68 protein-coding genes and 2 pseudogenes are annotated in these 57671 nt (G+C 32.7%); 58 read left to right on the forward strand and 12 right to left on the reverse strand.

Features of this window, described 5'->3' with window-relative positions; all coding sequences use genetic code 11:
- Entirely contained in the window at positions 1–483 is a 483-nt protein-coding gene (moaC, locus tag MY490_RS06990; protein WP_248268585.1) for a cyclic pyranopterin monophosphate synthase MoaC, read from the forward strand.
- 40 nt (positions 484–523) lie between these two features.
- On the opposite strand, the gene MY490_RS06995 is transcribed toward moaC, so the two are convergent.
- Positions 524–880, reverse strand: coding sequence for a Na-translocating system protein MpsC family protein (locus MY490_RS06995; RefSeq protein ID WP_088011138.1), 357 nt, complete (start codon positions 878–880; stop codon positions 524–526).
- A gap of 193 nt (positions 881–1073) precedes the next feature.
- Between MY490_RS06995 and mobB the strand changes: the two genes are divergently transcribed.
- From mobB to MY490_RS07010, 3 genes are all read left to right on the forward strand, one after another.
- A complete protein-coding gene (gene mobB, locus MY490_RS07000; RefSeq protein WP_248268586.1) occupies positions 1074–1607 on the forward strand; it encodes a molybdopterin-guanine dinucleotide biosynthesis protein B in 534 nt (177 codons plus the stop codon).
- 44 nt (positions 1608–1651) lie between these two features.
- The gene (gene modB, locus MY490_RS07005) at positions 1652–2308 is read left to right on the forward strand and encodes a molybdate ABC transporter permease subunit (RefSeq protein WP_248268587.1); all 657 of its coding nucleotides are present in this window, start codon (positions 1652–1654) and stop codon (positions 2306–2308) included.
- A gap of 144 nt (positions 2309–2452) precedes the next feature.
- Complete coding sequence (locus tag MY490_RS07010) at positions 2453–3100, forward strand: MOSC domain-containing protein (protein ID WP_248268588.1); 648 nt, start codon at positions 2453–2455, stop codon at positions 3098–3100.
- Between the two features lie 306 nt (positions 3101–3406).
- On the opposite strand, the gene MY490_RS07015 is transcribed toward MY490_RS07010, so the two are convergent.
- Entirely contained in the window at positions 3407–3646 is a 240-nt protein-coding gene (locus MY490_RS07015) for a hypothetical protein (RefSeq protein WP_097974150.1), read from the reverse strand.
- A gap of 414 nt (positions 3647–4060) precedes the next feature.
- On the opposite strand from MY490_RS07015, the gene MY490_RS07020 reads away from it, so the two are divergent.
- Together MY490_RS07020 and manA are read left to right on the forward strand one after the other, a co-directional pair.
- Positions 4061–4933 carry an ROK family protein gene (locus MY490_RS07020; protein WP_248268589.1) on the forward strand — a complete coding sequence of 291 codons (873 nt, stop codon included), beginning with the start codon at positions 4061–4063 and terminating at the stop codon, positions 4931–4933.
- Positions 4934–4953: 20 nt separating this feature from the next.
- The gene (gene manA, locus MY490_RS07025) at positions 4954–5898 is read left to right on the forward strand and encodes a mannose-6-phosphate isomerase, class I (protein WP_248268590.1); all 945 of its coding nucleotides are present in this window, start codon (positions 4954–4956) and stop codon (positions 5896–5898) included.
- A gap of 157 nt (positions 5899–6055) precedes the next feature.
- On the opposite strand, the gene MY490_RS07030 is transcribed toward manA, so the two are convergent.
- From MY490_RS07030 to MY490_RS07040, 3 genes are all read right to left on the reverse strand, one after another.
- A complete protein-coding gene (locus MY490_RS07030) occupies positions 6056–6586 on the reverse strand; it encodes a cysteine hydrolase family protein (RefSeq protein WP_248268591.1) in 531 nt (176 codons plus the stop codon).
- 114 nt (positions 6587–6700) lie between these two features.
- Positions 6701–7591: an RCC1 domain-containing protein gene (locus MY490_RS07035; protein ID WP_248268592.1), complete on the reverse strand. Its 891-nt coding sequence runs from the start codon at positions 7589–7591 to the stop codon at positions 6701–6703.
- A gap of 81 nt (positions 7592–7672) precedes the next feature.
- Complete coding sequence (locus tag MY490_RS07040; protein WP_248268593.1) at positions 7673–8308, reverse strand: pentapeptide repeat-containing protein; 636 nt, start codon at positions 8306–8308, stop codon at positions 7673–7675.
- Between the two features lie 275 nt (positions 8309–8583).
- On the opposite strand from MY490_RS07040, the gene MY490_RS07045 reads away from it, so the two are divergent.
- The 6 genes and pseudogenes from MY490_RS07045 to megL all read left to right on the forward strand — a co-directional run bounded on the left by MY490_RS07045 (position 8584) and on the right by megL (position 13160).
- Entirely contained in the window at positions 8584–8970 is a 387-nt protein-coding gene (locus MY490_RS07045) for a spore coat protein (RefSeq protein ID WP_248268594.1), read from the forward strand.
- 306 nt (positions 8971–9276) lie between these two features.
- The gene (locus tag MY490_RS07050) at positions 9277–9645 is read left to right on the forward strand and encodes a DUF4180 domain-containing protein (protein WP_248268595.1); all 369 of its coding nucleotides are present in this window, start codon (positions 9277–9279) and stop codon (positions 9643–9645) included.
- A 384-nt stretch (positions 9646–10029) separates the two neighbouring features.
- Positions 10030–10728, forward strand: coding sequence for an aspartate/glutamate racemase family protein (locus MY490_RS07060; protein WP_248268596.1), 699 nt, complete (start codon positions 10030–10032; stop codon positions 10726–10728).
- A gap of 107 nt (positions 10729–10835) precedes the next feature.
- Positions 10836–10928: pseudogene (locus MY490_RS07065) on the forward strand (DNA-binding response regulator); the annotation flags it as partial.
- Positions 10929–11480: 552 nt separating this feature from the next.
- The gene (locus MY490_RS22105; RefSeq protein WP_282439847.1) at positions 11481–11612 is read left to right on the forward strand and encodes a hypothetical protein; all 132 of its coding nucleotides are present in this window, start codon (positions 11481–11483) and stop codon (positions 11610–11612) included.
- Positions 11613–11963: 351 nt separating this feature from the next.
- Positions 11964–13160 (forward strand): annotated as a pseudogene (gene megL / locus MY490_RS07070) (methionine gamma-lyase).
- Between the two features lie 54 nt (positions 13161–13214).
- Here megL and MY490_RS07075 read toward each other — a convergent pair.
- Together MY490_RS07075 and MY490_RS07080 are read right to left on the reverse strand one after the other, a co-directional pair.
- Entirely contained in the window at positions 13215–13679 is a 465-nt protein-coding gene (locus MY490_RS07075; RefSeq protein ID WP_248268597.1) for a hypothetical protein, read from the reverse strand.
- Positions 13680–14242: 563 nt separating this feature from the next.
- Positions 14243–15031 carry an HAD family hydrolase gene (locus MY490_RS07080; protein ID WP_248268598.1) on the reverse strand — a complete coding sequence of 263 codons (789 nt, stop codon included), beginning with the start codon at positions 15029–15031 and terminating at the stop codon, positions 14243–14245.
- 215 nt (positions 15032–15246) lie between these two features.
- Here MY490_RS07080 and MY490_RS07085 point away from each other — a divergent pair, with 215 nt between their 5' ends.
- The 4 genes from MY490_RS07085 to MY490_RS07100 all read left to right on the forward strand — a co-directional run bounded on the left by MY490_RS07085 (position 15247) and on the right by MY490_RS07100 (position 18094).
- Positions 15247–15813, forward strand: coding sequence for a DUF1643 domain-containing protein (locus MY490_RS07085; protein ID WP_248268599.1), 567 nt, complete (start codon positions 15247–15249; stop codon positions 15811–15813).
- A 274-nt stretch (positions 15814–16087) separates the two neighbouring features.
- Positions 16088–17275, forward strand: coding sequence for a helix-turn-helix domain-containing protein (locus tag MY490_RS07090; protein WP_248268600.1), 1188 nt, complete (start codon positions 16088–16090; stop codon positions 17273–17275).
- Between the two features lie 153 nt (positions 17276–17428).
- Positions 17429–17716 carry a DUF4359 domain-containing protein gene (locus MY490_RS07095; protein ID WP_248268601.1) on the forward strand — a complete coding sequence of 96 codons (288 nt, stop codon included), beginning with the start codon at positions 17429–17431 and terminating at the stop codon, positions 17714–17716.
- Between the two features lie 72 nt (positions 17717–17788).
- Positions 17789–18094: a hypothetical protein gene (locus MY490_RS07100; RefSeq protein WP_248269458.1), complete on the forward strand. Its 306-nt coding sequence runs from the start codon at positions 17789–17791 to the stop codon at positions 18092–18094.
- Here the strand turns inward: MY490_RS07100 and MY490_RS07105 are convergent.
- Entirely contained in the window at positions 18004–18960 is a 957-nt protein-coding gene (locus MY490_RS07105) for a hypothetical protein (protein WP_248268602.1), read from the reverse strand. The two genes, MY490_RS07100 and MY490_RS07105, sit on opposite strands and share 91 nt — an antisense overlap.
- A 183-nt stretch (positions 18961–19143) precedes the next feature.
- The gene (locus MY490_RS07110) at positions 19144–20061 is read right to left on the reverse strand and encodes an alpha/beta hydrolase (protein ID WP_248268603.1); all 918 of its coding nucleotides are present in this window, start codon (positions 20059–20061) and stop codon (positions 19144–19146) included.
- A 188-nt stretch (positions 20062–20249) separates the two neighbouring features.
- On the opposite strand from MY490_RS07110, the gene nagZ reads away from it, so the two are divergent.
- The 10 genes from nagZ (at position 20250) to MY490_RS07160 (ending at position 26780) form a co-directional block, all read left to right on the forward strand.
- Complete coding sequence (nagZ, locus tag MY490_RS07115; RefSeq protein WP_248268604.1) at positions 20250–21887, forward strand: beta-N-acetylhexosaminidase; 1638 nt, start codon at positions 20250–20252, stop codon at positions 21885–21887.
- Positions 21888–21991: 104 nt separating this feature from the next.
- Positions 21992–22228 (forward strand): hypothetical protein, encoded by a 237-nt coding sequence (locus MY490_RS07120; protein ID WP_049813506.1) that lies wholly within the window; start codon positions 21992–21994, stop codon positions 22226–22228.
- A 77-nt stretch (positions 22229–22305) separates the two neighbouring features.
- A complete protein-coding gene (locus MY490_RS07125) occupies positions 22306–22692 on the forward strand; it encodes a RidA family protein (RefSeq protein ID WP_248268605.1) in 387 nt (128 codons plus the stop codon).
- Positions 22677–22850 carry a hypothetical protein gene (locus MY490_RS07130; RefSeq protein WP_248268606.1) on the forward strand — a complete coding sequence of 58 codons (174 nt, stop codon included), beginning with the start codon at positions 22677–22679 and terminating at the stop codon, positions 22848–22850. Before MY490_RS07125 ends, MY490_RS07130 begins: the two co-directional genes overlap by 16 nt.
- Positions 22826–23452: a sporulation-specific diadenylate cyclase CdaS gene (gene cdaS, locus MY490_RS07135; protein WP_248268607.1), complete on the forward strand. Its 627-nt coding sequence runs from the start codon at positions 22826–22828 to the stop codon at positions 23450–23452. The genes MY490_RS07130 and cdaS overlap by 25 nt, the downstream gene beginning before the upstream one ends.
- Positions 23453–23654: 202 nt before the next feature.
- A complete protein-coding gene (locus MY490_RS07140) occupies positions 23655–23972 on the forward strand; it encodes an ArsR/SmtB family transcription factor (protein ID WP_248269334.1) in 318 nt (105 codons plus the stop codon).
- Positions 23973–24030: 58 nt separating this feature from the next.
- Positions 24031–24432 carry an ArsI/CadI family heavy metal resistance metalloenzyme gene (locus MY490_RS07145; protein WP_248268608.1) on the forward strand — a complete coding sequence of 134 codons (402 nt, stop codon included), beginning with the start codon at positions 24031–24033 and terminating at the stop codon, positions 24430–24432.
- Between the two features lie 24 nt (positions 24433–24456).
- On the forward strand, positions 24457–25500 hold the full coding sequence (gene arsB, locus MY490_RS07150; RefSeq protein ID WP_248268609.1) for an ACR3 family arsenite efflux transporter: 1044 nt from the start codon (positions 24457–24459) through the stop codon (positions 25498–25500).
- A gap of 23 nt (positions 25501–25523) precedes the next feature.
- Entirely contained in the window at positions 25524–25931 is a 408-nt protein-coding gene (arsC, locus tag MY490_RS07155) for an arsenate reductase (thioredoxin) (RefSeq protein ID WP_248268610.1), read from the forward strand.
- Between the two features lie 387 nt (positions 25932–26318).
- Positions 26319–26780: an SRPBCC family protein gene (locus MY490_RS07160; RefSeq protein ID WP_248268611.1), complete on the forward strand. Its 462-nt coding sequence runs from the start codon at positions 26319–26321 to the stop codon at positions 26778–26780.
- 53 nt (positions 26781–26833) lie between these two features.
- Here the strand turns inward: MY490_RS07160 and MY490_RS07165 are convergent, their stop codons facing one another.
- The gene (locus tag MY490_RS07165; RefSeq protein WP_248268612.1) at positions 26834–27868 is read right to left on the reverse strand and encodes an LLM class flavin-dependent oxidoreductase; all 1035 of its coding nucleotides are present in this window, start codon (positions 27866–27868) and stop codon (positions 26834–26836) included.
- Positions 27869–28164: 296 nt separating this feature from the next.
- Between MY490_RS07165 and MY490_RS07170 the strand changes: the two genes are divergently transcribed.
- The 9 genes from MY490_RS07170 to MY490_RS07210 all read left to right on the forward strand — a co-directional run bounded on the left by MY490_RS07170 (position 28165) and on the right by MY490_RS07210 (position 34801).
- Positions 28165–28368, forward strand: a complete 204-nt coding sequence (locus tag MY490_RS07170; RefSeq protein ID WP_248268613.1) for an alpha/beta-type small acid-soluble spore protein — start codon at positions 28165–28167, stop codon at positions 28366–28368.
- 169 nt (positions 28369–28537) lie between these two features.
- Complete coding sequence (locus MY490_RS07175) at positions 28538–28990, forward strand: RrF2 family transcriptional regulator (protein ID WP_084006921.1); 453 nt, start codon at positions 28538–28540, stop codon at positions 28988–28990.
- A 660-nt stretch (positions 28991–29650) separates the two neighbouring features.
- Complete coding sequence (locus tag MY490_RS07180; protein WP_248268614.1) at positions 29651–30010, forward strand: DoxX family protein; 360 nt, start codon at positions 29651–29653, stop codon at positions 30008–30010.
- Positions 30007–30870, forward strand: a complete 864-nt coding sequence (locus tag MY490_RS07185) for a VOC family protein (RefSeq protein ID WP_248268615.1) — start codon at positions 30007–30009, stop codon at positions 30868–30870. Before MY490_RS07180 ends, MY490_RS07185 begins: the two co-directional genes overlap by 4 nt.
- A gap of 301 nt (positions 30871–31171) precedes the next feature.
- Positions 31172–31999 (forward strand): electron transfer flavoprotein subunit beta/FixA family protein, encoded by an 828-nt coding sequence (locus tag MY490_RS07190; RefSeq protein WP_248268616.1) that lies wholly within the window; start codon positions 31172–31174, stop codon positions 31997–31999.
- Complete coding sequence (locus MY490_RS07195) at positions 32000–33040, forward strand: electron transfer flavoprotein subunit alpha/FixB family protein (protein WP_248268617.1); 1041 nt, start codon at positions 32000–32002, stop codon at positions 33038–33040.
- Entirely contained in the window at positions 33024–34319 is a 1296-nt protein-coding gene (locus MY490_RS07200; RefSeq protein ID WP_248268618.1) for an FAD-dependent oxidoreductase, read from the forward strand. Before MY490_RS07195 ends, MY490_RS07200 begins: the two co-directional genes overlap by 17 nt.
- The gene (locus tag MY490_RS07205) at positions 34320–34616 is read left to right on the forward strand and encodes a ferredoxin family protein (RefSeq protein WP_025568180.1); all 297 of its coding nucleotides are present in this window, start codon (positions 34320–34322) and stop codon (positions 34614–34616) included. It abuts the gene before it with no gap.
- 5 nt (positions 34617–34621) lie between these two features.
- Positions 34622–34801 carry a tudor domain-containing protein gene (locus MY490_RS07210; protein WP_025568179.1) on the forward strand — a complete coding sequence of 60 codons (180 nt, stop codon included), beginning with the start codon at positions 34622–34624 and terminating at the stop codon, positions 34799–34801.
- A gap of 127 nt (positions 34802–34928) precedes the next feature.
- On the opposite strand, the gene MY490_RS07215 is transcribed toward MY490_RS07210, so the two are convergent.
- A complete protein-coding gene (locus tag MY490_RS07215; RefSeq protein ID WP_248268619.1) occupies positions 34929–35363 on the reverse strand; it encodes a hypothetical protein in 435 nt (144 codons plus the stop codon).
- 690 nt (positions 35364–36053) lie between these two features.
- Here MY490_RS07215 and MY490_RS07220 point away from each other — a divergent pair.
- From MY490_RS07220 to MY490_RS07230, 3 genes are all read left to right on the forward strand, one after another.
- Positions 36054–36893: an SAM hydrolase/SAM-dependent halogenase family protein gene (locus MY490_RS07220; protein WP_248268620.1), complete on the forward strand. Its 840-nt coding sequence runs from the start codon at positions 36054–36056 to the stop codon at positions 36891–36893.
- Between the two features lie 402 nt (positions 36894–37295).
- Positions 37296–38009 (forward strand): WxL domain-containing protein, encoded by a 714-nt coding sequence (locus MY490_RS07225; protein ID WP_248268621.1) that lies wholly within the window; start codon positions 37296–37298, stop codon positions 38007–38009.
- A 142-nt stretch (positions 38010–38151) separates the two neighbouring features.
- Positions 38152–38619, forward strand: coding sequence for an RDD family protein (locus MY490_RS07230; protein ID WP_248268622.1), 468 nt, complete (start codon positions 38152–38154; stop codon positions 38617–38619).
- 30 nt (positions 38620–38649) lie between these two features.
- On the opposite strand, the gene MY490_RS07235 is transcribed toward MY490_RS07230, so the two are convergent.
- Positions 38650–38961, reverse strand: a complete 312-nt coding sequence (locus MY490_RS07235; protein WP_025568175.1) for a hypothetical protein — start codon at positions 38959–38961, stop codon at positions 38650–38652.
- A gap of 171 nt (positions 38962–39132) precedes the next feature.
- Here MY490_RS07235 and MY490_RS07240 point away from each other — a divergent pair, with 171 nt between their 5' ends.
- The 20 genes from MY490_RS07240 (at position 39133) to rpoD (ending at position 57295) form a co-directional block, all read left to right on the forward strand.
- Entirely contained in the window at positions 39133–39744 is a 612-nt protein-coding gene (locus tag MY490_RS07240) for a sterol desaturase family protein (protein ID WP_248268623.1), read from the forward strand.
- Between the two features lie 351 nt (positions 39745–40095).
- Positions 40096–41313, forward strand: a complete 1218-nt coding sequence (locus MY490_RS07245; protein WP_248268624.1) for an MFS transporter — start codon at positions 40096–40098, stop codon at positions 41311–41313.
- A gap of 153 nt (positions 41314–41466) precedes the next feature.
- Positions 41467–42138, forward strand: a complete 672-nt coding sequence (deoC, locus tag MY490_RS07250; RefSeq protein WP_248268625.1) for a deoxyribose-phosphate aldolase — start codon at positions 41467–41469, stop codon at positions 42136–42138.
- A gap of 161 nt (positions 42139–42299) precedes the next feature.
- Positions 42300–42473 carry a 30S ribosomal protein S21 gene (gene rpsU / locus MY490_RS07255; RefSeq protein WP_003152957.1) on the forward strand — a complete coding sequence of 58 codons (174 nt, stop codon included), beginning with the start codon at positions 42300–42302 and terminating at the stop codon, positions 42471–42473.
- Positions 42474–42487: 14 nt separating this feature from the next.
- Complete coding sequence (locus MY490_RS07260) at positions 42488–42937, forward strand: GatB/YqeY domain-containing protein (protein ID WP_069034181.1); 450 nt, start codon at positions 42488–42490, stop codon at positions 42935–42937.
- A gap of 530 nt (positions 42938–43467) precedes the next feature.
- Positions 43468–43932: a hypothetical protein gene (locus tag MY490_RS07265; RefSeq protein ID WP_248268626.1), complete on the forward strand. Its 465-nt coding sequence runs from the start codon at positions 43468–43470 to the stop codon at positions 43930–43932.
- Positions 43933–44237: 305 nt separating this feature from the next.
- Positions 44238–44486, forward strand: coding sequence for a sporulation protein YqfC (gene yqfC / locus MY490_RS07270; protein ID WP_088011443.1), 249 nt, complete (start codon positions 44238–44240; stop codon positions 44484–44486).
- A 48-nt stretch (positions 44487–44534) separates the two neighbouring features.
- Complete coding sequence (gene yqfD, locus MY490_RS07275; RefSeq protein WP_248268627.1) at positions 44535–45722, forward strand: sporulation protein YqfD; 1188 nt, start codon at positions 44535–44537, stop codon at positions 45720–45722.
- Between the two features lie 3 nt (positions 45723–45725).
- Positions 45726–46688, forward strand: a complete 963-nt coding sequence (locus tag MY490_RS07280) for a PhoH family protein (RefSeq protein WP_248268628.1) — start codon at positions 45726–45728, stop codon at positions 46686–46688.
- Between the two features lie 73 nt (positions 46689–46761).
- A complete protein-coding gene (locus MY490_RS07285; RefSeq protein WP_248268629.1) occupies positions 46762–48864 on the forward strand; it encodes an HD family phosphohydrolase in 2103 nt (700 codons plus the stop codon).
- A 9-nt stretch (positions 48865–48873) separates the two neighbouring features.
- Positions 48874–49350 carry an rRNA maturation RNase YbeY gene (gene ybeY / locus MY490_RS07290; RefSeq protein WP_248268630.1) on the forward strand — a complete coding sequence of 159 codons (477 nt, stop codon included), beginning with the start codon at positions 48874–48876 and terminating at the stop codon, positions 49348–49350.
- Positions 49331–49711: a diacylglycerol kinase family protein gene (locus MY490_RS07295; protein ID WP_248268631.1), complete on the forward strand. Its 381-nt coding sequence runs from the start codon at positions 49331–49333 to the stop codon at positions 49709–49711. The genes ybeY and MY490_RS07295 overlap by 20 nt, the downstream gene beginning before the upstream one ends.
- Before the next feature lie 45 nt (positions 49712–49756).
- A complete protein-coding gene (locus MY490_RS07300) occupies positions 49757–50155 on the forward strand; it encodes a cytidine deaminase (protein WP_248268632.1) in 399 nt (132 codons plus the stop codon).
- Positions 50148–51056, forward strand: coding sequence for a GTPase Era (gene era / locus MY490_RS07305; protein WP_098428879.1), 909 nt, complete (start codon positions 50148–50150; stop codon positions 51054–51056). The genes MY490_RS07300 and era overlap by 8 nt, the downstream gene beginning before the upstream one ends.
- A gap of 231 nt (positions 51057–51287) precedes the next feature.
- The gene (locus MY490_RS07310; protein ID WP_069034173.1) at positions 51288–51431 is read left to right on the forward strand and encodes a YqzL family protein; all 144 of its coding nucleotides are present in this window, start codon (positions 51288–51290) and stop codon (positions 51429–51431) included.
- Between the two features lie 27 nt (positions 51432–51458).
- Positions 51459–52244 (forward strand): DNA repair protein RecO, encoded by a 786-nt coding sequence (gene recO, locus MY490_RS07315; protein WP_248268633.1) that lies wholly within the window; start codon positions 51459–51461, stop codon positions 52242–52244.
- 97 nt (positions 52245–52341) lie between these two features.
- Positions 52342–52980, forward strand: a complete 639-nt coding sequence (locus MY490_RS07320; protein WP_069034171.1) for a transcriptional regulator CcpN — start codon at positions 52342–52344, stop codon at positions 52978–52980.
- 20 nt (positions 52981–53000) lie between these two features.
- A complete protein-coding gene (locus MY490_RS07325; protein ID WP_248268634.1) occupies positions 53001–53813 on the forward strand; it encodes a pyruvate, water dikinase regulatory protein in 813 nt (270 codons plus the stop codon).
- Positions 53814–54338: 525 nt separating this feature from the next.
- Positions 54339–56147 carry a DNA primase gene (gene dnaG, locus MY490_RS07330; protein ID WP_248268635.1) on the forward strand — a complete coding sequence of 603 codons (1809 nt, stop codon included), beginning with the start codon at positions 54339–54341 and terminating at the stop codon, positions 56145–56147.
- 29 nt (positions 56148–56176) lie between these two features.
- On the forward strand, positions 56177–57295 hold the full coding sequence (gene rpoD / locus MY490_RS07335) for an RNA polymerase sigma factor RpoD (protein WP_248268636.1): 1119 nt from the start codon (positions 56177–56179) through the stop codon (positions 57293–57295).
- The last annotated feature ends 376 nt before the right edge of the window (positions 57296–57671 follow it).

The raw sequence follows: 57671 nt of genomic DNA on the forward strand, positions 1-57671 counted from the left end.
ATGAGTGAATTTTCACATTGGAATGAAGAAGGAAGACCTAAAATGGTTGATATTTCAGACAAAAACATCACTACAAGAGTTGCAATTGCGCAAAGTACAATTTCGATCTCAACGGAATTATATGAAGCAATTCAAAATGGATTAATAAAAAAAGGTGATCCACTAAATGTTGCACAAATTGCTGGAATTATGGGAGCTAAAAAAACTTCTGACATTATTCCAATGTGTCACCCAATTGCACTATCAGGAACTGACTTTACATTCGAATATGTAGAGGCACCTAATGGATATGATTTAATCATACGTGCAACAGTGAAATGTAGTGGGAAAACTGGAGTTGAAATGGAGGCACTAACAGCTGTAAGTGTAGTTGGCCTTACATTTTACGATATGTGTAAAGCCGTTGATAAAAGTATGGTCATAAAAGAAACGTTTTTAGTTCAAAAAAAAGGTGGGAAAAGTGGCGACTTTTTCCATAAATAAGATTGGAACATAAGCTTAATTGATTAGTAGCATCAACGATCTAATCAATTAAGTTTTCTAATTTTTTATCAAATACAAAAACTGAAATTGCAATATCTTCTTCAACCTTCATATCCGAGAAAAGATTGATAAACTTTGCATCAACGATTTCTTCTAACTTAACTGGAGGATTTTTCGCATATACATCTTGAATCATCTTCGTTCTAGCATTATGAACGATATCACGTCCTTCAGAAGTTTGAGCGATAAATAGCTCAGTAGGTGTCAGATTTCCATACAAAGTTGAAACAGCCATATTTTCCACAAATACAGTATGGATTCTTTCAGGGCCTTTACCAAATAATTCTTTACGCAGTTTTCGTATATAGTCATTAAATTCATGGATGACTTTAGACATTACATATACCCCTTAACTTAATTCTGTTTTTCTTATCATAAAACATTAATTATAAAATTTAAAGGAGAAAACTTTTAGAGAACATCTGCTCCACCATCAATACAAGAATCGATTAAATTGATTTTTGTATTAATGGTGTTTTTTCAGTAGGCTCCTTATAATAAAAGTATTTAATAAAAAGGAATTGAGAGCTATGAAAAAAAACTATTCCATTTTGCAAATTGTAGGCTATCAAAATAGTGGGAAAACAACACTTACAGAAAAACTCATTAAACTGGCCAATCACCAAGGATTATCAGCTGCAACTATAAAACATCATGGTCATGGCGGTGTGCCTGACTTAGAAATAGAACGTAAAGACAGTAGTCGTCACTTGGATGCAGGAGCAATCGTGTCTAGTGTTGAAGGTGATGGAGTTTTGCAATTAAGAACAAATTTTATTAATTGGGATTTAAAGAAAACAATTGAATTATATCGCTTTTTTTCAACTGATATTATTTTTATTGAAGGTTATAAAAGGGAAAGTTACCCAAAAGTAGTATTAATTAGAAGTGAGGAAGATCTGAATTTATTCGATTCGTTAACGAATATTATCTGTGTGATCAGCCATTTTGAGATTGAAGAGGGTAGATTGAAAGATTATCAATATTTCCATCTTTATGATGAAGAAAATTATTTGGATTTCTTGATGAATGAAATGTCCAAAGGTTATTTCATAGAAGATTAAAAAAATAGATGAAAATAGGTTTTATTTTGAAATGAGGAATTTAATTGTTTGAAGAGTTTTTAATTCCCCTTAAGATTTCCATTAAGGTTACGATCGTGGCAGGAGTTTTCGTTATTATTTTAGGGACTATAGTTGGAAGAATTCTCTCTAAAAAATCCTTTAAAGGTAAGACACTCTTAGAAACAATTTTAATGTTACCTTTAGTTCTTCCTCCTACAGTCGTAGGATTTTTACTATTAGTTATTTTCGGAAGACAAAGCTTCGTTGGAAAAATGATCGAGTGGTTAGTTAAACAGCCAATTGTTTTTACATGGTGGGCTGCTGTAATTGCATCAATTGTTGTAGCGTTTCCTCTTATGTATCAATCTGCAAAAACTGGATTTCAAAGTGTAGACAGTGAAATTGAGGAGGCAGCAAGAGTTTGTGGAGCAAATGAATGGAATGTTTTTTTCTTGATTTCAATACCACTCTCATTAAAAGCTATTATCTCTGGAAGTATATTAAGTATTGCAAGAGTACTAGGGGAGTTCGGTGCTACTCTTATGTTTGCAGGGAACATACCAGGAAAAACACAAACTGTTCCGACAGCAATTTATTTAGCAATTGATGCTGGAAATATGAAAATGGCTTGGTTATGGGTGCTTTCAATGGTCTTGATTTCTTTTATTATGCTGTTCGTTGTACAGTTGAAACAAAAATGATTTTGTTTGTAGATTTGTATTGTCTTTAATTAGTATATAATGCTGTATGTAAGATGTTTTTCCTTTATATTCCAAAATATTAGTTTACATAAAATAAAACCCCAGTTTTACAATTACAAACTCAAAAAAGAGAGGGTGGAAGGCATGGTAAATAAAATTGAGTTAATTAATCTTGCAGTAGGATTACCTAGTAAAATGGAATATGGCGAAAACAAAGAAATGATAACGGGGATTTGTAAAAAAGAAATAGAAGAAGTTTACTTATCAAAAGAAGGCTTTAAAGGTGATGGAGTAGCAGACTTAAAACATCACGGTGGACCAGATCGCGCTGTATGTGTGTATCCATATGAACATTACGCACTTTGGGAAAAAGAGTTTAATCTAAATTTACCACTTTCAGCATTCGGAGAAAATATTACTGTCACAAATATGTTAGAAAAAGATGTATGCATTGGCGATGTTTACCAACTTGGCGATGCAATTATACAAATTACACAAAGTAGAATACCTTGTGACACAATTACAAGGAGAACAAATGTAGCACTTAAGAGAATCGTAGAAACTGGATTTACAGGCTACTTATGCCGTGTAATAAAAGAGGGTACGATCAGAAAGGATTCGACCATAGAATTAATCAAAACGCAAGAAAATAAAGTTTCGGTTCTTTATTGCAACGAGATTTATTTCCATGATCCAAAAAATGTTGAAGGAATAAAAGCGATATTGGAAGTTCCTGAGTTAGCTGAGGATTGGAGAATTCGGTTAAATAAGCGTTTGGAGAATTTAGTTTAAAAATAAGTTTACGGGAGTCGCTTTTAGTTAGAGCGGCTTCTTTTTATTTTAAAATTCTTTTTTATATTTAGACTCCGCCTAAAAATTACATCTAATCCAATTTCATTATCTATTATATGGATAATTGACATCATTCCATTTTTGCGAGAATAAATCATTTCAAATTTATCTTTGAAATGCAAAAGAACATCTATCCTTTTAAAGGCACGGACAGATGTTCTCATAAAAGAAATTGAAGATGATCCTATCATTCAATTAATTCCTAGTAGCGGAAAAAATCGATTTTCCTATTTTTGTTTTTTGAACCTAAAAGTTCCACCATCTGTCACTACGACGACCGGAATTATCGCGTCTTTCATCGTCGCAACGATCTACTGCACGACAGAAGTCTTCTTGATCAACTGTGATTCTCGCATTAAACGTAACCTCGTTATTTCTTCTATTATTTCTATTATTATTTCTATCATTAAATCTTTCGTTATTTCTATCACTAAATCTCTCGTTATTTCTCTCATTATTTCTTCCATTGTTACAGTTGCAACTCATTATAACACTACCTTTTCCTTTAATTTCATCTCGATATCTTATGATTGGACAAGCAAAATGAAATGGACAAGTGTTTGATTTTAATAAATATGTTAGCAATTCCATGGATTTATTTAGCTTAGGATTGCAAAAATTGTTAAATAGGCGTTTGTAGTTTAGTTTTAAATTTCCGAAAAAGGAAGTCGCTCGAGGGAGAGGGGCTTCTTTTTTTGTACATGAAAAGAGTCTTCTTTTTATATAGCTTTCATAAGTATATATGGATTAAAAAATATATTTCGTCCAATAAATCATGTGGAATTAATCGCATGATTTTCTTTAAAAATGTTTCTATATACAAAAAAAGTAAGGCGAGTTTATACCTACTCTAAATAATGTAAGGTTTAATTAGTTAATTTTAATTGGAGGTAATGGCAAATGTTAGGTGCAATCGAAGCAGGTGGAACAAAGTTTGTATGTGCGATTGGAGATGAAAATGGCAACTTAATTAAGCGTATTCAATTCCCGACAACTGTGCCAGAAGAAACGATTTCACAAGTAGTTGAATTTTTTAAGAACTATCCTATAAAAGCAATTGGTATTGGATCATTCGGTCCGATTGATGTAACCGAGAAGAGCTCTACTTACGGATCGATTACATCAACTCCTAAAATGGCATGGCAAGGCTTTCCTTTTGTACAAGCAATAAAGCAGCATTTTTCTATTCCAATTGGTTTTAATACGGATGTGAATGCAGCGGCACTAGGTGAAGCAACTTTAGGGGCAGCAAAAGGGTTAGATAGCTGTTTATATATAACAATTGGTACGGGTATAGGAGCTGGAGCTGTCGTAAATAGTAATTTACTTCAAGGAATCACACACCCTGAAATGGGACATATATTAGTGAGACGACATCCAAATGATGAGTTTGTAGGGAACTGTCCATATCATCGTGATTGCTTAGAAGGTTTAGCCTCTGGACCTGCAATTGAAGCGCGATGGGGGCAAATAGGTTCGAATCTAATTAATCGAAAAGAGGTTTGGGATTTAGAAGGATATTACATTGCCCAAGCACTTATGCAATACATATTAATACTTTCACCTAAGAAAATCATTCTTGGTGGGGGCGTAATGAATCAATTGCAAGTTTTTGAAAGTGTTTACAAATATTTGAAAAAGCTAGTTTGTGATTATGTTAGTTTACCAGATTTGCATGAGTATATTGTACCACCTGGTTTAGGGAATAACGCTGGAATTATTGGAGCTCTTATGCTTGCATATAATGCTTTAAATAAAAATGCACTCGTTTAGATCGCTTGGAGGAAATTAGCATGCAACCACTATTTTTAAAACCAGTATTTAAAGAACGAATTTGGGGAGGAACAGCTTTAAAATCAGATTTTAACTATAATATACCAAATGAGAATACAGGTGAATGCTGGGCAATTTCGGCTCATCCTAATGGTGCTTCCATTATTGAAAATGGCCAATTTGCAGGTATGGCATTAAATGAATTATGGAAAAATCAACCGGAGTTATTTGGTCACCCAAAGGAAGAAGTTTTTCCACTTTTAACGAAAATATTAGACGCAAATATGGATTTATCTGTTCAAGTACATCCTGAAGATTCTTATGCAAAAGTTAATGAAAATGGTGATCTTGGGAAAACAGAATGCTGGTATATACTTGACTGTAAAGAAGATGCACATATGATATTTGGCCATAATGCCAAAACAAAAGAAGAACTAATTAGCCAAATTAAAGAAGGCGAATGGTCAGATTTACTTCGCCGAGTAAAAATCAAGCCAGGTGATTTTTTCTATGTCCCAAGTGGAACCATTCATGCATTATGTGAAGGAACACTCGTATTAGAAACACAACAAAGCTCTGATACAACTTATCGGGTATACGATTATGATCGAAAAGACCATGAAGGTAATTTAAGAGAGCTTCATTTAAATAAAGCAATCGATGTAACAACAGTTCCTCATCAAGAAACAGAAGTGGAATTTAAGACGGAAGAAAAAGAAAATATAAAGATTAATACATTTGTAGATTCGGAATTTTTTACCGTATATAAATGGGATATTACTGGAAAAGCTTATTTAACTTATAATGATCAATATTTACTTTTAAGTGTAATAAACGGTAATGGAAAACTGATTCATAGTGGAGAAGAATATAGTTTATCAAAAGGCTCAAATTTCATCATTCCTGTTGGATTTGGGGAATTTGTATTAGATGGAGATTGTGAAATAATTGTTTCGCATACTTGAGAATTAAAGGAAAACAAAGGTATCCCTCCAGAAGGAACTCAGGTTGAACGCAAGCGCTTGCCTTACGAGATGCGAATTTACTTAAGTCTTAAAAAGCAGAGCAGATAGGCTAGGCAAAGAAGAAAGCGGGCGTTTGTTAAGAAAAAAGGGCAGCTTTTTAGCTGCCTTTTGAAAATTCAATATCACTAGTAGTTTTAGGCTCAGCTAACCAGCGTAGAGTCTGATTATGGTGTTTTATAATTTGCTTAGCCGTTAGCTCATCTGAATCCCATGTACTATGAGCATCTGTAATAAGTGTAACTTCATAGCCATTTCCAAAGGCGTTTCTAGTCGTTGTATCAACACAGATTTCCGTTTGAATTCCCGCCATGACTAAATGATTAATTTCCTGTTTTGCCAACTCTTCTTTTAAATTCGTCTTAAAAAATGAGTCTGGTGTTGTTTTATGTATAATGATATCTCCATCAATTGGAGCAATATCTGACTGAATTTCCCAACCAGGCGTACCAAATTCAAGTGGAGAACCTTCTTCGGAATGCTGTATATAAAATATTGGCGTATTTGCAGCCCTTGCTTTATCGATCAGTTTGTTTAGATTGTTTATTAATGTTTCCCCGTTATATACCGGATTAGATTCGGAGAACATAAAAGCCTGTACATCAATTACTAAAAGAGCTGTTTTTTTCATTTATAAATCTCCCCTTAGAAAATTGGATATTTTTTACACCTTATAGAAGAAAATATATCATTATTAGCAGTAGAGGAGAAGGTTTATTTTCAGAAAATTTTGCTTGTCGTACATTTAAAACGATCTTGGAGTTAGTTGGATACCGTGCCAGCTACTTACACCACATTGGCCAAATTCATTACTTCCTACAGCTACAACTGTGCCATCTGATTTAAGTCCAAGAGTATGTGTGAAACCCGCCGAAATGGCTACAATATCACACCAGTCACTTACATTACATTCGCCATGTCTCTTCAACCCGGTAGCCACAACTGAGTCGTCCGCTTTAAGTCCAATCGTATGATTACTACCAGCCGAAATCGCTACAATGTCGTGCCATTCGCTTACATCGCATTGACCTTCCTTATTCAATCCAACAGCAACAACGGTGCCGTCCGACTTTAGCCCGACCGTATGAAGATAACCCGCAGAAACCGCCACAATATCATGCCATCCACTCACTTTACATTGGCCATACCGGTTATTACCTACGGTTGTAACTGAGCCATCCGATTTAAGACCGACAGTATGCCAGTCACCTGCAGCAATCCTCACAATGTTGTGCCAATCACTTACATTGCACTGACCATCGTTGTTTCGACCTACAGCTACGACCGTACCATCTGATTTAAGTCCAACGGAACGACGCCAACCAGCCGCAATTGCCACAATATCGCACCAGTCGCTTACATTACATTGTTCATGCTTATTCCATCCCACAGCCACAACAGTTCCATCCGATTTTAGCCCAATCGTATGAGAATTACCCGTGTGAGCGTTACCAGCAGCAACCGCTACAATATCGCTCCAATCGTTTACTTCCAGTTTGCCATATTTATGATCACCTACAGCTGCCACAGTACCATCAGATTTAAGCCCGACCGAATGACGATAACCAGCTGCTATACAATCTTTAGGCCACATTTTCACTTTTAACTCCGCTTCGTTCGGTGAACTATAATCCATGTTTTTACCACTCCAATTACTAACAGGATTTAAATTGTAATTCTAACTAAGAAACATTAGATTTAATCAAATACTTACCTTTTAATCTACAATCTTTAGTCCCATCAATGCAGCAAATTGAATGGCTTGATTTGATGAAACCTTACAGCCATTTAAATTACTAATTGAAACTGTTAATTCATTAAAAGTAGAACTACTAATATCTATACCCTTAAGAGATGTTTGTTCAAAATTTGCGCCATCAATATTACATCTATTAAAATCAACTTTCTTGAATTTACAATCATAAAAATCAGTACTTTTTAGAACAGAGTCTCGAAAAATTACTTTTTCTAGTTTTGATTCTCCCAATAGTGCCAAATTTAAAACGGAATTTTCAAATTGTACATTACCTATGCTAGATTCCGTAAAATTTGCGCCTAATAATTTACAATTTTTAAAGATAACTTTGTGAATAGAAGAATTTTTCATATTGCAATTTGATAAATCACAGTCTTCAAAATATACATCAGTCATACTGATATTTTTTAAATCTGTATTCGTAAATTTACAATTCTTGATGACCGCTTTATATAAAAATACTCGATCTACCACTTCATTTTCAAAAACAGAGCCAGAAATTTCACACATTCCTAATTCTGGGTCTTCTTCATAAAAAATATCATAAAAATTTTTGGCTATTAATTCTTTGGGGATAGCAGGTGTATCAATTTTCATAGTGATTCCTCTCTTTAAATAAGTTGGATGAAACTTAAATCCTTTAGATTTGTTACTCAATACTATAAAGAACTTTGAGTTTAAAAAAAAGACTGTTAATTTTATTAGGTCTGTGTACAAAACAGCTCTTCAATTCTTAATTAAATGTCTATTCCAATTTGCCATTAAAAAAAAATCGAAATCTATTAAAACTTCCATATTTATACTAGGATACTTGTCCATTCTTTTTTCTAAATTTTGAATAAATTATATTAACACTATCAGGAGGTGATTTAATGTATCCAATCCGCCCAGTTACTAATGTAACTGAAAGACAAAGAGCTTTTAATAGATTAGAAAATGCACAAGCAGAAGTTCAAAGATTAGTAATTCGCGATTCACACACTGTTACAGTAGCTCAAACTGAAGCTCAAGCTTTAGTTTTAGTACAAGCTTCATTACAAGCTGCAATCGAAGCTGTAATTCTTATTTTTGGTGATGATCCAAGAATTAGTCAATTACAAAAAGTTGCTCAATCTTTAGAAAATCTTCAATTACAATCACAATCTGTTTACATTGAAAATTCAGATGGAATTGTCGTAACACAAACTGAACTGCAAATTGAAGTAGTTATTCAAGCTGCAATTCAATTATTAGCACAATTAGTAGCAAAACTCGGCTAATAATATTTGGAGAAGAAAAGGACAAAATTTATATGTCCTAAACCTCTTATTCAAATTTTATTAAATGATTTTTTGCTAGGGGTGATGACTTTTTTTGAAGCTTTTGGTAGTTTCCCTCTTCAAAGAGAGTTAACCTGATTTTGATTTTAATACCATCTATTTTTATCAATCCGACAAAAATAGATGGTATTTTAGTGTTCATCTATAATTAATATTAAAAATAAATACAAAAGTATCACTTCAAGCTACATACTCTTTGTTTTAAACTAGTAGAAATAATAAAAACTTTGAAAAGGGGAAGAGTAGATGGATATTAAAACAACAGAAGTAAATGGGCAAGTAATTGCAATCGTCAATACAGATTCAGTAATTCTTGCAGGTGAGCAAAGTGCTTTAGATTTTATTATGACAATAAGTTATGATCATAAAAGTAATCGAATAGCTCTTAACAAAGAAGCAATTTCAGAAAAATTTTTCAATCTTAGTACAAAACTTGCTGGTGCGGTGCTTCAAAAGTTCGTTAACTACAATATTAAGTTTGCGATTATCGGTGACTTTTCTAGTTATACAAGTAAGGCACTAAAAGATTTCATTTATGAGTGTAATAAAGGGAATAATGTATTTTTTATTTCATCAGAACAAGAAGCAATTGATCGATTAGCTAAAGCAAACTAATCACTATTTTTACAAAAGATAAAATGATCATCGATGTTCCAAACGTTTAGATGATCAGCACGGTATCCGCGAAGCCATAGAACACCATGTGATTGAACCAGATGGAGCTTGATGTTCCTTTACGGAATTCCCTAAAAAAACTTTCTGGTTGATCTAAGCACGACAGTCTTAGATAAGGTCATTTCTACTATTCTAGTAATAAATGGACAATTAGCGTATATATTTTTTTCAATATGCATTTTGTTCTCTCCTACGTCATACTATTGTGCTTAAATTATTAGTTCTAAAAAAATTTCCTTGTTAAACCTAGAGATAATAATAGGTCTTAAATTTGTTGATGAAAAGTTGAGTAAAAATTTAAAAAGAAATTGGAGTTGAATGTTGATGAAAACAATCGGATTGATTGGTGGGATGAGTTGGGAGTCTTCATTACTGTATTATCAAATTATGAACGAACGTGTGAAAGAAAAGCTTGGCGGTCATCACTCCGCAAAAAGCTTACTGTATTCAGTCGATTTTCAAGAAATTAAAACCCTTCAGTTTGAGGATCGATGGGATGAATTAACGAAAAGTATGATTGATATTGCTAAAAAGCTGGAGAAAAGTGGAGCAGATTGTCTTGTTATTTGTACGAATACAATGCATAAGATGGCAAAGGAAGTTGAAGATTCAGTCAAAATTCCTTTATTACATATTGCTGATGCGACTGCTAAAGAAATTGTAAATAATGGAATTAAAAAAGTTGCTTTGTTAGGAACAGCATTTACAATGGAGCATGATTTTTATAAAGGAAGATTAATCGAGCAGTTTTGTTTAGATGTTATTGTCCCAAATGAAGCTGAACGAAAACTAATACATAATATTATTTATGAGGAACTTTGTCTTGGAATTGTAAAAGAGGAATCTAAGCAAGTTTATTTAAACATAATCAATCATTTAATTGAACACGGAGCGGAAGCGGTTATTTTGGGGTGTACTGAAATAACGATGTTAATCTCTCAGGAAAATTGCAGTATACCTGTCTTTGATACAACAAGAGTTCATGCTGAAAGTGCTGTGGATTTCGCTTTAAGTATTCAATAATAAAAGAAACCCACAATGTATGAACTGCACCCCGATTGTTAGACAAAACTAACAATCGGAGGTGTTTTACATTAGATCAAAAGATAGCTGTCGTTAATGAGTGTATAAAATCACATGTCCATCGTATATTACAAAAATTTGGCTGTAAAGACCGAACACAAGTAGTCATAACGGCACTAAGGAATGGAATGGTGAAGTAAGAAGGAAGTTTTGGAAAGTAAATAAAAAGTAGATGTTATTTCTATCTGAGATAACACCTACTTTATTTGGACCGAAATCTACATAAATGAAATTTTTCATAATGGCTTGTATTACTTTTAAAATCAATTCGGGGGAATAAGTGGAAAGGGAAGTTTAGGAGAAGAAGTTTCGAATTGAAAAGTGCTAATTTTAGATTAAATTTTAAGGCTAGAAGAAGGAATTATAAGGATGACTTTATAGTCAGTAATAAAATGTTGTAGAAAATCTTCGTTATATAGACTCGGTAATAAATGTGATCATAAAATTCATCTAATGAAATAGATATAATATTAAATGATCCAAAGAAAGAGTTTGTCTAGACACTGAACTAGTTTGTACAAGTTTTTTTATGAAAAAAAAGAGGAAAAAAAAAAAAAACTACGAACTATTATAATTACTAATTCATTCGTTAATCGAAGTACTTTTTTATTAAAAATTGTATACGTATTTTATTAAGTAATTTTGTTAAAAATACAAAAATTAAATAAAATTTACTAAAGAGGTGTAGTCAAATGAGCTTCCATGATCCAAACGAATTTGATGAATTGATACCAAATGATACCGATTTAAATTTTATTAAAAAATTTCCAGAAGTTGAAGAAGCGATTGGAATTGATGAAATTCTGAAGTGGTTAGAAGATTAACTCAAAGAGAAAAATTTTAAAATAAAAAGTACTTTCTAGATTTTTAGAAAGTGCTTTTTTTCATTATCAATTAAAATCAAGTAATAGGGAAAAAGTTTGGTAGAAAATTTTAGTGAATAAATAGTATGAACCAACACAAAATAGATCATTTTGCAACTTTCTATTTTGTATTAAGTCTTATTTTAAATGAAGAGTATGTAATTTTACCTATAGTAGGAACTATTAAAAGGTATTGATTTCCTACATATAGAAGTAGTCTAAGTGAATATTTTGTAAGGGTTTTCATTTTAGTTTTATTTGCTTTAATTAACGTTTGATCAACACACACTTAATTAAGGAGGCTAATTAGAAATGAAGAAAAATCAGTTTGATACAAAGTTGGTTCACGAAGGCTACAAAACTAGTGAGTATAACGGGAGTTTAACTCCTCCATTATTTCATACGTCTACCTATACATTTCCTACAGCACAACATGGAGAACAGTCCTTTGCTGGAGAAAGAGATGATTTTATTTATTCAAGGTTAGGAAATCCAACCGTTCAAATATTGGAACAACGAATGGCTGCATTAGAAGAAGGAGAGGTAGCGTTAGCATTTGGTTCTGGCATGGCTGCTGTGTCTGCTACAATTTTCTCTTTAATTAGCACCGGTGACCATATTTTATGTTCAAAAGGCATATACGGATGTACGTATGGTTTTTTAGAAATGCTTGAGAGCAAATTTGGAATTGAACATAACTTTTGTGAAATGGATACGGAGGAAGAAATTCAAAACTTAATCCAAGAAAACACGAAAGTTATCTTTATTGAAACACCGATCAACCCTACAATGAAAGTCATTGATATTGAAATGGTTGTCGAAGTTGCAAAGAAAAATAACATTACTGTAGTAGTTGATAATACATTTTGTTCACCTTATTTACAAAAGCCACTAACACAAGGCTGTGACATTGTGCTACATAGTGCAACGAAATATATTAGTGGTCATGGTGATGTAGTTGCAGGAATTGTTGTTTGTAAAACAAAAGAGCTAGCTGATCGAATGATCCCCATCCGAAAAGATATAGGAGCAATTATGTCACCATTTGATGCATGGCTGCTGCTTCGAGGATTAAAGACATTAGCAGTTCGAATGGACCGTCAATGTGAAAATGCAAAAAAGGTCGTTTCATTTTTACAATCGCATCCAATGGTAAAGGATGTATTTTACCCTGGAGATTTTAAAAGTCAAAATTATTTTATTGCAAGTAAGCAAATGAAAAAAGGTGGAGGAGTGTTCGCATTTACTTTTGACGGGACAAAGGAAGAAACACATTAATTTATTAACCATTTAGAAATGATAAAAATAGCAGTAAGTCTAGGTGATACAGGGACATTAGTACAGCATCCGGCTACGATGACACATGCAGTCGTTCCAAAAGAGTTACGAGAAAAAATGGGCATAACAGAAAATATGCTACGCATGTCAGTTGGTTTAGAAGCATGGGAAGATATCGTAGCCGACTTACAACAAGCTTTACTTAAATCTAATAGCAATACATTTTGTTAATTTCGAGTTGAAAAAAAGTACTTTCTAAATTTTTCTTAGAAAGTACTTTTTCTTTTAGCTAATTGGGAAATCAACAATTTCATAAATAATATTTTTATCAATCCTAAACTCAATGGTAAAATGAGGATCAAAATCAATGAGCTGGTGGACTGTTATATATGAATCATGAATTTCATTAATGCAAACTACATAATGATAAATTAGTGTTTTTACGATGACTACCTCACCTTTAAGCTCTTTTGCAAGTTTATTAATCCTTTTTTGAGTTTCAGGAGACGTACTTTCAGATACAGTTATAAAATGTCTCTTCGCCTGCCATGACACATCACTTGTAAAATTACCTTGCTCATTTCTTGAAGAAACACTTTTACAAGATAATTTACCAATCTCAATCACCAAAGCTAAATCAATTCTAATTTGTCTGAACACCTGATCAGAGGCCAAAATGATGATATTTAATGAATGGTCTTCATTAATTGATACTAATCTTCCTCTATAATTAAATAAGAATGTCTCCAAAAAAACCTTTTTCCCAATTAATTTCTTAGCTCTTTTTAAAATATGACTTCTATTCTCTGGTGAAGTGCTTTTAGATATGCTAATCCCATGTTGTTCCGATAATATTAGTTAGCCTCCATAAATTTGATACTACATTTTATGAAAAGAATGCTTCTCATCGAAACGGTCAATATCATTAGTTAAAAAATTTTATTGGACGAGCAGCCTTTCAAATGGAAAATTTTTAAGGTTTTTGACATAAATAGGGGGTATATCTAGTCAAATTCGTAATATTTATATAATAATGTCGATGTGAAATTGCATGTTTGATTTGATTTTTTTTGACTAAATTAACTAGTTAGACTAAAAAATTCAATTAAAGGAAAAAGCATATGATGAAAAGAAGCACAATATACGGATAGTAGTATGGGTAAATTTTTAGTTTAATTGCGTTTTTCATCCTTTTAATTGCATTTCTTGGAATTTATTTGCACTTGCTTGAGTAAATTACGAACAAATACCCAATCAATAAAAAAATCCAGCAAGCCCCCATAAAAATGGACCACTAGATTTTTTTTTAAAACCTACTTATTCAATGAATCAATAATCGGATAAAGCTCTTCTAAGTGAGTAATTTCATATGTAGGTACAACTTCATTTCGCTCTTTATTATGTCTATTAATCCATACGTTTTTCATTCCAATTCTGCTTGAGCCTAAAATATCAGTCATAAGATTATCTCCAACCATAATGACCTCTTCTTTTGATAGTTCCATTAATGATAAGGCATGTTCAAAAATACTTGGATCAGGTTTGCCTTTTCCAAAGTCTCCAGAAATTAGTATTTGATCAAAATACTCTTTAATCTTTGGTGTAATTGAAAGCTTCGTATGTTGTAAATCAGGGGAGCCGTTTGTTAGTAAGAGTAGTTTATACTGCCCATTTAGACGATCAAGTACATTAAATGTTTCATCGTATACAAAAGGGTTTCCTTTGCGTTCTTCAGGGAATGTTTCGGCTAATAAATGACCAAATTCTGGATCATCTATTCCAAATGCTTTTAAGCCAAGCGTCCATGCATTTTTTCGATAGGTAGGCGAATTCGCCCTCATTTTTGGAAATTGATCATGATCATCTAAAAAATTCCCCCATAGTCCTTCGAATGGGTTTATGCCAATTAATTTTGTGAATTCGTATGTATCGTATGATTCATAAAGCTTTCTAGCCGCATCACGAACGGCATTTTCAAATTCACCTGAATCAATACCGTATTTTTCTGTAGCAAGCTTACATGTATTTTCAAATGCAACTTGAACACTTTTTTGGTCCCAAAGTAATGTGTCATCTAAATCAAAAATGATTCCTTTAATCATAAAAAAGCCCCCTCCTAATATGAACTGTATAAATTATCCACTATCGTACTAGGAAAATATGAATTAGTAAATAGAAAGCTACTAAAATTTCACTTTTTTTTAGTTACAATGTAAGGATTATTTATTTTAAATTAATAATATAGTACAAATGACGATTAAATGGAATATAATACCTTGTTGATTTTGTTTTAATTAATGATGAAAAGAGTGAGTATATGTCATTTGAGGATTTTGTAAACTGTCATTCAATGCAAATTAATACGAAGGCGGTCTTCGATAAACAAAATAAATTAATGCGATATTCGCTTACAAGAACTTGGGATGAGTCAAAAAAAAAAGCCACTCTTGTATTACTTAATCCTTGTCGAGCAAATCATCTAAAGAGTGATTATATATTGGCGAGATGTCTTAATTTTTTTATAGATTATAAGAAAGGTAACTTCGGATCGCTAGAACTAGTAAATCTTTTTGCATTAATGGAACCGGATTCAACAAAGCTAAAAGGGAAAAAATGCGAAGTTGGCGAACATAACGATGAAGCGATTAAATTAGCGATTAGTAATGCAGATATTATTATAGTAGGCTGGGGCTCAAGTAAACGATTTAAATGGCGAATTAAAGAAGTGCTAGATTTGTTAGAACCTTATAAAGATAAATTATTTAATTTTTGTGATGATTCAAATCGGAAGGATATATTGATTCACCCAGTTATTTTAGCGGAACGACATTGGTTAGAAAAATTAAATTTTGAAGCACTTTACGAATGGTCTACAAAAGATTAATCATAATGATATTTCTGAAGACAACTCATTTTGGGTTGTTTTTTTTATTGCTTGAAAATTCAAACTTATATTTATAAAAATTGTTATAATAAATTGAGCATTAAGTTAAGTTCAAGGCAGAATGCCATACTTTAAATTAATTACTAAATTTCCGACTTACTAGAAAACTCAATTATTACTTGAGTCCATTTTTCCACAATTCAAGTAACACTTGATTTTAACTATTCAATTAACTAGATACAATGAAATTAACTTTTAAATAGAGGTGACCTAAATGTTTGATATGAAAAAAGTAGGTAGACAAATCGCTCAATTAAGAAAGGCAAACAAGATTACACAGATGAAGCTAGCTGATCAATTAGGTGTTAGCTTTCAAGCAATTAGTAACTGGGAACGTGGAGAGACAATGCCTGATATTTCAAAATTACCTGAGCTTGCTGAGATATTTAATGTAAGCATTGATGAAATTTTAGGAAATGAAAAAGGTGTTAAGTTGATTAATCATTTAATTGAAAAAGATCATCCTGATTCATCAATTGAGTTAGCGGTTGAAAAGGAAGAATTTTTAAATGCTGCACCAATTCTTACTATCGATCAAGCAGACTTAGCATTTAGAAACGTTGAGAACGATCTTACGATTATTGATACAGCGGATATTGCTCCATTTGTTAGTGAAGATATAATCGATGAATGTGCAAAGAAAGAATTTGATTTGAATGGAATCAAGGGATTATCAAGGATCGCACCTTATATTAGTAACGATATAATTGATGAATTTGCGAAGAAAGAGTTTGAGTCAAATGGAATGGAAGAATTAACTCGTGTAGCACCGTTTATTAGTCAAGAGTTAATTGATGAATTAGCGAAAAAAGAGTTTGAAACAAATGGTATAAAAGGATTTACATCTGTGGCACCATTTATTAGTGAAGAAGTAATGAATGAATTAGCAAAGAAAGAGTTTGAAACAAATGGAATAAAAGGATTAACACCAGTGGCACCATTTATAAGTGAAGAAGTAATTAATGAGTGTGCAAAGAAAGAGTTTGAAATGAATGGAATAAAAGGATTAACATCCATGGCGCCATTTATTAGCGATGAAATCATTGATGAGTGTGCAAGGAAAGAGTTTGAGTTGAATGGCATAAAAGAAGTTACAGCAATGGCTGCATTTATCAGTGATGAAATAATCGATGAATGTGCAAAGAGAGAGTTTGAAACAAATGGTATAAATGGACTAGCATCAATGGCACCATTTATTAGTGGTGAAATAATTGATGAATGCACAAGAAAGAGTTATGAATTAAACGGGATCAAGTCATTAACACCAATCTGTCCATTTATTGAAGGTGACCTACTTAATGAACTTGCTTTAGATGCAATATCAAAACATGGCATTAATGAAATTTTTTCAGTGATTCCATTTTTAGATTCAAACATTGTAAAAAATGCAGTAATTAAATAAGTTTCGAAATGAATACGTTTTTTCTTTAAGGGTTCGCAATTAGGACCCCTTTTTAATTTTTCTAGACATTTTATTAATAAAAAGGATATTTTCTGGACAATTCAGTAATATCCTTTATCATATAATTAGTAAAAATAATGAAAAGGTGACTTTATGAAAAAATTACTTGTTATTATGGCTTTCGCAATCTGTCTAATTATTTCTGCACAAACAAATCCATCAAAGGGAGAGTTTGTCACATGGGCAAAGGATCAACTTAAATTGGAATCAAAAAATAAATACCTAGATTTTGGGATTGATTTGCTAGGAGAAAAACTTATAAGTAAGGTTACAACTAAAAAAGATTATGTCTTTTTTTCAGTTTACGAGGTTAAGGCTTTAGACAAGGATGTAAAAGTGGTCGGTTTATTTAATCACTTTATTCCAATTTCAAAAAAATAAATTCGAAGTGTTAGTGGAAAACTTTGATTGCTTGTATATAATAGAAGAATAAAGTTAAAAGAGGTGGAAAGAATGAGTAAATCAAAAGCAAGAAAATTACGAGAAAAGCTAGTTAGAGAAGGTAAACGAAATCCAGAATCAAGTAGAAGTTCATTTGCGATGTTAGATTTAAATACGCGTAGAACAAAAACAAAACAAGAAAAATTAAATCAAGTTAAACATAAAAAACAGTCCTTTGGAAAAGATGATTTTCAAACAAAGGACTGTTTTTTATTTAGATGCTTATCTTATTGTTGTGTAGCAGGCGCTTTTTTTACTTTATTAGCGAATTTAACTGTTAGATTTGTTTTATATACGTCGGCATCAGCTTCAAATTGATTGTAAGTATTATTAAATTTTTTAAAAACGGTAGTTGCATTTACAAGAGCAACTTTTGCTTTTGCTACATCTCTTTTTTCAATTGCATTATTTAAGCTTTCATTATCTTCTATATCATAAAGCTCATCAAAACCATCTTTAAAATACTTATCAAACATAGAATCTAGATCTTTTTCGATTTGACGATGTGTTGTGTAATCCATATCTAGAACATCGTATGCATAACTAATAATTTCTTGTTCTTTAGATGTCATCCCATAAAAGTGTTGATTTACTAAAGAATATTCAGTTTCATAGTTTTTATATTCAGCAGGTAATTGCTTACGAATATAAATTTCATTTTCCGTATAAATTTGATCCTCGATATCGTATACATATGACTCGATCGTATCATATGTGTGGTTTTGGTAATTTCTAATTGCCACCAATTTATTTTTTTGAGTTGTAAAGTATGTTTTAGCACCCTTTGAATCTACTTTTTTAATATATGTATTAAACTGTGCTGTTACTTTTTTCATATCTACTGCTGCATTGTCTTTTCTCGCTTTATCAATTCTTGTTTTAAAGCTAGCTGTTTTTTTCACTAGTTCGTCTTTACCTGTATATCCGTACTTATTAAATAAAGTAACATCAGTTTGAAGTTCTTTATAATAATCATAAACATCTTGATCAGTATAATAGATTTCACTTTTTAAGTTGTTCAGTACTTTAATATACGAGCTTACTTGTTTTTTTAAATCATTTTGAGCTTGGACAATTTTAGTATTAGTTGCTGCTTGTGTTTCAGTTGGTAGCATACCTAATAGAATACCTGCTGATAGGGTTGTTGCAGTTGCTATAGTTGCGATTTTTTTTAATTTATTCATTTCGTTCTCCTAAAATATTAAAATTTTTCATACTATTAGTATAGTACATGTTACAAAAATATTAAATATATATTAATAGGATTAAAACTAATTTAAATTACCTTTAAATGAAGTTAAATAAATTGTCTTCACTTAAAGGTAAATAAATTAAGTGATACAATCATAAACTAGCAAAGTCCATTTTTAGTCCCGTGAGGCATTTACAATTAATTGTGCCATTCTTCTTGGGTAAGTTTTTGCAGTTGACATATGATCGCCACTTCCTTGAATAAAACGATAAACGCCTAATCTACTAGCTATATGAGGATACCAACCAGAATTTTCACCTGCAGGTACCACTGTATCTTCTTGTAAATTTATAAAGCTTCTTGGAGTAGATAATTGGTAAAACGTTTTTAAATCTAGCTTTTCGACAAGGGGCATAGCCGGTTCAGGTGTTGTCGCATTATAAATTTGCCGCGCCGTTTGTAAATCAGCCAAGTTAACAAACACATCTCGGAAATATTGAAATGGTAGTTTGATAGTATTATCAGAAGATTGTTTTGCTAAGTCTAAAAGAAATTTTTGTGCTTGTGGTGGGAATTGATCTGCCAAGCTTTCGCCGTCATTTAAAACAAAAGCATTCCAAAAAACTAATCGTTTAATTCGGTCGTGAAGCTGTTCAGCGACTTTTTGAATGACAGTACCACCAAAGCTGTGACCTATCAAAATAATATTATTAAGCTTATTAGACGTTATATAATGAACAACTTGTCTTGTAATCATCTCATGATTTACATTTTTATCTTTATCTGTACCATGCCCAGGTAACTGTGGTGTGTGAACAATATGTCCCATTTTTTGTAGTTCTCGTGTTATTCCGTGCCAAAAGAATGGATCAACCCATGAGCCGTGAACTAAAACGAAAGTGCTTTGAGCATGCTGACGATAAAAAATGTCAGATTGTTCAATTGAATGATGCTGTTGATGAATAGGATATGATTGATATTCGTTATACCAATATTGGTGATAATCATAGTAAGGATTATTCTGATTTGGATTCATATTATGATTTTTGTAGTTTATAGGTTGAATCATTTCATGGGATTTTTTACTGGTCATGCTAATTAGTCCCTCCTCGTTAATCTTTCTCATCGTATGCACCTATTCGTTAGAAGGTGCCCACTTAACTAATGGAAATATAAGTAAGTAAAGAGGGGAAAATAATATTTTAGGAGGAGAATATTATCAAAAAAGCTATTTTTTTATTAATACTATTGTTAATTGTTTGTACAAGTGTTTACTTTGCGGTGAAAGATAACGTTTTCCAAGATTCATCAAAATCGAATCCAAATAAAAATATAAATCATCAAACGGAGACTAATCATTCGAGTCAACTTACAACGGAAGAAATTTTAAATAATATCCTTTCAAGCGCTAAAGTAGGAGAAATTCCAAACCAAAAAAATATAGAAGTAGGGAAGACTTCATTAAAAGATTTAACGGAGCAGTTTGGGGAATCCACCCAAAAAGATCAGGTTGCTAATGGTACGTACTTAACCTATCAAAAACAGGGATTTGCAGTAGGATATGATTATCAAAATCGGATTTACGAAGTTAGATCGTATGATTCTAATTTACAACAAATTCACTATGACGATATTATGAAACAATTAAAAAAGCCGAGTAAGATTAAATATTATAAGGATCAACAAGTTGATCAAATTATTTTAATTTATGAACTGCCAAAACATTTTGAGCTGAAGTTTATTTTACCAAGACCAACTAGTGAAAATAATAATCCAACATTGCATCATACGTCAGTATCAATAACTGACCAGCTTAACCCTAGTACTGGCACTAATCTAGATCAGCTTTTAAATGCGATGACACTTCAAGAAAAAATAGGTCAAATGATTATCTCAGGTTTTTACGGAACGAATTACTCAAATAGTTTAAAAGAACTAGTTGAACAATTTCATATTGGTGGATTTATTTTTTACAATGAAAATCTAACGAATAACAGTCAAACGGTTAAACTTGTGAATTCCATAAAGACTGCTAATCGAACTAATCATTTACCGATCTTATTCGGAGTTGACCAAGAAGGTGGAAGGGTTTCACGTTTACCAGGAAATCTTGGTCAGATACCGTCAAACGAAATAATTGGAAAGAAAAATAATGGACAATTTTCATTTGAAATAGGTCAAATACTAGGAGAACAGCTACAAGCTTTTGGTTTAAATATGGATTTTGCACCTGTTTTAGATGTAAATAGTAATCCTAAAAATCCGGTCATTGGTGATCGTTCATTTAGTAATAATCCAAAAACTGTTAGTAATTTAGGAATACAAACAATGAAGGGGATTCAATCAGAGAAAATCATCCCGGTTATAAAGCATTTTCCGGGCCACGGTGATACTTCAGTTGATTCCCATTTAGAATTACCAGTTGTAAACAAATCGTATACTGATTTAAAATCATTGGAATTAATACCGTTTAAGGATGCGATCAATCAAAACGCAGATGCTGTTATGGTTGCACATATTTTATTACCAAAAATTGATCCTAAATACCCTGCTTCAATGTCTAAAATGATCATTACTTCAATGTTAAGGGATGATTTAAAATATGATGGAGTCGTTATGACGGATGATATGACGATGGATGCAATAGGAAAAAATTATAATTTAGAAAAAGCAGCGGTTACTTCCATTTTAGCTGGAAGTGATATCATAATGGTTGCACATGATCCTAACAAAGTAAAAGCTGTTTATAAAGAAATCGAAACAGCCGTGAAAAACAAAACAATTTCAGAAGAACGTATAAACGAGAGTGTAAAACGAATTATTTTACTTAAACAAGAATATAAACTAAATAATCATCAAGTAAAGCCGATGGATCTACAAAAGCTCGTTGAAAAAACAAATAAGTTATTAAATAAGTAGAAAAATTAGCAAAAAAAGGAAATTACCACCTTTTATCGAATAAATAGTCTTTAAAGGTGGTGTTCTTTCTGGGTAGTAAGATTTCAGATGCAGGATTAATGCTATTGGCCATTTTTAAAGAACTTCAAGAAAAAGAGCCAGACTTTGAAAAAGGGCTTCATAATGAAGTAGGAGTCGAAATTGATGATGTCGAACCTGCATTAATAGAATTGGAAATGCAAGGATTTATAAATGGTTTAACTTGGATTAAGAGTGATATAGATCAAAAAGAAATTGCTTCATTATTTAATATTTCAATAACACCTACAGGATTAGCTAGAGTAATAGAATTATTAAGATGATCTGTATACATATAAAATGACTACCTCAAATGTTTGTGACATTTGAGGTTTTTTGAAAGAAAAAAGGAGGAATAAAAATGAAAATTAAAAAAGTAAACCCCGAATCTGTTGCTGCACCTGTGGGCCAATATAGTCATGTCACAATTGTCCCAAGACATGCCGAACTCGTTGTTTTATCAGGTCAAGTAGGGAACGACAAAAACGGAGTATTTCCAAATGATATCGAAAGTCAATTTGTCAATGCACTTGAGAACATAAAAAACATTCTTGAGAGTGAGAAAGTCGAGCTTAATAATCTTTTTAAACTAAACTTTTGGCTAACGGAAAAAATCGATCGTCAATTCTTTCTAGACTGTTGGAACCAATTTCATTCTGGTAATCCACCTGCAACAACTTATGCTTATGTATCAGCTTTAGCAAATCCAGACATTAAAATAGAAGTTGAAGCATGGGCAGCAAGTTAAACAACTCAGTTCGTTCCGTACGATCAATTGTTATTGATTCAAAACCAAGTATGGAAATGATTGGTATAACATCGCCAACTTTGGGAATCTTAAGTGGAGGCAATTCGGTTCGAAAGCGAGATGAAAAATTGAAATGGATGAATTCGAGTCTCAATTAAATCCCACTGTAAGAAAAAATATAACAAAAACACTATCTCAACTTAATTTAAAAATCGAGGGCATGATTGGAAGAATTGAAAATAAAGGATGCGGCATTTTAACTGAATTTGAAAATATCCATCGGGTATTTAATAATTTACAAATGGATGCAGCCTCATTTTATTTGAATTCATATCTTTCTCCGTATACTGATATCTTTGAAGAATTGACAATCACAGTTCAACACTTATCCAAACGCAAACATGGAGGATTAATTGTTGTAAAAAGAGACGACTCACTTGAAGAATTAATGAGTTCAGGGATCCACGTCGGTGCAAAACTTTCTCCAGCATTACTAGAATCGATTTTTTATCCAGGTAGCCCGTTACATGACGGAGCAGTACTAGTTGAAAATAACATGATCATTTCAGCAGGTAATGTACTTCCACTTTCTAAAATTACATACGATAATAAAAAACTTGGAACTAGGCACCGAGCAGCAGTTGGAATTTCTGAACAAAGCGATGCACTTGCCCTAGTTGTATCAGAAGAAACAGGAAATATATCTTTCGCTTATAAAGGAAGCTTATATCCTGTTAAATATGGGGAACCTATTCATTAAAACTGAACGATCATTTTTGATCGTTTTTTTGATTGGCTCTGTTAAGGTGGAATGTTGATTTTCTCTAACTGTCTGGATTGTTGTATAAAAATATTAAAATATATCAATTTTTTTTGATTATAATACATTGCATTTATTTGGTAAATTAACCTATACTTAATTCATCAAGAAAATTTGATGAAGGAGAAAGAATATGACTGGTTTGACACAACAGTTCCAGAAATATGAGCAGAAATTCAAAGCGTTATCTGATCAGAAGCGTCTTGAAATCATGTATGAGCTTTGTCAAAGAGGAAGTACATGCGTATGTGATTTAACTGAAGCGTTTGATATGACACAATCAAAGCTTTCGTATCATTTGAAAATCTTACTGGATGCAGGGCTTATTGTAAAAGAGACGAAAGGTACATGGAGCTATTATGACTTGAACGACACAGAAGTTAACAACTTGCTATCAGAAGAGCTTTGTTGTATTTTCCAAAAATCAGATAACGGTAAACGTAACAGTAATTGTTGTTAAATTTTTTAATCATTAAATCAATTTTTTTTGATTTAACAAAATAATGGAGGAATTCTGTATGAAATATGTTCATGTAGGAGTTAACGTAACAAATTTAGAGGCATCAATCGCTTTTTATAAAAAGGTATTTGGTATAGCACCTGTGAAAGTAAAAGAAGAGTATGCTAAATTCCTGTTAGAAAATCCAGGTCTTAATTTCACTCTCAATGTCCGGGATCAAGTTGAGGGTAATCAAGTAAATCACTTTGGTTTTCAAGTTGAAACATCTGAAGAAGTCTTATTTCATAAGAAAAGACTAGAAAAAGAAGGTTTCTTTGTACGTGAAGAAATAAATACAACTTGTTGTTATGCAGTTCAAGATAAGTTTTGGGTAACGGATCCAGACTCAAATGAGTGGGAATTCTTCTATACAAAATCAGATAGTGAAGTTCAAAAAATAGAAAATACTTCTTGTTGTTAAGTAAAAGGAGAAAAGGAGAAAAGAATGAAACGATTATCATTTTTAGACAGATATTTAACCCTTTGGATATTCGTAGCAATGGCAATTGGGATAATTCTTGGCATTTCAACCCCTGGATTTGTAGATAGCCTAAACAAATTACAAGTTGGAACGACTTCAATACCTTTAGCTATCGGTTTGATTTTAATGATGTATCCGCCACTTGCTAAAGTTCGTTATGAAGAGATCGGAAGAGTATTTAAAGATGTAAAAGTATTATTTCTATCATTAATTCAAAATTGGTTAATTGGACCAGTATTAATGTTTTTATTAGCAATTATCTTTTTGAGAGATTACCCAGAGTATATGGTTGGTTTAATTATGATTGGTTTAGCACGATGCATTGCGATGGTGATCGTATGGAATGATTTAGCTGATGGTGATCGTGAATATGCAGCTAGCTTAGTAGCCTTTAACTCTATTTTCCAAATGATCTTCTTCTCAGTTTACGCATATTTCTTCGTAACAGTATTACCAAAAATTTTTGGTTTAGAAGGTATGTCAATCGATATTACAATGCCAGAAGTTGCAAAATCGGTTTTTATCTATTTAGGAATTCCATTTTTAGCAGGACTATTTACAAGATTGATTCTTGTAAAGGCGAAAGGGAGAGATTGGTATGAAAAAGAATTTATTCCTAAAATTAGTCCAATTACGTTAATTGCATTATTGTTTACAATTATTGTGATGTTCTCATTGAAGGGAGAAGTAATTGTAGAACTTCCTTTGGATGTTGTACGTATCGCAATTCCTTTATTAATCTATTTCATCATTATGTTCTTTGTTTCTTTCTATTTAGGGAAGAAATCGGGGGCAAGTTATGGCGTTTCAACAACTTTAGCTTTCACAGCTGGAAGTAATAATTTTGAATTAGCAATTGCAGTTGCAGTTGGAGTGTTTGGAATTAATTCAGGCTCAGCATTTGCAGCAGTAATCGGTCCATTGGTTGAAGTACCGGTAATGATTGCATTGGTTAACGCAGCGTTGTGGATGAGAAGAAAATATTTTGCAAAAGAAACAACAATATAAATTTAAACAAAGGTGGAATACACATGGCAGATAACAAAAAAACAATTTACTTCTTATGTACAGGAAACTCCTGCCGTAGCCAAATGGCAGAAGCTTGGGGTAAACAATATTTGGGAAATGAATGGAATGTCTTATCAGCTGGGATCGAAGCACACGGTGTGAATCCAAATGCAATTAAAGCAATGGATGAAGTTAACATCGATATCCGAAATCAAACTTCAGATGTAATCGATCAAACCATCTTAAACAATGCAGATTTAGTGGTGACTTTATGTGGTCATGCGAATGATGTATGTCCAGTAACACCACCACATGTGAAACGAGTTCATTGGGGATTTGATGACCCAGCAGGTCAAGAATGGAGTGTATTCCAAAGAGTTCGTGATCAAATTGGACTTCGTATTAAACAGCTTGCTGAAACTGGAGAATAGAAAAAGAACCTTCTATCATAGAAGGTTCATTTGTTTTCATTGATCAACTAACTCACATTTTAGTTTAATAGAGCCATATATGGTCGCATTAGCATCGTTTATCGCAATCATGGATTCTGCATTGGATGTTATATTCATTTTCAATGGAAACAATATAAACACCGAAAAAGTTTAAGGTAAATTAAATAAAAATCAGAGTCTTCTCATTAAATAAGAGGGCTTTTTTTATGATATGAACACATAGTTCGGTATAATCGAACTAGTATTTGAAATTGTGGTGTTCCTCATGGTTTTAAAAGAAAATTAAACAAAAAAATAAAGATTGCTTGATTTATAAATTAAACCGAATAGATAAAATTATAGCTTCAGGAAGGAAGATTAAAAATAATGATCAAATGGAAAGAAGATATTGTTATTAATACAAATATCGAAAAAGTATGGAGTCTATTTTTAGATAAAAATATTAAGAAAATAATGCCAAAGGTTGAAGAGCATCATTTAATTTATAAAAATGAAAACGAAGTAGGTTCAAAGCATCAGCAAAGTTATAGAGAAGGAAAACGTGTAGAATCTTATATTGTTGAAACTTTGGCATACGAAGATACTGAATCATATAAAAAAAAGCAAATCCATTTCGTTTTAGCAAATGCATTTGAAACGAATCTGACATTTACATTAGAAAAAATCGACGATACACATACAAAATTTATTTATGAAGGCACGAATGTTGGAGTGAATTTTATCGGACGAGCAATGTTAAAGCTAGCTAATCCAAAAGGGAATAATTTAAAAGTAGTAAATGAATTTTTACATAGAGTCGAACAAGAAGCTTTAAAGGGGCAGAATTAATAGAAGCTTCTATACAACAAAAAGGAGAGCATCTACTACTCTCCTTTTTAAATTTATTTTGATACTTTACTTAATAATTCATATGAATATAAACGTGCTGCATGATCGAAAACAGAACCATTTACCATAATCTCATCAGCTTTTGTTATATTTAAGACTGTTTGTAGTTTTTCAGTAACGGTTTCGATTGTACCAATAGCAGATAGCTTCATTTGATTTTCAAGTGTTTCTTTTTCAAATGGACTCCAAATTTCATCCATATCGTCAACTGGTGGTTTTAAAAGAGCTGGTTTGCCACCACGAACTAAGTTTAAGAATGATTGTTGCTGTGTTGTGAAAAGTCTTTTTGCTTCTTGATCTGTATCAGCAACGACAACATTTAAGCCAATCATTGCATATGGTTCATCTAATACTTCAGAAGGTTTAAAGTTATTGTGATACAACTGCATTGCTTGGACTGTATAGTCTGGTGCGAAATGTGCTGCAAATGCAAATGGTAAACCTAATTCAGCAGCTAACTGAGCACTAAAGCCACTTGATCCTAGTAACCAAATTGGAATATTTAAACCTTCACCAGGTACAGCTTGAACCGTTAAACTGCCAATTCCACCTGGCGGATTAAAGTAATTACGTAATTCCTCTAATTGAGCAGGGAAGTCTTCGTGGCTGCGTAAATCTCTACGTAACGCTCTTGTTGTTGACATATCACTACCAGGGGCACGACCTAATCCGAGATCAACACGACCTGGATGTAGTGATTCTAATGTACCAAATTGTTCCGCTATGACTAATGGAGCATGATTTGGTAACATGATGCCTCCCGAACCAACTCGAATCGTTGATGTACCACTTGCAATATGTCCAATTACAACCGAAGTAGCTGAACTTGCAACTGCTGGCATATTATGATGTTCGGCAAACCAGTAACGGTGATATCCCCATTTTTCAGCATGCTGTGCTAAATCAAGACTATTTTTAAACGCATCAGCAGGAGTGCTTCCTTCAACAACTGGTGCTAAATCTAATACAGATAAAGGTATTTCACTTAAATTCTTAGCAACTTTATCTTGGAAACGATTATTCATCATAAAATTTTCCTCCTAAAAAACAATTTTCAATATATGGAAATAACGAGACGTTTTCATTTGATAAACTGTGTTTTAATTATATACAGTATGCTAAGATTATAGAAAATCTCAAGACATAATACAAGCTTTTGAACTTGGAAATATTTATACAGGTAAACTTCATATGGTAACAAGAAGTATTTTTGGAAAAAAGAAAAAAAATTGTAAATAAATGTATAGAATAAATTTTAAGAATCATACTATCTTTAATCTGATAAACAACATCAGAGCATCCAAAAGACAAAGGAGTCAACAACATGGCAAACAGAAGATCTTCAAATCAATATGCTTCACCTAATGCAAGTTCAGCAATTGAGCAAATGAAGTTCGAAATAGCTTCTGAATTTGGAGTGCAGTTAGGACCAGACACAACATCACGCGCTAACGGTTCAGTTGGTGGAGAAATTACGAAGCGTCTAGTTCAAATGGCAGAACAAAGCCTAGGCGGATACTCTCGTTAAATAAAATTGAGGATGGAAAGCAAACTTTCTATCCTTTTTTTATTGTCTAAAAACAACTAAATCCATCCATTAAATTGTTATCTACTTACAATTAAACAAGACTAAAAACTACTATATACTTGCAAGGGAAACAAAAACGGGTGATAATAATATCACTGGATGGTGATAAATGATGTCAAGTTGTAAAAATTCCGTTACACCTAAGTGGTTCGGATTTGCTATTCAGGCATTAGTTTTACTAGCAACAACAGAAGGGGTTACACCAAGTAAAGCAATCGCAAAACATATTAGATCAGGTGTTTCATTTATGAGAAGAATCATGGCTCCCCTCGTAAAAGAAAAAATAGTAGAAGCTAGAGAGGGACGAGATGGCGGCTATTTATTAGCTAAGTCACCTGAGGAAATTACTTTAAAACAAGTCTACATTGCCCTACAAATGACGGAACCCCTATCAACTGCACTAATTGAATCCACATCTGACTGTACTAGTGGACGTGTAATGAACAACGTATTTTCAGACTTTGCAATTGAAGCAGAAGAGCACTTACTTGGCTTTTTATGTAACTATACTTTGGCGGATTTTGTAAGACGTGCCAGTCATAAAACGATCGAATCACTTTGAAAATATCGTACATTTGGATGTACGATATTTTTATTTTGTTGGGGAACTATTCGATTACATATAAAACTTTTAAATCTTTGAATAACGAGTGAGGTGCAAATAAAAATCAAGAAACTACAATTAAAATTATCAAAACTCAATTAAAATAAGGTATCTGCAAATAAAAATACCAATTCTGCAATTAAAAACAATGAATCTGCAAAAATTTCAAATCTACAATTAAAAACAATGAAACTGCAAATAACAGTCATTCATCATAAAAAACTAGTTAAAAAATCACATTATTTTTTAACAATACCAATGAAGAACTCTTAATTCATCAAAAGACCAAGACATCTCCTCGAAAATGTCATAAAACCACAAGATAGTCACAAAGAAATTTAAAAAACATCAAACAGCCTCTTCATTTAATTTTTCTTTCAATTTAAAGTGAGGCTGGTTAAACATAAATAAAAAAATGCACTTGAAATAAGAACAGTTATCGCATATACTGTACTTAAATCAAACGCACTTACAAAAAGTAACCAACTAATATTAAGCGCATTATTTTTTTAAGTATTACTGTTTCTAAACTAAGAACAGTAAGGTTTCAGTAAAATATTCTAAAAATAACTGTACTTAATTTAAGTTAAGTAAAAAACAAAAGGGAGAGATTTTTAAATGAAATGGTTTACTCGAATTATTCAAGGGATTTTAATTATTGCATTTCTAATGTCTGGATTTGTGAAATTAAGTGGCAATACTCAGATGTTACATGATTTTAAAGAGGTTTATGGTTATTCAAAAGGGATGATGTATACGATTGGTTCATTTGAGGTATTAGGTGCAATTGGTTTATTAGTTGGTTATTGGAAGTTGATAATAGGTAAGCTTGCTGCAGTAGGATTAGCAATTATTATGGTAGGCGCTGTATTTACTCATTTACATGCGGGTCAAGGCATGAGTGTTGCAATGGCTCCATTTGTTCTGTTAGTGTTAACATTAATTGTACTATTTACTAGAGGAGGTAAATTAAAATGAATTTTCATCAAAAGCCAAAGGTTTATGCTCCAACAGTTGAATTAAAAGTTGCAAATTTAGAGCGTTCATTAGCGTTTTATCAAGAAGTTATCGGTTTAAAAGTTTTGGAACATTCAAGTACAAATGCTAGTTTAACTGCGGATGGGGTAAATGTTTTAATTAAATTAGAGCAGCCAGACAATGTTACACCTAGAAATGAGCAAAATACAGGATTATATCATTTTGCCTTATTAGTACCTACTCGAAAAGATTTAGGTATTGTGCTTAAGCATCTGATTGAAACTAGAAATCCACTTCAAGGTGGTTCGGATCATTTAGTAAGTGAAGCAATCTATTTAGCGGATCCAGATATGAATGGTATTGAAATTTATACAGATCGTCCATCAGAGAATTGGCAATGGCATAATGAATATGTCGTTATGGATAGTAAACGATTAGATGTAGAAGGGCTTTTGGCACTTGCTGAGAATGAAGCTTTTTCAGGACTACCAAATGGAACAATTATGGGTCATATCCATTTACAAGTTTCTGATTTAAATAGCACGGAGAAGTTTTATTGTGAAGGGCTTGGATTTGATGTTGTAACGAAATATGGAAGTCAGGCATTATTTATTTCAACTGGCCGTTATCATCATCACATCGGTTTAAATACTTGGCATAGCGCAGGAGGGGTTGCACCTTCTGAACGCAGTGCAGGATTAAAGAATTTTACATTGCTATATCCAAGTGAAAAAGAAAAATCGGTGGTAGTAAATCGTTTAAAGAATATGGGAGCTTTTGTTTTTGTAGAAAATGACGTTACCTTTACAAAGGACCCTTCAGGCATAACAATCCAACTATTAGTTGGTAATGAAAAATAAACAGACAAAAAATTTGAGTATCAGACTGATTGCAAGCGCTTGTCTTTCGAGGCGTGGGGTCTGGTAAACAGAGTTACCCTAGATGGTAAGGAGCACTGAAGACAGGCGAAGCAACGAAGAAAGCGAGCGTTTGTCAACAGTCTGGAGAGACATTTTCAACAACAATGTTGTGAATGTCTCTTTTTTTCGTTTCTATTTTTTAGTTGCTTTCTATCATATTTCTTCAATAAAAATAATATATTTGAACAACATGTACATTTACTAACTATGGGAGACGGGAAGAAAAAGGGAGAGTGAAAGAGTGTTACATATTGTGGTTTGTATAAAACAAGTGCCTGATACGAAAATCATTAAGATGAATCCTAAAACGAATACGATGGACCGTGCAAGTGCGCCAGCAATATTAAATCCGTATGATGCTCATGCAGTTGAGGAAGCTGTTCGAATTAAGAATAAATATGGTGGAACAGTTTCTGTTATTACCATGGGGCCACCACCTGCTGTTAAAGCTATCAGAAAATGTATTGAAATCGGTGCAGATGAAGGGTATATGATTTCAGACCGTGCATTTGCTGGGGCAGATACTTTAGCGACAAGTTATGCTTTGACAAAGGCGATTGAGAAAATAGGACAAATTCAATCGATTGATTTAATCATTTGTGGAAAGATGACAATTGATGGTGATACTGGACAAGTTGGACCAGGTATTGCACGTCGTTTAGATATACCGCCGTTAACATCAGTTAAGAAGGTTCAAGAAATTAATAAAGATGAAGGTTATGCAATTGTTCATCGAAAAATAGAAGATGGCCATGAAGTGATTAAAACGAGTTTACCTTGTTTATTTGCAGTTGAGAAGGAAATCAATGAAGTTCCTTATTCATCACTTACAAATATGATAAAGGCTGCAAGGTATAACCCGACCATCTGGGCCGTGAAGGATTTAGAAGATATTGATATTAAACAATTAGGACTAAAAGGTTCACCAACAATTGTATCAAAAGTATGGGCTCCACCGAAGGCTAAAGGTGGAACGGTTTTTGAAGGTACTTCACTAGAAAAAGTAAATGAATTGATGAAGATTTTAAATGAGAAGAAAGAGTTATTTGAAGTGAAAGGAGGGGTATAAATGGATTTCTCAGAGTACAAAGGTATTTGGGTGTTTATTGAAGAAAACGATAAAGTCATAGCACCCGTGTCACTTGAATTGCTTGGAGCTGGTAAAGAATTAGCAGAAAAACGTGGTTGCGAATTAGCAGGATTATTAATTGGTGAAAATGTGAAATTATTAGCCCCTACGTTATTTGAATATGGTGCTGACATCGTTTATGTATATGATGATCCAATTTTTAAGGATTATCGTACCGAGTCTTATATGAAAGCAGTACTTGAATGTTGTAACAAATATAAGCCCGAAATCTTATTGTATGGTGCAACTTCTAAAGGGAAGGATTTAGCAAGTGCAGTTGCAACTGACTTACCTACAGGTTTAACAGCCGATACAACTGTATTGGATGTTGAAGAAGATACAGGACTATTATTAGCTAGTCGTCCTGCATTTGGTGGAAATATAATGGCAACTATTCTTTGTAAGAAATATAGACCTCAAATGGCTACGGTTCGTCCAAAGGTAATGAAAGCGCTCACTCCTATTCCTGGTGCTGAGGGAGTTGTGATCGAAGAGGAAATTGATTTAAAAGAAGAAGATATTCGTACAAAAGTATTAGAGATCGTACGTGCAACAACTAAGAAAGTTCGCATAGACGAAGCCGATATTATCGTAGCTGGTGGCAAAGGATTAGGTAGTAAAGACGGATTTCAGTTAATTCATATGTTTGCTGAAACGATTGGAGCGGCTGTTGGAGCAAGTCGTGATGTAGTTGAAGCTGGCTGGGTTGAACATCATCATCAAGTAGGTCAGACAGGCGTAACGGTTACACCAAAAATTTATTTTGCAATTGGGATATCTGGTGCAATACAACATATTGTCGGTATGCAAAATTCAGGTCTCATTATTGCGATAAATAAAGATCCGAATGCGGCAATTTTTCAATCTTGTCATTACGGCATCGTAGGAGACGCATTTGAAATTGTACCAATGCTAATTAACCAATTCCAAGAAAGTTTTTCATTAAAGGAGGAAAATCACGATCATGCCGGAAAAATTTGATGTAATTGTCGTTGGAGCAGGCCCAGCAGGAATTTCATGTGCATACGAGCTAGCAAAAAATGGTGTTAATGTTGTTCTTATTGAAAGAGGAGAGTATCCTGGTTCGAAAAATGTTATGGGTGGCGTATTGTATCGTAAAATGATGGAGGACGTTATACCTGAATTTTGGAAGGATGCACCAATTGAGCGTGTGATTGTAGAGCAACGAGTTATGATGCTTGATAAACAATCCGCTACAACCTTCGGATATAAAGGTCTTGAATTTGCTGAAGAACCTTATAATAATTTTACGGTTCTTCGTTCCAAGTTTGATCAATGGTTTGCTCAAAAAGCAGTAGAACAAGGTGCATTATTAATCAATGAAACTGTTGTTCTCGAGTGTATTGTTGAAAACGATATGGTAGTTGGGGTAAGAACGGATCGACCAGATGGTGATTTATATGCCGATGTGGTAGTTCTGGCTGACGGCGTAAATTCTCTTTTAGGAAAATCTTTAGGTTTCCATAAAGAATGGAGACCTGATGAAGTAGCTTTGGCTACAATGGAAATTTTAAAGCTGGATAGTAAAATAATTCAAGATCGATTTGGTCTAGAAGGTAACCAAGGGGTAGCAATCGAGCTATTTGGAGACGCGACAAAAGGCATAGTTGGTACTGGATTTTTATATACAAATAAAGATTCTCTTAGTATTGGGGTCGGTACCTTATTATCAGGAATGATTGAAAACAAATTGAAACCTTATGATTTACTTGAATACGTAAAGAATCACCCGATGATTAGACCATTTATTCAAGGGAGCGAACCACAAGAATACCTGGCCCATTTAATTCCAGAAGGTGGGTACAAATCAATTCCTAAATTGGTTGGAAACGGAGTATTAGTAATTGGTGATGCAGCACAATTAGTAAACGCAATTCACCGTGAAGGATCAAATATGGCAATGACATCTGGAAGATTAGCAGCAGAGACAATTATCGAAGCAAAAGCAATTGATAACTACTCTGATGTTGCTTTAAAACCGTACGCTGATAAATTACTAAATAGCTTCGTAGGACAGGATTTGAAAAAATATAAAGATGCAACACATCATTTTGAAAAATTCCCTCAATATTTCGAGCAATATATTCCACTATTAAATAAATCTGCCAGCCAAATGTTTACAGTAGATGGTAAATCTAAATGGGAAAAACAAAAGAATATTATGAGTAATATAGGAGGGGCAAAGGCTAAACTTAAGCTTGCGAAAGATGTATACAAAGCATGGAAGGTGATGAAATAAATGAGTGAGACAAAAAAAGAAAGTACAATCGAAGAAAAACAGTATCTCGTTCGTTTTAATGCCGATACAAAATCGCACTTAACTGTACTAGATTCCGATATTTGTATGACAAAATGTCCCGATAAAATCTGTACGATATTTTGTCCAGCTGAAGTTTATAAATGGGAAAATATTCGAATGCATGTTGGATACGAGGGATGTCATGAATGTGGAAGCTGTAGAATAGGCTGTCCTCATCAAAATATAAAATGGGAATATCCGAAAGGTGGGCACGGAATTATATTTAGATTGGGGTGATGGGAATGTTCTCGATAGGCAACTATGTTATGTTTAGCTTAGATGGTGCTGTGGGAACGGTTATGGAAACTAAAGATAATCATTGCTTAGTAGCTTGGGAGGATCGTGTTTGTAGTTGGGCAAGTTTCGATCTACTAAGGAAAATTAGTTGCGCAGAATTAATTCAACTCTTCACTCCAAAATAATTCACTTTTTTTAAATGAATCGATATAAAAATGGGGGCTATATGAGAGGTAAAACAACCTCCCATATAGCCCCCAATTACATATTAAAGCAAGTCTATAGCTTTATAATACTAATAAAAAAATGCAATTACATTAACCCGTATACTATAAAAACAATTCTATATGTACCTTTTTCTATTTTTACTTTTTTCGGATCTTGAATAGGTACTTTATCAGATTTCGAGTTACATTCTACTCTATTCTTACAGGATTTAATTAAGTTCTGATCGTTATTAGGTTTAGATATTTTTGTTTTTTCTTTTTGAACAGTTTCTAGTTTAGAGTGTTCAGTTTTATAGATTACTTTGGTTGGCTTAATACTTTTGTCTTTTTCTGTTGCTTCTATCTGTTCTGCTTCATATGAAGGATCTGTAATAAAGGTAAAAATAAATAAAAAAAATAAGGCCCCAGCAATAATAAAATTCTTTAAAGACTTTCCGTTCATTTTAAAGAAAGAGATAATCCCCTTAATAATAAAGAATAGGATTCCTATAAGACATAAAAATTCAATAAACGTGTACAAATAGTCAGCCTCCCTATATTTCGCCACATAATAATATTCGTGATAGAGGACTTAATTACCTTTTTAAAGTTTATTGGAGTGTAACTAAAGTATAGGGAAATTTCATCGGATGAAATAGTGGGTGCTATTTTCCTATTTGTAGCCAATTCTATTTTAGTTCTTTAGTTGTTATTGTTTGGGAATTAAAAAAATGGTGTTGGACATATAATGCAGACAATACATTCAAACAGTACGTCCACTCTATATTTAATTGAGAGATTTCTATTAATATAGAAGTATTTAGTCAATCTTATTTAGCACCTTGCCACTTAGATTAAAAAGTTCCCCAAATTGTATCAAAGTTATTTAATCTAGAATACATTTTTACACAAACCTAGGGGATACTAAAGGTAATAATAAATGTTGTTGTGCCAGTATTTCAAAACTATATACTTTTAAATACTAATGTTATTAATAGATATAGTATCTAACAACTATATCTTTTTTATTTGAAGTTTAAGGGACCATCAAAACAGACAATAAAGTTAAAAGAATTAGAAATTACCAAAACTATACAATTCCAACGTACTAATTAAATTCAAGCAAAGCTATAATTTAATTCATTCAATAAAATACGAATAATATCATTGACTAAATAATAGATTAAATTTATATTTAATTTTAAATATTCAAATAATTAGGGGTGTTTAGATGGGAAATGCATTAGTGTTTCAGTCAGATTTTGGATTACTAGATGGAGCAGTTAGCGCTATGTATGGTGTTTCTTGTAGTGTAAATCAAGATATAAAGATTTACGACTTGACCCATGATATACCTCAATACAATATTTGGGAAGCATCTTACCGACTAGTACAAACAATGAATTACTGGCCAGTTGGAACAGTATTTGTTTCAGTTGTAGACCCAGGTGTAGGATCAGATCGAAGAAGTATAGTGGCTCGCACAAATACGAACCACTTCATTATAACACCTGATAACGGAACATTAACACATGTTGGCAAAATATATGGAATTAACCAATTAAGAGTTATTGACGAAGAAATTAATAGACTACCAAATTCAAGTGAATCTTATACTTTCCATGGGAGAGATATATTTGCTTTTACAGGTGCAAGATTAGCTTCTGGAATAATCGACTTCGAAAATATTGGTCCAGAAGTAGATTCAACTTCTTACATAAAATTACCAATTAAAGAATGTCATAGTGAAAACAATGCGATAACAGGAACAATTGATATACTTGATGTTCGTTATGGTAGTATTTGGACGAATATTGGTCGATCAGATTTTCTCAAACAAGGCGTTTCTCATGGGGATTTTGTAGAAGTTCTAATTACACACCAAGGAAGAAAAGTATACAAAGAAGACGTAAAATATGGAAAATCATTTGCTGATGTAGCAATTGGAGAACCAATCTTATATGCAAACAGTCTAGATCAAATGGCAGTTGCTGTAAATCAAGGCTCGTTTACTGATGAATACGGAATTGATACAGGTATAGAATGGGAAATAACACTTAAAAGTAAGTAGGGAAAGCTTGGAAGTAACATTTGGTTTATGGGAGAAAAATTTATTTTTCTTATTCCTAAATTTTAGTAATTTTTAAATAAAAGTTTAACTTGGGAGTTTACTTATATTTAAGTAGGCTTCTTTTTTCTAGTGAATTTTAATTGGAAAAATGGAGAGTTTGAATTAAAATTCACAATATTTCGTGAATTATTTCACGAAATATTCATTTTTGACTCTATTAAATTTCTTTTATTTAGGGGATTTGTAAAATAAAAAGTAAAATTTTAGTGAACGTTTTCACAAATTATACACAGACAATTGTATTTTCCATTACTATAATTGGCTGTAACTTCTAGATAGATGTTGAGTCTTTTTTTGAAAGCATTTTTATATGAAGAATTTTTTGTAAGGAGTTTTGATTAAATGAAAGTTTCAAAAATTGTAGCAATCGGCGTAGTTAGTATTTCAACACTTGTAGGAGCTGCAAATACATCATTTGCAGCTGTTACGTCTCAAGCAAATTCAAAAACAACTATTAATTTTACAGAAGGTTCTGGTTCAGTAACACCAGTAGATCCAACTGACCCATCAACTCCATTAGAGCCAATTGGTCCTACTGATCCAACTGATCCTCCTACAGGTGAGACAGGTCCGTTAACTTTGGACTTTGTTTCTTCAGTTCAATTCGGTTCGAAAGAAGTTTCAACTAGTGATCAGGTTTATTCTTCTACATCTAAAAAGCCATTTATCCAAGTTTCAGATCGCCGAGGTACTGGTGCAGGGTGGAAAGTGACAGCAAAAGCAAGTATGTTTACAAACGGTACAAGTGAATCACTTCCCGGCGCGGTTCTTACTTTTAAAAATGGATCAGTTGTAACACCAGGTAGTGGAACTGGCCCAACGCCTGCTCAAACAATTACATTAAATACAGATGGATTAACTGAATCTTCGGTTGTTACTGCAGAACCTGGTACGGGACTAGGTACTTGGTTAACAAGATGGTTAGGCCCAAATCCTGATGTTAATGATGGTGCAGTAAATAATAATGTTACATTACAAATTCCTGGTGGTTCAGCAACAATAGGTAATCATGAAGCAATTGTTACTTGGACACTAGTAGATGCTCCAGGAGTATAATTGAATTTACATAAAAAAGCTTAATCAATATTTAATAGCCTGATAGGACTTACTATTAGGCTTTTTATATTTTTTCAATTAAAAATTTTGTATAATTTAAACTGTCGATAAGGACATCTTAGAAACAAAGGTGGAGATTTTATTGGAATCGTATTCTAAATTAGCAAGTAGATCAAGTAGGTTATTAGCAATATTGGTTGATGGATTTATTAGTTTTCTTTTTATTTTTGCCATATCGATTATAACTGGAATGACAAAGTTTTCAACATTTTTTAATCCTACTAGAGTAGAAAAAATTGATATTGGTACTTCTCTACTATCCATTATCTGTGTCATTATATTTTATATTTTGATCCCTACGTTTGTTTGGAAAGGGCAAACAGTAGGAAAGCGTTGGTTAAATATTGCAATCGTTAAGAACGATGATCAAGAAGTAAATTTAAAGACGATGATAATAAGAGAAATTTTTTTCCTCTTAGGATACATAAAAATACCATATTTTTCTTTAGTTGTAGGTTTGGTTGCATTTATTGATCCGTTTTTCATTTTTTCGTCTGAACGAAGAACACTACATGATTTAATTGCAAAAACAAAAGTAATCGATGTTTAAAATAAAAAGAAAGCTCTTTGAGCTTTCTTTTTATTTTAAAATTTTCATTTGGCTTATATGAGCACGTGTTTCTTCAGTACCTAATTCATAAATCATTGCATAGGCTTGTTTTAAAAAATAGTCATATCCATCATTGTTTTCTTGGCTCCAATTAGTGATTGGAATGATGAAAGCAGTTTGAATCCCTGCTGCTTCATCATAACTGTCAATCTGATGGAAAATTCTTTCGAGTCTATGTTTTTCATCAATCGTAGCATCGATTTCTAACTCATAAGGTGCGTCCCCTTGATTTGGAACAATTGTTTTTGCTTGAACGGATACATAATATCTCCTTTTTTCCATATAGATCTCCCTTTTACGTAATTTTGGTTATCATTTTTATTATCCTCACCGACCAGTGCTTTATTCAAAATTAATAATCAACTTGAGTAGAACTTAAAAAGGAATTTCATAAATAAGATTGAAATATAAATTGATATTAAGATAATTTAGGTATAGATAAGGGGGAATTTTATGAAGGGACTATATCGAAACTTTTTTCTTCATTTCGATATTATTGTGATGGGGGTACTTTTTTTAGTTGGAATTATTTATAGTATAGGATTTCATTTATCATGGCTTACTGTCTTAATTTTCATTATAGGATTAATCTTTTTTATGTTTAGTGAGTACGTAACTCATCGTTTCATTTTTCATATAAAGGCACCGAAAAATAAACTATTACTTAAATTCATGAAAAGAATTCATTATGATCATCACACGTATCCAGATGATTTGAAATTGTTATTTTTACCGATATGGTATAGCATTCCGAATTTAGGATCACTTTGTATAATCTATTTTTTGATATCGAAAGATTCAATTCAAACAATCGCATTTGGTTCAGGTTTAGTTTTTATGTTACTAGTGTACGAATGGAAGCATTATGTAGCTCACAGGCCAATTAAACCAATAACGAAAGTAGGACAACAAATTAAAAAGCTACATATCCTGCATCATTTTAAAAATGAAAACTTTTGGTATGGTGTATCGACACCTATTTTTGATGGGATTTTTGGTACATTGAAGGATGAGAAGGAAGTAGTAACAAGTAATACTGCGAAAGCCTTAGAAGAAAGAATGTAAACTGCTAGTAAAAAAGGTATGTTTGAGGAATACTGATTTACTTATTATCTTTTTTAATTGGTGGCCGCCTGAGGAATTATTGCCGGTTGTACTTTTTAAATTATTTAAATGATTACAGAAAATGCCTAGTGTTTACACTAGGTTTTTTGTCGGTTTAAAGCTCCTTTTATAATGAAACAACCTCTATTTTTATAAACTTTTACTAAAAAATTAATATTTTATAAAAATTGAAAAAAGGGTAAATATTTGATTGGAGTGCTTACTATACTGAGAATAAGGGGGGATCATTGTGTCATTGGATCAAACATATTTAGAAAATGTTTTTAGTCAGATAAGAAGTGAGAAATTTGAATGACTAAACTAAATTACAAAAAGATTATGCTATTAGGATTTGGATTTTTTGCAATCAGTCTTACTTGGTCCGTCTATAATGCTTTTATGCCAAAGCTTTTAAGCGATTATTTAAAGTCATCTGCTTTAATCGGATTTATTATGACATTTGATAATTATTTTGCATTATTTTTACAACCTGCCGTTGGAATGTATAGTGATCGTTTAGATACACGATTTGGTAGAAGAATGCCATTTTTAATAGTCGGTATGCCACTTGCTGCATTATTTACCTTTTTAATTCCAGTGCATAAAACACTTATTATGTTGATCTTTTTTATTGTGTTCATGAATTTAAGTATGAGTATTTTCCGTTCTCCAGTTATAGCACTTATGCCTGATTTAACAAGAGTTGAACTAAGAAGCAAGGCCAATAGTGTCATTAATTTTATGGGGGGAATTGGTGCTTTAATTGCATTCTTTGTTGGTTCAATTTTGTGGGATCTAAATAAAGGATTTCCTTTTTACTTGGCTGGATTTTTAATGTTATTTAGTTTTTTAATTCTTTTTTCCTTTATTAGAGAAAAAAGAGATGTTCTAAATTATGAGCAGGCTGAAGAAAAGGTAAAATTAAGAGAAGGTTTTCGTTCAGCCATTCAGAATAAAAGTGCATTATTTCTATTATTAGCAATTCTTAGTTGGTTCACGGGATTTAATGGAATTGAAACCTTTTTTACACGTTATGGGGAGGTTTATTTAGGGGTAAAAGTTAGTGCAGCAGCGTTTTCATTTGCTTTCATATCTTTAGCATTTTTAATCTTTGCCATTCCTGCCGGGTTTATTGGAACAAAAATTGGTAAGAAACGAAGCATATTAATTGGTATATTTGGAATTATCATAGGATTTATTGTTTTATTTTTCTTAAAGGATTTAGTATTCATTCGAATAGTTTTTTTGATTATGGGATGTTTATGGGCATTAGTAAATATAAATTCATATCCTTTCTTAGCCGAGATGGCACCGATTGGATTTATTGGAACATATACTGGTTTATATTATTTATTTTCATCGATTGCCAATATTATATCACCACCATTATTAGGTGCTATTATGGATTTAATTGGATTCAAGTTCATGTTCTTGTATGGAGGTTTCTTTATTGCAATTTCATTCTTCATGATGCTTAAAGTAAAAGATAATCATATAACAGTCGAAAAAAATTCAAATGCATCTTTATAAAATTGATGCTTTGATTTTTTTGGCTGAGTTTTTAAATTTTAAGCTTAGTTTCACATAATTAAAAATCAAAAAACAAATAATATAAAATGCTGATATTTCAGTGTCTATTACAACAGAAATTTTGAAAAAAACATTAGTTAGGAGCACTACAAAATGACAACTAATATCAATAAATTGATTGATCATACAGTTTTAAAACCTGAAACAACTAAATCTCAAATTGAAAAATTATGTCAAGAAGCAAAAGAACATAATTTTGCTTCGGTTTGTGTGAATCCAACTTGGGTAAGTCATTGTGCAAGCTTATTAAAGGGCTCTGAGGTTTTAGTTTGTACTGTAATTGGATTTCCTTTAGGTGCGAATACAAAAGAAACGAAAGCATTTGAAACAAAGAATGCCATTGAAAATGGTGCAGGTGAAGTAGATATGGTAATCAATATCGGAGCTTTAAAGGATAAGGATTACGATACTGTTGAACAAGATATAGCAGCGGTTGTTAATGCAGCAAAAGGTAAAGCATTAGTAAAAGTAATTATTGAAACAAGTCTATTAACGAATGAAGAAAAAGAAATCGCTTCTAAGCTTTCTGTAAAAGCTGGAGCAGATTTCGTTAAAACATCTACAGGATTTTCAACTGGTGGTGCAACTGTTGAGGATGTAGCATTAATGAGAAAAACAGTTGGACCTGATATCGGAGTTAAAGCTTCTGGAGGAGTTCGTGATCTAGCAAGTGTAAATGAAATGGTTAAAGCCGGAGCAACTCGAATTGGTACAAGTAATGGAATAACGATTGTCCAAGGAAACGTAGCAACAGAAGGCTATTGATTCCTTTTAGTGGCAAAGTGTGTTAAGTTTCAAACTTGACATTTACCTGTTGACCTATCAATAGTTTATGTATTATAATCGTAAAAGACATGTGGAAAAGTGTTCTTTTTTGCAGTGTTTTATTGATTGTAAGTGGTAGCTTGGAGGGAGGGAAAAGTAAGATGTCTAAAACAGTCGTTCGTAAAAACGAATCTTTAGAAGATGCTCTTCGTCGTTTTAAACGTTCAGTTTCTAAAACTGGTACGCTACAAGAAGCAAGAAAACGCGAATTTTATGAAAAGCCAAGTGTAAAACGTAAGAAAAAATCAGAGGCAGCGAGAAAACGTAAATTCTAAGAGAGGGTGTTACTATGAGTCTTCTCGAACGTTTGAATTCAGATATGAAACAAGCGATGAAGGAAAAAAACAAAGACAAGTTAGCAGTTATTCGAATGGTGAAAGCGTCATTACAAAATGAAGTAATTAGCTTAGGGAATAATGTGACATTGTCAGCTGATCAAGAGTTAACAATTTTAACTCGTGAAGTGAAACAACGTAAAGACTCCCTCCTGGAATTCGAAAAAGCTGGTCGTCAAGACCTTGTGGATAAATTAAAGCAAGAGTTACTGATTCTAAAAGAATACTTGCCTCAACAATTATCTGAAGAGGAACTTCTTGAAATTGTACGTGTTACAATTTCAGAAGTCGGTGCTACATCAAAAGCTGACATGGGGAAAGTTATGAGTGCAGTTATGCCTAAAGTAAAAGGACAAGCTGATGGCTCTTCTGTGAATAAAGCTGTAGCAAGTCTGTTAAAATAAACGTCTATTTATAGACGTTTATTTTTTTGTTATTTTAGTTACTGCAATTAAAGTCTTGGGATGTGCAAATAAATTTAACGAAACTGCATTTAAATTTCTAAAACTGCAAATAAAAAAATCAATACTGCAATTAACTCCTCAAATGATGCTTCCGACAAATAAATCACATAAATCTACTTAAATTTTCACGAAAACAGTTCGGTTCCCCAAAAAATTAACCTAATTTGTCCTAAAATCCTTATCCATAATCCTACATCTGCACCAAACTCAGTCATGGTGTAAACGTTATCCTTTTATAGAGCGCCACTTATCCGGTTTGGCTGTAAACTACTAACTCCTTTTAATTGTGCATAATCCCAATCCTGAGAAAATTCAAATCAAAAGGGTCAATGAAAAAATTAATAATATTTTACTCTATATTTGACTAAATGTGTGATGTACATCACATATGAAATTAATCTTATTCGGTATGATGAATTCAGATGAACAATGTAATTGTTTATCGCCTATTGGTAAAGGAGAGATGAATCATGATACCGTTCGGGGACTTACACAATGATCTTGGGGGAATAGCATTTGCTTTAGGTTGGTTAATAATTGTCGTACCATTCGCATTTACATTAATCTTTATTACGAAAGAGATGGCAATAGGTGACGAAGAACGACTACAAGATGAGATCAAGCAAGGGGTTCATGACTATGCTAGATTAAATAAAAAACCATTCATAACAGAAACAAATGATTCACCACAAATAGATACAACTATGGCTAAAAGACCGTTACCAATTAAGTTGGTGGGTTTGATCGTGAGTGCACTCATCACTTATGTTACAGTCAAAGGGATTTACAGTGATGGGAATAGTGATTTAACTTCAATCGGTCTTGTAGTAATGTGGAGTCTGTTCTTTCTCACACAAGGGGTTCTTTGGTGGGTTGCTACTTCACAAGGAAAACAAGATGTTTATCAAGATGTTACAATTCAAAGAAGGATGTAAAATCGTATATAAATTTAAACCGAGACTAGTTATTTGTTCTCGGTTTTTTCTATGTCATAAGACGAAAAGAGGGCTCTTGTTAAAGTCAGTTGGCTCCTTGATTTTCCGCAGAGCAAAGACCCTATTAGCCATAATGCCCACCTTCTCCCGCAATAAACTACACCTTTATAAAATCCGAATATTCATCTTAAATTTCCTTTACCATTTTCTTTTTATATCATACCTTCTCAAAATTCATCATAAATATGATATGAAAGGGGGAGGAGTCTATCTTGAAAAGATTAGCGCATAATTTAAAAACATGGATGTCAAGTAAGATGGACTTACCACCAGATGTATTATTGGAATTGCCACGTATTACGATGTTAGGTCAACTACATATTTATATTGAAAACCATAGAGGGTTACTTGTGTATTCAGACAATGAATTACGTTTGTTAATGAAGCAGGGGCAGTTGTTGATTAAAGGGAAAGATTTTGTTTTGAAGACGATGTTGCCTGAGGAGATTTTGTTGGAAGGCGAAATTGAGCATGTATATTTTATTAATGAATAGCATCTAGAACTTACACCATGATCAGTCTAATGAACATGGGGGATTAGGATGAAAAACCAATGGACTTCAAATCTTACGGGGATGGTTCAAGTAAAAGTGATAGGGCTTGGACCAGAACGTTTTTTAAATGATTGTATGCGAAAAGGGATTCCACTTCGTGATGTGAAGAAAAGTGGTACCAATTCGATTACGTTTACAATTGAGTTGAAAGATTATAAACGGATCAAGAATATTCCTCGTAAAAAAGAGTATAAGGTTTATTTTATTGGCAGGAAGGGTCTGCCTTTTGAAGTTAGACGAGCATGGAAGTATTTTGGATTTGTAGTAGGAGTTCTTGGCTTTTTAGTTGTATTATTTTTACTTTCAAATATGGTTTGGCGAATTGATATAAAGGGTGCTTCGCCTGAAGTGGAATATAAACTTCGGAAAGATTTAACTGCGATGGGTGTTAAGACTGGCGCATCTCAATTTACTTTACCTAGAATGCAAACAATTCAAAAAAAGCTACAAGATGATAATCCAACATTAACCTGGATTGGTGTACAATTAAATGGGACTACCTTTCATTTTGAAGTAGTTGAAAAGCATATACCTAAGCCGGAGAAGGCGTTAAGTCCACGTCATATTATTGCACGTGAAGAAGCTGTTATTTCAAGTATGTTTGTTGAAAAGGGGAAACCACTTGTTGTAAAGAATGACTTTGTGAAAAAAGGTCAAATATTAGTATCTGGAATAATCGGAACGGAAGAACATCCTATTTTAGTCCCAGCAGTTGGCAAAATCATGGGGGAAGTTTGGAGAGAGGAAATAATTAGTGTTCCTTTAGATACTCCGTTTACGGTGCTTACAGGAGAGAGGAAAACTAGTTATTATATTGGAACTAAGGAAAATCAAATAAAATTTTGGGGTTTTGATAAGAATAAATATAAGTCTTTTGAAGATGAAAGTAGTTCGTATCAATTTAAATTTTTAAAATGGAAATTGCCAATCTTTTTTAGTAAAAAAACAACTCTTGAAAGTGAAAAATATGTAAGAACATACTCTAAAGTACAGGCTGCTCAACTTGGAAAACAAATCGGTAAGAAGGAATTAATGAAAAAGTTAAGTCCAGATGCCAAAATTTTACAAGAAAAAGTTTTGCACGAGTCAATAGACAATGGTAAAGTTAATTTAAGAATGTATTATAAAGTTTTAGAAGATATCACAAAAACGAAAACTATTGTTCAAGGGGACTGAGTAATGCCAGAACAACTACTAACGATTAATCAACAACTAGAGGATCCAAACGAAGCAATTGCCTTATTTGGTACAAACGATAAGCATCTAGAAATAATTGAAAATTTGCTTGATGTTAAGATTGTGTCACGTGGTCAATCTGTACAAGTTTCAGGTACGAATGAAGATGTGAAAACTGTTGAGCAAATCATTCAAGCTCTTTTAGAGGTTATTCGAAATGGAGTGAGTATTACATCGAGAGATGTTACGTACTCAATTCAGATGGCTAAAGAAGGAAGGTTGTCATCATTTGCTAGGTTGTATGACGAAGAAATTATTAAAAATTCAAAAGGAAAACCAATTCGTGTTAAGACTTTTGGGCAAAGACATTATCTTCGTGCAATACAATCAAATGATTTAGTATTTGGAATTGGGCCTGCTGGTACAGGTAAAACATATCTTGCAGTTGTCATGGCTGTTCAAGCATTAAAAAATAATAAAGTAAGTAAAATTATTTTAACTAGACCTGCTGTGGAAGCTGGAGAAAGTTTAGGATTTTTACCAGGAGATTTAAAGGAAAAGGTTGATCCATATTTAAGACCATTGTACGATGCTCTACACGATGTTTTAGGACAAGAGCATACTCTGCGTTTAATTGAAAGAGGAACGATTGAAATTGCACCTTTAGCATATATGAGGGGACGTACTTTAGAAGATGCCTTTGTCATTTTAGATGAAGCTCAAAATACAACAATGGCTCAAATGAAGATGTTTTTGACCCGTTTAGGATTTGGCTCTAAAATGGTTATTACAGGTGACCCTTCACAAATTGATTTACCTAAAGGAGTAAAGTCAGGTTTAATATCGGCTCAAAATACACTTAAAGGTGTTGAGGGCATTGGTATGACAATCTTAGAACAAACTGACGTAGTTCGTCACCCACTAGTACAAAAAATTATTCAAGCTTATGATTTAGCAAAAGAATGATTCGTAGTGACCCTACATTGATAGGGTCATTTCGTATTTTTATGATGAGGTGCATTTCTAGAAAGGGGAAACAATGAATAGTTTGCAAGCTTTAATTCAGCGTTTTAAGAATCAAACTCTTGTCATATTACTATGTACTATTGCATTCAGCTTATTAAGTTTTCTTCTTTTAGTTAGTCATGTTAGACCGGTAAAATACGACATTCAGCTATTATCAATTGCTGATGATAATATTTATTCACCTATCACGATTGAGGACAAAGGAGCGACGGCTAAAAAGCGACTTGAGGCTGCAGCAAGAGTTGAGGATGTATATAAATATGAGGAAAGTTATACACAAAAACGGATAGACATTGTAAATTCAATTTTTGATATTGTAACAGAAGTGAAAAATGAAAATGCAAAGAGTGATAATCCTACAGGACAAGCATTAATTGATAAAGAAACAAGTGATGTTAAGAAAAAGCTACCTGATGATATTCGTAAAAACTTAGAAGATAGTGTATTTAGCACTTTAGTTAGATCGTCAGAAGAACAGTTAAATATTACGAAAGCTTCGTTAAATACGGCTATTAACAATGTAATGTCTGAGGAAATTACGACGAACCAAATTGAAGAATCTCGTGGAAAGCTTCGAAACGAATTATCATATGTAAGCGTTAATCCTTCACTAAAGGATGCGATGATCTCAATTGGTGAGTTTGCGATAGTGCCAAACTACTTTTTTGATGCAGAGGAGACAAAAGAGAGAAAACGTCTAGAAAGTGAAAGTGTAGATAGTGTTTATATTTTACAAGGACAAGTCTTAGTTAAAGCCGGAGAGACCATTACAAAGGAAAAATATGATCAATTAAAATTAGTTGGCTTAATAAAAAACAAACAGTCGATTCAACCGTATATTGGATTAATTTTATTAATTGGAGTATTGGCGTACTTTGTATTGAAGCAAACTGCAGCTTTAAAAGAAAAAGGGAATATATACATCGTTACATACTATAGCATTGTAATTTTTACCATCTTAATTTTGAAAATTGTAAGCTTGTTTCAAAAAGTTGAGTTTTCTGGCCTTGTATATGTAGCTCCAGTTGCGATTGGGACTTTATTGATAAAGTTTTTATTAGGTAATCGATATTTAATGGTTTCGTCGATTATTTTCTCTATTTGCGGTAGTTTAATGTTTAACGAAGATGTAAATGGCGCAATTAATTACTCGACTGGAATCTATATTTTATTTAGTTCAATCACCGTTTTATTTTTAAATGAGGTTAAAAATAAGCGTTCAATGATTCTCCATGCAGGATTTTTAATTTCGCTTGTTAATATTGCTACTCTGTTTTCTTTAATCTTAATTCGGAATGGTCAATATTCATCAGTAGAAATCGGGATATATTTATTGATGGGACTTACTTCTGGCGTTTTATCAAGTGTCATTACGATGGGGATATTACCTTTTGTAGAAGATTCGTTTGGAATGGTGTCCTCATTTAAACTTGTTGAGTTAGGTAGTCCAAATCATCCTTTATTAAGAAAAATTTTATTAGAAGCCCCGGGTACATACCATCATAGTATAATGGTTGCAAATTTAGCTGAAGGTGCTTGTGAAGCGATCGGTGCAAATGGTTTGTTAGCTAGGGTAGGAGCATATTATCATGATATCGGTAAAACGAATAATCCAGGATTCTTTATAGAAAATCAAATGGGTGGTCATAATCCTCATGACCGTATTAAACCGATTCAAAGTAAAGATATCATTTTAAGGCATGTAAGTGATGGAGTAAAAATACTAAAAAAATATAATTTGCCAAAAGATATTATTGATATTGCAGCGGAGCATCATGGTACAACTTTATTAAAGTATTTTTATTATAAGGAAAAAGAGACGAATCCTGACGTTAAAGAAAGTGATTTTAGATATCCAGGTCCAAAAGCCCATTCAAAGGAATCGGCAATTGTAGGAATTGCTGATAGTGTTGAAGCAGCAGTTCGTTCGTTAAAGGACCCAGATATGGAAAAAATCGAGGTATTAGTTTCTTCCATTATGCATGACCGTTTGAATGATGGTCAGTTTGCAATGTGTGAATTAAATTTAAAAGAATTACATATTGTTGAGAAATCATTGTGTGAGACTTTAAAAGGAACTTTCCATTCAAGAATACAGTATCCAGATGAAAGATAAGGTGAGAAAATGGTTCAACTAGAAATTGATTTTATAGATGAAACAAATGAAGTGACTAAAGAACAGCAATCTGATATAAAGGGTTTACTAGAGTGCGCACTTGAATATGAGGGTGTTACGGGTGAAGTTGAAATTGCAGTTTCATTTGTAGATGATGAAAGAATTCATGAAATTAATAAAGAATATCGAGAAAAAGACCGTGCTACTGATGTTATTTCATTTCCAATGGAAGAATTAGGAGAAGGCGAGATTGAAATCACTGGAGTGGACTTACCACGTACTTTAGGTGATATTGTCATTTCAATTCCTACTACTAAGAGACAGGCTGAGGAGTATGGTCATTCATTCCGCCGTGAATTAGGTTTTTTAGCAGTTCACGGATGTTTACATTTACTTGGTTATGATCATATGAATGAAGCCGATGAGAAAGTGATGTTTACAAAACAAAAGGAAATATTAGAAAAATATGGCCTTGAAAGACTCTAAAAAAAGAGCGTCATTATTTAAATCTTTTGGTTTTGCATTTAGTGGTATATTTAACGTCATTAAGAATGAGAGGAATATAAAAATCCAATTATTTGCAGCACTCATTTCAATTGGACTTGCGTTTTATTTACATATTAGCCGAATAGATTGGTTAATCCTACTACTTATTATTACAATTGTCATTTCGCTAGAGCTAGTTAATTCTTCAATTGAAGCAGTTGTAGATTTAGCATCACCTAATAAACATCCTTTAGCAAAAAAAGCGAAGGATGTGGCAGCAGGGGCGGTGTTAATCGCTGCAATCGTTTCAATCATTATAGGTGCTTTGCTATTTTTTCCGTATTTTACTATACTACGTTAATAAGACCCACTTTCGTGTTCGGGCTTATAATAGGAGGCTACATAAATGGATAAACAACAACTTATAAATGAAGCGATAAAAGCTAGAGTAAATGCATATGTACCATATTCGAAGTTCCAAGTTGGTGCAGCTTTACTTACAAAGGATGGTCAAGTTATTCATGGTTGTAATATAGAAAATGCATCATATGGTCTAACGAATTGTGCAGAACGAACTGCATTATTTAAAGCATATTCAGAAGGCATTACGGAGTTTTCAGCAGTTGCAGTAGTCGCTGATACCGAGGGACCTGTTGCTCCTTGTGGGGCATGCCGTCAAGTTTTATTTGAACTTAGTGGTCCAGATACAATCGTATATTTATCAAACTTAAATGGAGCAATCCAAGAAACAACAGTAAAAGAATTATTGCCAGGAGCATTTACATCGGAGGATTTGAATGAATAAAGAAAGTTATAAATCAGGTTTTGTCTCAATTATAGGTAGACCAAATGTAGGGAAAAGTACATTCCTAAATCGAGTAATAGGTCAAAAAATAGCTATAATGAGTGATAAGCCTCAAACTACTCGTAATAAAATTCAAGGCGTCTTTACAGAAGATGATGCACAAATTGTCTTTATTGACACGCCAGGAATCCATAAACCAAAACACAAACTTGGTGATTTTATGGTAAAGGTAGCCCAAGATTCAATTAAGGATGTTGACGCTACGTTATTTATGATAAATGCCAATGAAGGATTTGGTCGTGGAGATGAATTCATTATTGAGAAGCTGCAAGGAAGTCGTAGTCCAGTAATTTTAGTTATTAATAAAATTGATACAATTCATCCTGATCAGTTATTTGATTTAATCAATAAATACAAAGATTTATTCCAATTTGCTGAAATTGTTCCGATCTCAGCATTACAAGGGAATAATGTCGATCGCTTATTAAAAGTTATTAAAACTTATCTACCAGAAGGTCCGCAATATTATCCTGCAAATCAAGTAACAGATCATCCTGAAAGATTTATCATTTCAGAATTAATAAGAGAAAAAGTATTGCATTTGACTAGAGAAGAGGTTCCTCATTCAATTGCTGTTATTATTGAGCAAATTGAAAGAAGACCAGAAGGAAATGCAATATACGTTAATGCCACAATTGTCGTTGAAAGGTCTTCCCAAAAAGGAATCATTATCGGTAAGCAAGGTAGCATGTTAAAAGAGGTTGGCAAGCGTGCACGTTTAGATATAGAAAACTTGCTTGATACAAAAGTATTCTTAGAGTTATGGGTTAAGGTTCAAAAAGATTGGCGTAACCGTATGTCTCAATTAAGAGATTTAGGTTTCCGTGAGGATGAGTATTAAAAGGTAAAAATCAAGGGACTAGGGCTTAGCATCAAGGTTTAATAATATTACCTTTGTTCAAAAAAACCCAACATATTTTTCTTGATTTTGCAAGCTTTTTATTTATAATTTTAATAAATTTTATACACATGAAAATCGGGAGAGAAGGTCACATTATAAGTAAGCAGGGAAAGTAATTGGCTATAGGTAATGAGCAATGAGTTGTAGCTATTCTTGAAAGGTGGTTTCTCAATGTTGAATTTTACCTGGGATGTCTTTTCTAAAACTGGAAATGTTGAGACATATTTATTGTTTAAGCAGCTTGAACAGGAACATGTGGATCAGAAAAGTTACATTGATGAAGAAATAGCTGATATTGATTCCCTACATACTTAACCTTCATCCAATTGGATGGTGAGTTAATTGTTACAGCGTGTAGAAGGAATTGTATTAAGGGCAAACGCTTATGGAGAATCAAATGTTATTATTACTCTCTTAACAAGAGAATTAGGTAAGATAGGAGTTGTGGCAAGAGGAGCAAAGAAGACGAATAGTCGACTTGCTTCTGTTACACAACTCTTTACATATGGGTCGTTTTTAATTCAAAAAGGATCTGGTTTAGGTACTTTAAGTCAAGGAGAACTGATTGATTCATTTCGTGAATTAAGAAGTGATTTAGTTGCAACTGCGTATGCTTCGATTGTTGTAGAACTTACTGATAAAGCGGTTGAAGAGAAAAAAAATAATCCATATTTATTTGAATTGGTCCTTCAATTACTACAACACATGAATGAAGGCGCAGACGCTGAAGTTTTGACTTATTTATTTATGACGAAAATGATACCTGTATTAGGATATCACCCATTTTTTGATCAATGTGTGAATTGTAGATGTAGTGCAAATGAAAATATATTTGTAGCCTTTTCTGTTAAAGAAGGTGGGTTTTTATGTCAGCGTTGTAAACATACTGATCCATATGCTTTTTCTGTTACTGAAAAGTCGGTTAAGTTAATGAGATTATTTTATCATTTTGATGTAAATCGACTTGGAAAAATTGAGGTTAGTGAAGCAACAAAGAAAAACTTACAACAAATTTTGTTTTCTTACTATGATGAATATAGTGGAATCTATTTAAAGTCACGAAAGTTTTTAGAGCAATTAAAAAATATGGAAAATTTTCTGAAAACTGATAAAAATTCAGAAACCTAAGGAAGGAAATAGGCTACCTATTTCCTTCTTTCTTTTTTAAATTGTAAAAATAGTATATAATATTTATTAGAGAGTATAACATATTGGATAGTTAGGGGTGAGGGAAATCGAACTGACAAAGCGACAAACTCAAATACTTGAAATTGTAAAAAATAATGGACCAATTACAGGTGAACATATAGCTGATAAGCTAGCACTTACAAGAGCTACGCTTCGCCCGGATTTAGCTATTCTTACAATGACTGGTTTTTTAGAGGCAAGACCACGAGTAGGATATTATTACACAGGTAGAACAAGCGGTGCACAAGTCATTGACAGAATTAAAAAATTGACTGTAAAGGAATTTCAGGCGATTCCAGTTGTAGTAGATCGAAGTTCATCAGTGTATGATGCAATTGTTACAATGTTTCTTGAAGATGTAGGAACTTTATTTGTTGTTGATCAAAATTCGATTTTAACCGGAGTACTTTCGAGAAAAGACTTACTCCGTGCAAGTATAGGAAATAAAGATTTGCATACATTACCCGTAGATATTATCATGACGAGGATGCCAAACATTACAATTTGCTATAAAGATGATACAATTTATAATGTAGCTAAGAGTTTAATTGAAAAACAAATTGATGCTGTCCCTGTTGTTCGTGAAAGTGAGCATGGACTTGAGGTAATTGGTCGATTTACAAAAACAAATTTTACTCGTGCGATTGTAGACTTAATGAACAATGATATGTTTTAGTAAAGTTAAGAGGTGAACATATGGGCAATTCAATCGTTTATGTTGTATCAGATTCTGTTGGTGAAACAGCAGAGCATGTCGTAAAGGCAGCTATTAGTCAATTTCATGAAAAATTCGAGATTAGACGTGTACCATACGTTGAAGATAATGCAACATTAATTGAAATAGTTCAAGTAGCAAAAGAAAATAATGGTATTATCGTATTTACATTAGTAAAACCTGATATGAGAAAGAAATTATTAGAGGAATCGCAAAGTGCTGGTGTAATCGTATATGACTTAATCGGTCCATTAATCGATAAAATTTCAACGATTCATAAACTTGAACCTAGAAATGAACCTGGTGTTGTCCGCAAACTAGATGAAGATTATTTCCAACGGATTGAGGCAATTGAATTTGCCGTTAAATATGATGATGGAAGAGACCCAAGAGGTATTGAAAAAGCTGATATAGTCTTAATCGGTGTATCTAGAACATCAAAGACTCCTTTATCACAATATCTTGCTCATAAAGGATTTAAAGTTGCCAATGTGCCTTTAGTTCCAGAAGTTGATCCACCAGAACAACTACTTAATGTTCCAAAAGAAAAGTGCATAGGACTAATGATTTCTCCAGAAAAGTTAAATCATATTCGAAAAGAAAGATTAATTTCATTAGGACTTCACGACGGAGCTAGTTATGCTAATATTTCAAGAATTGAAGAAGAACTAAAACACTTCAATAATGTTGTTAAACAAATTGGCTGTAAAGTTGTAGATGTTTCAAGTAAGGCAGTAGAAGAATCCGCTAATGTAATATTAAATTACTATTACCAAAATAGGCAGATTAGATAATTTTTTTGAAATTAAAAATGATGATCGATCTTTTTTAGACTGACACATTAGAGGAATCTAATGTGTTTTCATCTTTTTTTAATAAGAATTTAGCTAAATCAGCATCCTACGTAAAAGTTAACATTCTTTAGTACTTATTGCTAGATTTCCTAATTAAAATAGATTATAATAAAAAATTGTATGAAATGAACTAATTAATAGGTTTAACTTTTTATACTTACGAATAAACTATGAATATGTGCTTCCTAGTTTATTGAAAGATGGAAATAAAACTACATAAATCGATACAGGTTTTGAAGGAATTACAAAAGACGTGTAGAAATTAATCATAAGCGATAAATAAATGGGTTAATGAAAACCAGAACTAGCAGTTGGATGCAATGCTTATGAACTACTGTTTAGCACTTCTTTTTTGATAATTTAAAATTCATATATGATTTAATAAAATATATGGAAATATTTTTGTCGAATCATGAAGGAATACAGTGAGTTTTATCGAATAAAATAGTATATGGAGCTGTCAGTATGGGAAACAGAATTCCCGATGAACTTGTCGAGCAGGTTCGTCAGTCAGTTGACATAGTTGATGTAGTAAGTGAGTATGTTCCTCTGAAAAAACAAGGAAGAAATTATTTTGGACTTTGTCCTTTTCATGGAGAAAGCACACCATCTTTTTCTGTGTCTCCTGAAAAACAAATTTTTCATTGTTTTGGATGCGGTGCTGGAGGAAATGCGATTTCTTTCATTATGCAGCTTGAAGGACTTAACTTTCAAGAATCTGTCCATCAGCTTGCAAAAAAGACAAATATCACTTTACCTTCAGATACAGTTGACACAGTCAAGAATCCACAAGCTACTGAGCAAGGCATTATGCTTGAAGCTCATGAGTTTGTCAAAAAGTACTATCATCATCTATTAGTTAACACAACAGAAGGTAAACAAGCATTAGAATACCTACTTAACAGAGGAATTTCTAGAGAGGAAATAAAGCATTTTGAGCTTGGGGTTGCTTTAGATTCTTGGGATGCTGTTACTAAGGTGTTAGAAAAACGTGGCTATCCTATGCCAATCATGGAGAAAGCTGGTCTAGTTGTTCGAAGTGAACGTGATGGTAATTACTATGATCGATTTAGAAATCGATTAATTTTTCCAATTCATAACCATCAAGGAAAAATTGTTGCATTCAGTGGAAGAATAATGGGTGAAGGTTCACCAAAATATTTAAATAGTCCTGAATCTTCAATTTTCCATAAAGGAAAATTATTATATCAATTTTACCAAGCAAAGAATGTCATGCGAAAGCAAAATCGGGCAATCTTGATGGAAGGTTTTGCAGATGTCATTTCTGCGTTTAGAGCTGGTGTCCATGATGCAGTTGCAACCATGGGAACTTCATTAACAGAGGATCAAGCGAAAGTCTTGAAAACAACTGTTGACCAAATTATTCTATGCTATGATTCAGATCAGGCTGGTATTAATGCAACTGAGAAAGCAGCTAAAGTTCTTCAAAAAGAAGGATTTACAATTAAAGTTGCACAAATGCCTGATGGCTTAGATCCTGATGAATATATAAGAAAATTTGGTCCAGAAAAATTTAATACCTCTATTATTGAAGCTAGTGTATCATTAATGAGTTTTAAAATGCAATATCATCGAAAAGGAAAAAATCTTTTAGATGAAACTGTTAAATTTCAGTATATAAAAGAAATGCTACAAGAAATTGCTAAACTAAGTCAACTGATCGAACAAGATTATTACTTAAATCAACTCTCAAAAGAGTTTTCTATCTCGATTGAAGTACTTAAGAAGGAATTTGGACAATATAGTAATCAGGCAAATCGTATATCTAATGTAACAGAAGTAAAAACTGATATCAAACGCGATATTACTACTAAGACACTTCTTCCTGCACATGTTAGAGCGGAACAATTACTTTTAGCTCATATGTTAAATAGCAGTGAGGTGGCTGAAAAAGTAAGACAGCAATATCAGGGTCTATTCTACAATAATGATTATTCCGAGATTATAATCCATCTTTATGCTTATTATGAAGAGGGCAATGAGTCTAATATTAGTAAATTTATGAATTACCTTCCTTCAAAAAGGTTACTTGAAGTAGTTTCAAAAATTGTCAATTTACAGATAGCACCTGAACTAACAGAGCGAGAGTTAAAGGATTATTTAGATGCATTAAACAACTATGATAAACAACAACGTATACGTGAAAAAGAAATAGATCTGAAAAAAGCCGAACGTGAAGGAGATTTTGTAAAAGCTGCAACGATTCTCCAACAAATCACACAGCTAAGATCTAGTATGAAATATGTTAAATGATTCGCGAACTTTTCGAAGGAGGGGAACAGATGGCTGATAAATCGGCTCGTTCTAAAGATACGGAAACAGAAGTAACACTTGATCAAGTAAAAGCATTATTAATTGAAAATAGTAAAAAACGTGGTGTAATTACATATGAAGAAATTGCAGATCGTTTAAACGGATTTGAAATTGATTCAGATCAACTTGAAGAATTTTATGAGCAACTAGGTGAACAAGGTATTGACATTGTTGGTGACGCTGATGATGAACCTAGAGGAACTCAATTAGAGAAGGAAGAAGAATTTGACTTAAATGATTTAAGTGTTCCTCCTGGAGTAAAAATTAATGATCCAGTACGTATGTACCTAAAAGAAATTGGCCGAGTTGATTTACTTTCTGGACAAGATGAAATCAATTTAGCGAAACGTATTGAAGAAGGCGATGAAGAAGCGAAACGACGCCTAGCAGAAGCGAACTTACGATTAGTAGTAAGTATTGCAAAACGTTATGTAGGACGCGGTATGCTGTTCTTAGACCTTATTCAAGAAGGTAATATGGGATTAATCAAAGCCGTTGAAAAGTTTGATTATCGTAAAGGTTATAAATTTAGTACATATGCGACTTGGTGGATTCGTCAAGCAATTACTCGTGCAATTGCAGACCAAGCAAGAACAATCCGTATTCCAGTTCATATGGTGGAAACAATTAACAAATTAATTCGTGTTCAACGTCAATTGCTTCAAGATCTAGGTCGCGAGCCATCTCCTGAAGAAATTGGTGAAGAAATGGATTTACCACCAGAAAAAGTTAGAGAAATCCTTAAAATTGCTCAAGAGCCAGTTTCATTAGAAACACCAATTGGTGAAGAAGATGATTCACACTTAGGTGATTTCATTGAAGATTCTGAAGCAACTTCACCAGCTGAGCATGCAGCTTATGAAATGCTAAAAGAGCAATTAGAAGATGTTCTTGACACATTAACAGATCGTGAAGAAAATGTTTTACGTTTACGATTTGGTTTAGATGATGGACGTACTCGTACTTTAGAAGAAGTTGGTAAAGTATTTGGAGTTACACGTGAGCGTATTCGTCAAATTGAAGCAAAAGCTCTACGTAAATTACGTCATCCAAGCCGCAGCAAACGTCTAAAAGATTTCTTAGAATAGGATGTTTAAAAGAGTTTATCCTTTATTGGGTAAACTTTTTTTTATCTAAAAAAATGAAAACGTTTTAATTAGTAAAAATGTCACAATAAAAATTTTGTCAAAATATATCGAATGTCGGTACTAAATATATTATTGTAGTGCTATGCTACATACTATGTTATGCTAAAACGGTTGATCTTTTAATAATTTATTCTAAAGATGAATCAAAGGATAATATAAGCAAAAATGGTTATTATAAATTATGGAGACGCTAGTAGTAATTCCATCATTTTAAACAATTGAATACCTATTTACTTTATTTTACAGAATTGTCTTTAAATTTGCAAATACTCATTTTCCCTACTTTTTTAATAATTTTTATAATTAGTTCAATACT

The sequence above is a fragment of the Gottfriedia acidiceleris genome, from assembly GCF_023115465.1.
Classification (GTDB): domain Bacteria; phylum Bacillota; class Bacilli; order Bacillales; family Bacillaceae_G; genus Gottfriedia; species Gottfriedia acidiceleris_B.

Bases quoted from the DNA above. Each gene is read 5' to 3' on its own strand.
- rpsU (WP_003152957.1), top strand. From the start codon at position 42,300: ATGTCTAAAACAGTCGTTCGTAAAAACGAATCTTTAGAAGATGCTCTT.
- MY490_RS07095 (WP_248268601.1), top strand. From the start codon at position 17,429: ATGAAAAAATTACTTGTTATTATGGCTTTCGCAATCTGTCTAATTATT.
- yqfD (WP_248268627.1), top strand. From the start codon at position 44,535: ATGAAAAACCAATGGACTTCAAATCTTACGGGGATGGTTCAAGTAAAA.
- rpoD (WP_248268636.1), top strand. From the start codon at position 56,177: ATGGCTGATAAATCGGCTCGTTCTAAAGATACGGAAACAGAAGTAACA.
- MY490_RS22105 (WP_282439847.1), top strand. From the start codon at position 11,481: ATGAGCTTCCATGATCCAAACGAATTTGATGAATTGATACCAAATGAT.
- MY490_RS07265 (WP_248268626.1), top strand. From the start codon at position 43,468: ATGATACCGTTCGGGGACTTACACAATGATCTTGGGGGAATAGCATTT.
- MY490_RS07300 (WP_248268632.1), top strand. From the start codon at position 49,757: ATGGATAAACAACAACTTATAAATGAAGCGATAAAAGCTAGAGTAAAT.
- MY490_RS07240 (WP_248268623.1), top strand. From the start codon at position 39,133: ATGAAGGGACTATATCGAAACTTTTTTCTTCATTTCGATATTATTGTG.
- MY490_RS07110 (WP_248268603.1), bottom strand. From the start codon at position 20,061: ATGACCAGTAAAAAATCCCATGAAATGATTCAACCTATAAACTACAAA.
- MY490_RS07100 (WP_248269458.1), top strand. From the start codon at position 17,789: ATGAGTAAATCAAAAGCAAGAAAATTACGAGAAAAGCTAGTTAGAGAA.
- MY490_RS07060 (WP_248268596.1), top strand. From the start codon at position 10,030: ATGAAAACAATCGGATTGATTGGTGGGATGAGTTGGGAGTCTTCATTA.
- MY490_RS06995 (WP_088011138.1), bottom strand. From the start codon at position 880: ATGTCTAAAGTCATCCATGAATTTAATGACTATATACGAAAACTGCGT.
- MY490_RS07145 (WP_248268608.1), top strand. From the start codon at position 24,031: ATGAAATATGTTCATGTAGGAGTTAACGTAACAAATTTAGAGGCATCA.
- MY490_RS07295 (WP_248268631.1), top strand. From the start codon at position 49,331: ATGGCCTTGAAAGACTCTAAAAAAAGAGCGTCATTATTTAAATCTTTT.
- manA (WP_248268590.1), top strand. From the start codon at position 4,954: ATGCAACCACTATTTTTAAAACCAGTATTTAAAGAACGAATTTGGGGA.
- era (WP_098428879.1), top strand. From the start codon at position 50,148: ATGAATAAAGAAAGTTATAAATCAGGTTTTGTCTCAATTATAGGTAGA.
- mobB (WP_248268586.1), top strand. From the start codon at position 1,074: ATGAAAAAAAACTATTCCATTTTGCAAATTGTAGGCTATCAAAATAGT.
- MY490_RS07325 (WP_248268634.1), top strand. From the start codon at position 53,001: ATGGGCAATTCAATCGTTTATGTTGTATCAGATTCTGTTGGTGAAACA.
- MY490_RS07280 (WP_248268628.1), top strand. From the start codon at position 45,726: ATGCCAGAACAACTACTAACGATTAATCAACAACTAGAGGATCCAAAC.
- MY490_RS07085 (WP_248268599.1), top strand. From the start codon at position 15,247: ATGTCATTTGAGGATTTTGTAAACTGTCATTCAATGCAAATTAATACG.
- MY490_RS07235 (WP_025568175.1), bottom strand. From the start codon at position 38,961: ATGGAAAAAAGGAGATATTATGTATCCGTTCAAGCAAAAACAATTGTT.
- MY490_RS07260 (WP_069034181.1), top strand. From the start codon at position 42,488: ATGAGTCTTCTCGAACGTTTGAATTCAGATATGAAACAAGCGATGAAG.
- moaC (WP_248268585.1), top strand. From the start codon at position 1: ATGAGTGAATTTTCACATTGGAATGAAGAAGGAAGACCTAAAATGGTT.
- MY490_RS07050 (WP_248268595.1), top strand. From the start codon at position 9,277: ATGGATATTAAAACAACAGAAGTAAATGGGCAAGTAATTGCAATCGTC.
- MY490_RS07185 (WP_248268615.1), top strand. From the start codon at position 30,007: ATGAATTTTCATCAAAAGCCAAAGGTTTATGCTCCAACAGTTGAATTA.
- MY490_RS07045 (WP_248268594.1), top strand. From the start codon at position 8,584: ATGTATCCAATCCGCCCAGTTACTAATGTAACTGAAAGACAAAGAGCT.
- MY490_RS07310 (WP_069034173.1), top strand. From the start codon at position 51,288: ATGTTGAATTTTACCTGGGATGTCTTTTCTAAAACTGGAAATGTTGAG.
- MY490_RS07200 (WP_248268618.1), top strand. From the start codon at position 33,024: ATGCCGGAAAAATTTGATGTAATTGTCGTTGGAGCAGGCCCAGCAGGA.
- MY490_RS07090 (WP_248268600.1), top strand. From the start codon at position 16,088: ATGTTTGATATGAAAAAAGTAGGTAGACAAATCGCTCAATTAAGAAAG.
- MY490_RS07125 (WP_248268605.1), top strand. From the start codon at position 22,306: ATGAAAATTAAAAAAGTAAACCCCGAATCTGTTGCTGCACCTGTGGGC.
- MY490_RS07210 (WP_025568179.1), top strand. From the start codon at position 34,622: ATGTTCTCGATAGGCAACTATGTTATGTTTAGCTTAGATGGTGCTGTG.
- MY490_RS07035 (WP_248268592.1), bottom strand. From the start codon at position 7,591: ATGGATTATAGTTCACCGAACGAAGCGGAGTTAAAAGTGAAAATGTGG.
- MY490_RS07040 (WP_248268593.1), bottom strand. From the start codon at position 8,308: ATGAAAATTGATACACCTGCTATCCCCAAAGAATTAATAGCCAAAAAT.
- MY490_RS07165 (WP_248268612.1), bottom strand. From the start codon at position 27,868: ATGATGAATAATCGTTTCCAAGATAAAGTTGCTAAGAATTTAAGTGAA.
- MY490_RS07285 (WP_248268629.1), top strand. From the start codon at position 46,762: ATGAATAGTTTGCAAGCTTTAATTCAGCGTTTTAAGAATCAAACTCTT.
- MY490_RS07015 (WP_097974150.1), bottom strand. From the start codon at position 3,646: ATGAGTTGCAACTGTAACAATGGAAGAAATAATGAGAGAAATAACGAG.
- MY490_RS07030 (WP_248268591.1), bottom strand. From the start codon at position 6,586: ATGAAAAAAACAGCTCTTTTAGTAATTGATGTACAGGCTTTTATGTTC.
- arsC (WP_248268610.1), top strand. From the start codon at position 25,524: ATGGCAGATAACAAAAAAACAATTTACTTCTTATGTACAGGAAACTCC.
- MY490_RS07130 (WP_248268606.1), top strand. From the start codon at position 22,677: ATGGGCAGCAAGTTAAACAACTCAGTTCGTTCCGTACGATCAATTGTT.
- MY490_RS07170 (WP_248268613.1), top strand. From the start codon at position 28,165: ATGGCAAACAGAAGATCTTCAAATCAATATGCTTCACCTAATGCAAGT.
- deoC (WP_248268625.1), top strand. From the start codon at position 41,467: ATGACAACTAATATCAATAAATTGATTGATCATACAGTTTTAAAACCT.
- MY490_RS07180 (WP_248268614.1), top strand. From the start codon at position 29,651: ATGAAATGGTTTACTCGAATTATTCAAGGGATTTTAATTATTGCATTT.
- MY490_RS07225 (WP_248268621.1), top strand. From the start codon at position 37,296: ATGAAAGTTTCAAAAATTGTAGCAATCGGCGTAGTTAGTATTTCAACA.
- ybeY (WP_248268630.1), top strand. From the start codon at position 48,874: ATGGTTCAACTAGAAATTGATTTTATAGATGAAACAAATGAAGTGACT.
- yqfC (WP_088011443.1), top strand. From the start codon at position 44,238: ATGTCAAGTAAGATGGACTTACCACCAGATGTATTATTGGAATTGCCA.
- MY490_RS07245 (WP_248268624.1), top strand. From the start codon at position 40,096: ATGACTAAACTAAATTACAAAAAGATTATGCTATTAGGATTTGGATTT.
- cdaS (WP_248268607.1), top strand. From the start codon at position 22,826: ATGGATGAATTCGAGTCTCAATTAAATCCCACTGTAAGAAAAAATATA.
- MY490_RS07195 (WP_248268617.1), top strand. From the start codon at position 32,000: ATGGATTTCTCAGAGTACAAAGGTATTTGGGTGTTTATTGAAGAAAAC.
- arsB (WP_248268609.1), top strand. From the start codon at position 24,457: ATGAAACGATTATCATTTTTAGACAGATATTTAACCCTTTGGATATTC.
- MY490_RS07160 (WP_248268611.1), top strand. From the start codon at position 26,319: ATGATCAAATGGAAAGAAGATATTGTTATTAATACAAATATCGAAAAA.
- dnaG (WP_248268635.1), top strand. From the start codon at position 54,339: ATGGGAAACAGAATTCCCGATGAACTTGTCGAGCAGGTTCGTCAGTCA.
- MY490_RS07010 (WP_248268588.1), top strand. From the start codon at position 2,453: ATGGTAAATAAAATTGAGTTAATTAATCTTGCAGTAGGATTACCTAGT.
- MY490_RS07205 (WP_025568180.1), top strand. From the start codon at position 34,320: ATGAGTGAGACAAAAAAAGAAAGTACAATCGAAGAAAAACAGTATCTC.
- MY490_RS07175 (WP_084006921.1), top strand. From the start codon at position 28,538: ATGATGTCAAGTTGTAAAAATTCCGTTACACCTAAGTGGTTCGGATTT.
- MY490_RS07105 (WP_248268602.1), bottom strand. From the start codon at position 18,960: ATGAATAAATTAAAAAAAATCGCAACTATAGCAACTGCAACAACCCTA.
- MY490_RS07020 (WP_248268589.1), top strand. From the start codon at position 4,061: ATGTTAGGTGCAATCGAAGCAGGTGGAACAAAGTTTGTATGTGCGATT.
- MY490_RS07080 (WP_248268598.1), bottom strand. From the start codon at position 15,031: ATGATTAAAGGAATCATTTTTGATTTAGATGACACATTACTTTGGGAC.
- MY490_RS07220 (WP_248268620.1), top strand. From the start codon at position 36,054: ATGGGAAATGCATTAGTGTTTCAGTCAGATTTTGGATTACTAGATGGA.